At 60.8% G+C, this 57,671-nt stretch carries 50 protein-coding genes and 1 rRNA gene (1 of these 51 running past the window's edge); 31 read left to right on the top strand and 20 right to left on the bottom strand.

Annotation, left to right across the window (positions count from 1 at the left end):
- From ABQX22_RS21840 to gcvH, 5 genes are all read left to right on the top strand, one after another.
- A protein-coding gene (locus tag ABQX22_RS21840; protein WP_349801948.1) for a 2-octaprenyl-3-methyl-6-methoxy-1,4-benzoquinol hydroxylase crosses the window boundary here: on the top strand, positions 1-451 show its 3' portion. It extends 770 nt beyond the left edge of the window; 451 of the gene's 1,221 nt are visible here — the last part of the coding sequence; its start codon lies off the left edge, out of view; it ends in the stop codon at positions 449-451.
- Positions 452-705: 254 nt separating this feature from the next.
- Complete coding sequence (locus ABQX22_RS21835) at positions 706-1,707, top strand: extracellular solute-binding protein (RefSeq protein ID WP_349801947.1); 1,002 nt, start codon at positions 706-708, stop codon at positions 1,705-1,707.
- A 139-nt stretch (positions 1,708-1,846) separates the two neighbouring features.
- Positions 1,847-3,463 carry an ABC transporter permease gene (locus ABQX22_RS21830; RefSeq protein WP_349801946.1) on the top strand — a complete coding sequence of 539 codons (1,617 nt, stop codon included), beginning with the start codon at positions 1,847-1,849 and terminating at the stop codon, positions 3,461-3,463.
- Positions 3,464-3,617: 154 nt separating this feature from the next.
- The gene (gcvT, locus tag ABQX22_RS21825; protein WP_349801945.1) at positions 3,618-4,700 is read left to right on the top strand and encodes a glycine cleavage system aminomethyltransferase GcvT; all 1,083 of its coding nucleotides are present in this window, start codon (positions 3,618-3,620) and stop codon (positions 4,698-4,700) included.
- Between the two features lie 46 nt (positions 4,701-4,746).
- A complete protein-coding gene (gcvH, locus tag ABQX22_RS21820; RefSeq protein ID WP_349801944.1) occupies positions 4,747-5,130 on the top strand; it encodes a glycine cleavage system protein GcvH in 384 nt (127 codons plus the stop codon).
- A 72-nt stretch (positions 5,131-5,202) separates the two neighbouring features.
- On the opposite strand, the gene ABQX22_RS21815 is transcribed toward gcvH, so the two are convergent.
- The 14 genes from ABQX22_RS21815 to tagH all read right to left on the bottom strand — a co-directional run bounded on the left by ABQX22_RS21815 (position 5,203) and on the right by tagH (position 23,312).
- The gene (locus ABQX22_RS21815; RefSeq protein ID WP_349801943.1) at positions 5,203-5,520 is read right to left on the bottom strand and encodes a DUF2388 domain-containing protein; all 318 of its coding nucleotides are present in this window, start codon (positions 5,518-5,520) and stop codon (positions 5,203-5,205) included.
- Positions 5,521-5,659: 139 nt separating this feature from the next.
- On the bottom strand, positions 5,660-6,121 hold the full coding sequence (locus ABQX22_RS21810; protein WP_349801942.1) for a YaiI/YqxD family protein: 462 nt from the start codon (positions 6,119-6,121) through the stop codon (positions 5,660-5,662).
- 122 nt (positions 6,122-6,243) lie between these two features.
- Positions 6,244-7,173, bottom strand: a complete 930-nt coding sequence (gene tagQ / locus ABQX22_RS21805) for a type VI secretion system-associated lipoprotein TagQ (protein ID WP_349801941.1) — start codon at positions 7,171-7,173, stop codon at positions 6,244-6,246.
- An 80-nt stretch (positions 7,174-7,253) separates the two neighbouring features.
- Positions 7,254-8,969, bottom strand: a complete 1,716-nt coding sequence (locus ABQX22_RS21800; RefSeq protein ID WP_349801940.1) for a formylglycine-generating enzyme family protein — start codon at positions 8,967-8,969, stop codon at positions 7,254-7,256.
- The gene (locus tag ABQX22_RS21795; RefSeq protein WP_349801939.1) at positions 8,962-10,188 is read right to left on the bottom strand and encodes a hypothetical protein; all 1,227 of its coding nucleotides are present in this window, start codon (positions 10,186-10,188) and stop codon (positions 8,962-8,964) included. The genes ABQX22_RS21800 and ABQX22_RS21795 overlap by 8 nt, the downstream gene beginning before the upstream one ends.
- Positions 10,185-10,901, bottom strand: a complete 717-nt coding sequence (locus ABQX22_RS21790) for an ABC transporter ATP-binding protein (RefSeq protein WP_349802006.1) — start codon at positions 10,899-10,901, stop codon at positions 10,185-10,187. Before ABQX22_RS21790 ends, ABQX22_RS21795 begins: the two co-directional genes overlap by 4 nt.
- Entirely contained in the window at positions 10,901-13,927 is a 3,027-nt protein-coding gene (locus ABQX22_RS21785) for a serine/threonine-protein kinase (protein WP_349801938.1), read from the bottom strand. Before ABQX22_RS21785 ends, ABQX22_RS21790 begins: the two co-directional genes overlap by 1 nt.
- Entirely contained in the window at positions 13,924-14,655 is a 732-nt protein-coding gene (locus ABQX22_RS21780) for a PP2C family protein-serine/threonine phosphatase (RefSeq protein WP_349801937.1), read from the bottom strand. The genes ABQX22_RS21785 and ABQX22_RS21780 overlap by 4 nt, the downstream gene beginning before the upstream one ends.
- Positions 14,656-15,237 (bottom strand): type VI secretion system-associated protein TagF, encoded by a 582-nt coding sequence (gene tagF, locus ABQX22_RS21775; protein WP_349801936.1) that lies wholly within the window; start codon positions 15,235-15,237, stop codon positions 14,656-14,658.
- Entirely contained in the window at positions 15,234-18,737 is a 3,504-nt protein-coding gene (gene tssM / locus ABQX22_RS21770) for a type VI secretion system membrane subunit TssM (protein WP_349801935.1), read from the bottom strand. The genes tagF and tssM overlap by 4 nt, the downstream gene beginning before the upstream one ends.
- Positions 18,734-20,065, bottom strand: coding sequence for a DotU family type VI secretion system protein (locus ABQX22_RS21765; protein WP_349801934.1), 1,332 nt, complete (start codon positions 20,063-20,065; stop codon positions 18,734-18,736). Before ABQX22_RS21765 ends, tssM begins: the two co-directional genes overlap by 4 nt.
- Positions 20,062-21,396 carry a type VI secretion system baseplate subunit TssK gene (tssK, locus tag ABQX22_RS21760; RefSeq protein WP_349801933.1) on the bottom strand — a complete coding sequence of 445 codons (1,335 nt, stop codon included), beginning with the start codon at positions 21,394-21,396 and terminating at the stop codon, positions 20,062-20,064. Before tssK ends, ABQX22_RS21765 begins: the two co-directional genes overlap by 4 nt.
- 14 nt (positions 21,397-21,410) lie before the next feature.
- Positions 21,411-21,908, bottom strand: a complete 498-nt coding sequence (tssJ, locus tag ABQX22_RS21755) for a type VI secretion system lipoprotein TssJ (protein WP_349801932.1) — start codon at positions 21,906-21,908, stop codon at positions 21,411-21,413.
- 54 nt (positions 21,909-21,962) lie between these two features.
- Complete coding sequence (gene tagH / locus ABQX22_RS21750; protein ID WP_349801931.1) at positions 21,963-23,312, bottom strand: type VI secretion system-associated FHA domain protein TagH; 1,350 nt, start codon at positions 23,310-23,312, stop codon at positions 21,963-21,965.
- 389 nt (positions 23,313-23,701) lie between these two features.
- Here tagH and tssA point away from each other — a divergent pair, with 389 nt between their 5' ends.
- The 14 genes from tssA (at position 23,702) to ABQX22_RS21680 (ending at position 39,293) form a co-directional block, all read left to right on the top strand.
- On the top strand, positions 23,702-24,712 hold the full coding sequence (gene tssA, locus ABQX22_RS21745; RefSeq protein ID WP_349801930.1) for a type VI secretion system protein TssA: 1,011 nt from the start codon (positions 23,702-23,704) through the stop codon (positions 24,710-24,712).
- A gap of 99 nt (positions 24,713-24,811) precedes the next feature.
- Entirely contained in the window at positions 24,812-25,327 is a 516-nt protein-coding gene (gene tssB, locus ABQX22_RS21740; RefSeq protein ID WP_349801929.1) for a type VI secretion system contractile sheath small subunit, read from the top strand.
- A gap of 14 nt (positions 25,328-25,341) precedes the next feature.
- Positions 25,342-26,835: a type VI secretion system contractile sheath large subunit gene (gene tssC / locus ABQX22_RS21735; RefSeq protein ID WP_349801928.1), complete on the top strand. Its 1,494-nt coding sequence runs from the start codon at positions 25,342-25,344 to the stop codon at positions 26,833-26,835.
- 77 nt (positions 26,836-26,912) lie between these two features.
- Positions 26,913-27,401 carry an Hcp family type VI secretion system effector gene (locus tag ABQX22_RS21730; RefSeq protein ID WP_349801927.1) on the top strand — a complete coding sequence of 163 codons (489 nt, stop codon included), beginning with the start codon at positions 26,913-26,915 and terminating at the stop codon, positions 27,399-27,401.
- Between the two features lie 70 nt (positions 27,402-27,471).
- Positions 27,472-27,915, top strand: coding sequence for a T6SS effector amidase Tae4 family protein (locus ABQX22_RS21725; RefSeq protein WP_349801926.1), 444 nt, complete (start codon positions 27,472-27,474; stop codon positions 27,913-27,915).
- A complete protein-coding gene (locus ABQX22_RS21720) occupies positions 27,915-28,352 on the top strand; it encodes a hypothetical protein (protein WP_349801925.1) in 438 nt (145 codons plus the stop codon). Before ABQX22_RS21725 ends, ABQX22_RS21720 begins: the two co-directional genes overlap by 1 nt.
- A 35-nt stretch (positions 28,353-28,387) precedes the next feature.
- Complete coding sequence (tssE, locus tag ABQX22_RS21715) at positions 28,388-28,861, top strand: type VI secretion system baseplate subunit TssE (protein ID WP_349801924.1); 474 nt, start codon at positions 28,388-28,390, stop codon at positions 28,859-28,861.
- Positions 28,858-30,717, top strand: a complete 1,860-nt coding sequence (tssF, locus tag ABQX22_RS21710) for a type VI secretion system baseplate subunit TssF (protein ID WP_349801923.1) — start codon at positions 28,858-28,860, stop codon at positions 30,715-30,717. The genes tssE and tssF overlap by 4 nt, the downstream gene beginning before the upstream one ends.
- Positions 30,714-31,739 carry a type VI secretion system baseplate subunit TssG gene (gene tssG, locus ABQX22_RS21705; RefSeq protein WP_349801922.1) on the top strand — a complete coding sequence of 342 codons (1,026 nt, stop codon included), beginning with the start codon at positions 30,714-30,716 and terminating at the stop codon, positions 31,737-31,739. Before tssF ends, tssG begins: the two co-directional genes overlap by 4 nt.
- Entirely contained in the window at positions 31,732-34,416 is a 2,685-nt protein-coding gene (tssH, locus tag ABQX22_RS21700; RefSeq protein WP_349801921.1) for a type VI secretion system ATPase TssH, read from the top strand. Before tssG ends, tssH begins: the two co-directional genes overlap by 8 nt.
- 22 nt (positions 34,417-34,438) lie before the next feature.
- Complete coding sequence (locus ABQX22_RS21695; RefSeq protein WP_349801920.1) at positions 34,439-36,379, top strand: type VI secretion system Vgr family protein; 1,941 nt, start codon at positions 34,439-34,441, stop codon at positions 36,377-36,379.
- A 328-nt stretch (positions 36,380-36,707) separates the two neighbouring features.
- The gene (locus ABQX22_RS21690; RefSeq protein ID WP_349801919.1) at positions 36,708-37,403 is read left to right on the top strand and encodes a sulfotransferase family 2 domain-containing protein; all 696 of its coding nucleotides are present in this window, start codon (positions 36,708-36,710) and stop codon (positions 37,401-37,403) included.
- Complete coding sequence (cysC, locus tag ABQX22_RS21685; RefSeq protein ID WP_349801918.1) at positions 37,369-38,055, top strand: adenylyl-sulfate kinase; 687 nt, start codon at positions 37,369-37,371, stop codon at positions 38,053-38,055. Before ABQX22_RS21690 ends, cysC begins: the two co-directional genes overlap by 35 nt.
- Before the next feature lie 107 nt (positions 38,056-38,162).
- Positions 38,163-39,293 carry a mechanosensitive ion channel family protein gene (locus tag ABQX22_RS21680; protein WP_349801917.1) on the top strand — a complete coding sequence of 377 codons (1,131 nt, stop codon included), beginning with the start codon at positions 38,163-38,165 and terminating at the stop codon, positions 39,291-39,293.
- 36 nt (positions 39,294-39,329) lie between these two features.
- Here the strand turns inward: ABQX22_RS21680 and ABQX22_RS21675 are convergent, their stop codons facing one another.
- Both ABQX22_RS21675 and ABQX22_RS21670 read right to left on the bottom strand, forming a co-directional pair.
- Complete coding sequence (locus tag ABQX22_RS21675; RefSeq protein ID WP_349801916.1) at positions 39,330-40,673, bottom strand: OprD family porin; 1,344 nt, start codon at positions 40,671-40,673, stop codon at positions 39,330-39,332.
- An 83-nt stretch (positions 40,674-40,756) separates the two neighbouring features.
- Complete coding sequence (locus ABQX22_RS21670) at positions 40,757-41,878, bottom strand: DUF1624 domain-containing protein (RefSeq protein ID WP_349802005.1); 1,122 nt, start codon at positions 41,876-41,878, stop codon at positions 40,757-40,759.
- A gap of 305 nt (positions 41,879-42,183) precedes the next feature.
- On the opposite strand from ABQX22_RS21670, the gene ABQX22_RS21665 reads away from it, so the two are divergent.
- Positions 42,184-43,041 (top strand): GNAT family N-acetyltransferase, encoded by an 858-nt coding sequence (locus tag ABQX22_RS21665; protein WP_349801915.1) that lies wholly within the window; start codon positions 42,184-42,186, stop codon positions 43,039-43,041.
- A gap of 61 nt (positions 43,042-43,102) precedes the next feature.
- Here ABQX22_RS21665 and ABQX22_RS21660 read toward each other — a convergent pair whose 3' ends face one another.
- Positions 43,103-43,861, bottom strand: coding sequence for a class II aldolase/adducin family protein (locus tag ABQX22_RS21660; RefSeq protein ID WP_349801914.1), 759 nt, complete (start codon positions 43,859-43,861; stop codon positions 43,103-43,105).
- Between the two features lie 41 nt (positions 43,862-43,902).
- On the bottom strand, positions 43,903-45,390 hold the full coding sequence (locus tag ABQX22_RS21655; RefSeq protein ID WP_349801913.1) for a YdgA family protein: 1,488 nt from the start codon (positions 45,388-45,390) through the stop codon (positions 43,903-43,905).
- Positions 45,391-45,713: 323 nt separating this feature from the next.
- Here ABQX22_RS21655 and ABQX22_RS21650 point away from each other — a divergent pair, with 323 nt between their 5' ends.
- From ABQX22_RS21650 to ABQX22_RS21635, 4 genes are all read left to right on the top strand, one after another.
- Positions 45,714-46,412 (top strand): HAD-IA family hydrolase, encoded by a 699-nt coding sequence (locus ABQX22_RS21650; RefSeq protein WP_349801912.1) that lies wholly within the window; start codon positions 45,714-45,716, stop codon positions 46,410-46,412.
- A gap of 249 nt (positions 46,413-46,661) precedes the next feature.
- Positions 46,662-47,837 carry a PepSY-associated TM helix domain-containing protein gene (locus ABQX22_RS21645; protein ID WP_349801911.1) on the top strand — a complete coding sequence of 392 codons (1,176 nt, stop codon included), beginning with the start codon at positions 46,662-46,664 and terminating at the stop codon, positions 47,835-47,837.
- Positions 47,834-48,391: a hypothetical protein gene (locus ABQX22_RS21640; RefSeq protein WP_349801910.1), complete on the top strand. Its 558-nt coding sequence runs from the start codon at positions 47,834-47,836 to the stop codon at positions 48,389-48,391. Before ABQX22_RS21645 ends, ABQX22_RS21640 begins: the two co-directional genes overlap by 4 nt.
- Complete coding sequence (locus tag ABQX22_RS21635; RefSeq protein ID WP_349801909.1) at positions 48,388-48,714, top strand: hypothetical protein; 327 nt, start codon at positions 48,388-48,390, stop codon at positions 48,712-48,714. The genes ABQX22_RS21640 and ABQX22_RS21635 overlap by 4 nt, the downstream gene beginning before the upstream one ends.
- A gap of 15 nt (positions 48,715-48,729) precedes the next feature.
- Here the strand turns inward: ABQX22_RS21635 and ABQX22_RS21630 are convergent, their stop codons facing one another.
- Positions 48,730-49,695 (bottom strand): LysR family transcriptional regulator, encoded by a 966-nt coding sequence (locus tag ABQX22_RS21630; RefSeq protein WP_349801908.1) that lies wholly within the window; start codon positions 49,693-49,695, stop codon positions 48,730-48,732.
- 300 nt (positions 49,696-49,995) lie between these two features.
- Between ABQX22_RS21630 and argH the strand changes: the two genes are divergently transcribed.
- The 7 genes from argH to ABQX22_RS21595 all read left to right on the top strand — a co-directional run bounded on the left by argH (position 49,996) and on the right by ABQX22_RS21595 (position 57,322).
- Positions 49,996-51,423 carry an argininosuccinate lyase gene (argH, locus tag ABQX22_RS21625; protein WP_349801907.1) on the top strand — a complete coding sequence of 476 codons (1,428 nt, stop codon included), beginning with the start codon at positions 49,996-49,998 and terminating at the stop codon, positions 51,421-51,423.
- Positions 51,424-51,454: 31 nt separating this feature from the next.
- A complete protein-coding gene (locus ABQX22_RS21620; RefSeq protein ID WP_349801906.1) occupies positions 51,455-52,333 on the top strand; it encodes an amino acid ABC transporter permease in 879 nt (292 codons plus the stop codon).
- A 22-nt stretch (positions 52,334-52,355) separates the two neighbouring features.
- A complete protein-coding gene (locus ABQX22_RS21615; RefSeq protein WP_349801905.1) occupies positions 52,356-53,120 on the top strand; it encodes an amino acid ABC transporter ATP-binding protein in 765 nt (254 codons plus the stop codon).
- A 22-nt stretch (positions 53,121-53,142) separates the two neighbouring features.
- Positions 53,143-53,964 carry an ABC transporter substrate-binding protein gene (locus ABQX22_RS21610; RefSeq protein WP_349801904.1) on the top strand — a complete coding sequence of 274 codons (822 nt, stop codon included), beginning with the start codon at positions 53,143-53,145 and terminating at the stop codon, positions 53,962-53,964.
- A gap of 131 nt (positions 53,965-54,095) precedes the next feature.
- Entirely contained in the window at positions 54,096-55,274 is a 1,179-nt protein-coding gene (locus ABQX22_RS21605) for an MFS transporter (protein WP_349801903.1), read from the top strand.
- A gap of 139 nt (positions 55,275-55,413) precedes the next feature.
- Positions 55,414-56,418, top strand: coding sequence for an aldo/keto reductase (locus ABQX22_RS21600; protein WP_349801902.1), 1,005 nt, complete (start codon positions 55,414-55,416; stop codon positions 56,416-56,418).
- A gap of 157 nt (positions 56,419-56,575) precedes the next feature.
- Positions 56,576-57,322 (top strand): GntR family transcriptional regulator, encoded by a 747-nt coding sequence (locus ABQX22_RS21595; RefSeq protein ID WP_349801901.1) that lies wholly within the window; start codon positions 56,576-56,578, stop codon positions 57,320-57,322.
- A 97-nt stretch (positions 57,323-57,419) separates the two neighbouring features.
- Here ABQX22_RS21595 and rrf read toward each other — a convergent pair.
- Positions 57,420-57,535 (bottom strand): 5S ribosomal RNA (gene rrf, locus ABQX22_RS21590).
- Between the last annotated feature and the right edge of the window lie 136 nt (positions 57,536-57,671).

Here is a 57,671-nt window from a genome sequence, read left to right as displayed (position 1 = left end):
TGAAGGACGACTGGGCCCGGTAGTGGCTGCGGACGCCCGGCTGTGTGTGCCGTTGCGTCAGCGGCACGCCAAGCGTTATGTGGCCGAAGGGCTGGCGTTGATCGGTGACGCCGCGCACACGATTCATCCGCTGGCGGGGCAAGGCGTCAATCTCGGGTTTCTCGACGCGGCCGTGCTTGCCGAAGTCCTGCATCACGCCGCTGAACGTGGCGAGCGGCTGGCCGATGAGCGCGTGCTGAGCCGTTACGAACGTCGGCGCATGCCGCACAACCTGGCGCTGATGGCCGCAATGGAAGGGTTTGAGCGGTTGTTCCAGGCTGATCCGTTGCCGTTGCGCTGGCTGCGTAACACCGGTCTGAAGCTGGTGGATCAGTCGTCCGAAGCAAAGGCAATTTTCGTGCGGCAGGCGATGGGGCTGACCGGCGACTTGCCGAAGCTGGCGCGGTTGTAGCGTCATCTGATCGTTCCAGCGCTCCGCGTCGAAACGATCGATTCATCCTTGTAGGAGCGCGCTTGCCCGCGATGGCATCGTGTCAGAATCAATTCCATTGCCTGACACACCGCAATCGCGGGCAAGCGCGCTCCTACAATGGGCGATGTCTGCGCGCCCGCAACATCTCGTAACGGCTAAACACCGACGCCGGTTGAGATGCCAAATGTGAACCACTACCATTTCGCCTCAATTCGCAACCACGAGACTTCACCATGCAGGCGAGCAAGCGTTTTTTGGCTGCCTTGGCACTGACTGTGCTCGGCGGCACCGCCCAAGCCGCTGACGAAGTGGTGGTCTATTCATCACGCATTGATGAGCTGATCAAACCGGTGTTCGACGCCTACACTGCCAAAACCGGCGTCCCGATCAAATTCATCACCGACAAAGAAGCCCCGCTGATGCAGCGCATCAAGGCCGAGGGCGAGAACGCCACCGCCGACCTGCTGCTGACTGTCGACGCCGGCAACCTGTGGCAAGCCGAGCAAATGGGCATCCTTCAGCCCTTCACCTCGCCCGTCATCGACGAGAACATCCCGTCTCAATACCGCTCCTCCACCCACGCCTGGACGGGCTTAAGCCTGCGAGCGCGGACCATCGCCTATTCCACCGACCGGGTGAAGCCCGCCGAACTGACGACCTATGAAGCGTTGGCAGACAAGCAGTGGGAAGGCCGCCTGTGCCTGCGCACGGCGAAGAAAGTCTACAACCAGTCACTGACCGCCACCCTGATCGAAACCCATGGCGCCGAGGCGTCCGAGAAGATCCTCAAGGGCTGGGTCAATAACCTGTCCACGGACGTGTTCTCGGATGACATCGCCGTGCTGGAAGCGATCAACGCCGGGCAATGCGACGTCGGTATCGTCAACACCTACTACTTCGGTCGGCTGCATAAGCAGAACCCGGAGCTGGCCGTGCGTTTGTTCTGGCCCAATCAGTCGGACCGTGGCGTGCACGTCAACCTGTCCGGCATCGGCCTGACTAAACACGCGCCACATCCCGAGGCCGCCAAGGCGTTGGTGGAGTGGATGACCGGGCCGGAGGCGCAAACAATCTTCGCTGGCACCAACCAGGAATTCCCGGCCAACCCGAAAGTGCCGCCTTCGGAAGAAGTCGGCAGCTGGGGCCCGTTCAAGGCCGACACCATCCCCGTGGAAGTCGCCGGCAAGCGCCAGGCCGAGGCGATCCGGATGATGGATCGGGTGGGTTGGAATTAACTAAACGCCGCCGACGCCTGTAGGAGCGCGCTTGCCCGCGAAAGCGTTATGTCAGCAACGAATGCATCGCCTGACACACCTCAATCGCGGGCAAGCGCGCTCCTACAGTTTGTATCCCACGTAAAACCGAGAACCTCCCTTGGCCCATCCCGCCCAGCGCCGCTGGTACCCGTTGGTGTTCACCATCGCCGCTCTGGTGTTGCTGCCCCTCAGCGTCTTGCTGTTTTCGTGGCAGACCATCGACCACGACATCTGGTCGCACCTGTGGGCCACCCAGATGCCGCGGCTGCTGGGCAACACGCTGACGTTGGTCGTGGGCGTCGGCGCGGGCGTTACGTTGCTGGGCGTCAGCCTTGCCTGGCTGACCAGTCTGTGCGAGTTCCCCGGCCGACGCTGGCTGGACTGGGCGCTGATGCTGCCGTTCGCGATCCCGGCCTATGTGCTGGCCTTCGTGTTCGTGGGTCTGCTGGATTTCGCAGGCCCCGTGCAAACGTTGATGCGCGAATGGTTCGGCACCGGGCTGCGGCTGCCACGGGTGCGCTCCACGGGGGGCGTGATCGTCGTGCTGGTGCTGGTGTTCTACCCGTATGTGTATTTACTGGCGCGCACAGCGTTTCTGGCCCAGGGCAAAGGCCTGATGGAAGCGGCGCGCATGCTCGGGCAGACACCGTGGCAAGCCTTCTGGCGGGTGGCGCTGCCCATGGCGCGCCCGGCGATCGGGGCGGGCGTGGCACTGGCGCTGATGGAAACCCTGGCCGATTTCGGCGCTGTCTCGGTGTTCAACTTCGATACCTTCACCACCGCCATTTACAAGACCTGGTACGGCTTTTTCAGCCTGTCGACCGCCGCTCAACTGGCAAGCCTGCTGCTGCTGGCGGTGATGCTCGTTCTGTACGGCGAGCAACGCGCACGCGGGGCCAGCCGCCCGACCAACGAGCGGCCGCGTGTCACTGTTCTTTATCACCTGCGCGGCCTGAAGGCCCTGGCCGCGACGTGCTGGTGTGGACTGGTCTTCGCCTGCGCCTTTGCCGTGCCGATGCTGCAACTGGTCGTGTGGGTCTGGCAGCGTGGCCGCTTCGATCTGGATGAGCGTTACACCGGACTGATCCTGCACACGCTGTACCTGGGCGCGATGGCAGCGCTGATCACCGTGAGCGTGGCTTTGGTTCTGGTGTTCGCCCGTCGACTGGCGCCCACCCAAGGCATCCGCGCTGGCGTGAGTCTGGCGAACATCGGTTATGCGCTGCCCGGTTCGGTGCTGGCAGTGTCCATCATGCTGGCGTTCAGTTACTTGGATCGCGAACTGGTGGTCCCGCTTTCAGGCTGGCTGGGCGGCGCGGGCAAGCCGCTGTTGCTGGGCAGTCTGGCGGCGTTGGTGATGGCCTATCTGGTGCGCTTTATCGCCGTGGCTTACGGGCCGCTGGAAAGCAGCCTGGGCCGTATTCGCCCCTCCTTGCCCGAGGCCGCGCGCAGTCTTGGGGTCAGTGGGCCGCGTCTGTTCTTCACGATTTATCTGCCGCTGCTGATGCCCGGCGCACTGAGCGCGGCACTGCTTGTTTTCGTCGATGTACTCAAAGAGATGCCTGCCACTTTGCTGATGCGTCCGTTTGGATGGGACACGCTGGCAGTGCGAATTTTCGAAATGACAAGCGAGGGTGAATGGGCCCGAGCCGCCTTGCCCGCGCTGACATTGGTGCTCGTGGGTTTGTTGCCGGTAGTCGGTTTAATCAGACGTTCGGCCAGACCGATCGGCTAGGTGCGGGGTCACAACCATGCGGCTACAATGCGCCGCAATCGGTGCGGGCTGTCAGACGTTTCCGGCATGCTAACAACAGCGGTAGACCCCATTTTACGGGGGGCGTGCCTGTGTTTGCTGTCCGCACCCTCGCCACGCCCGGAAGGAGAAACCCATGGGACAGCGTACACCGCTCTTTGACCTGCACCTGGCCCTCGGCGCGAAACTGGTCGATTTTGGTGGTTGGGATATGCCCTTGCACTACGGCTCACAAGTCGAAGAACACCATCAGGTGCGCAAGGATTGTGGGATCTTCGACGTGTCACACATGCGCGTCATCGATGTCGATGGCAATCAGGCAATGCCGTGGCTGCAACGCCTGCTGGCCAATGACGTCGAGCGGATCAAGCCCTCGGGTCGTGCGTTGTACAGCGCGATGCTCGATACCAACGGCGGGATTATCGACGACATGATCGTCTACCCCACCGACAGTGGCTATCGGCTGGTGGTCAACGCGGCTACCGGCGCCAAGGACCTTGCCTGGATGCAGGCGCATCTGGACGACTTCGACGTGCAGCTCCATCAGCGATCAGAGCTTGCCATGCTGGCGATTCAAGGCCCGCATGCACGACAGAAAATCGCCGAGCTGGTCACCCGGCCGCGAGCCGACCTCATTCATCAACTCAAGCCATTCGAGGGCCGCGCGCAGGGCGACTGGTTCATTGCGCGCACCGGCTACACCGGTGAGGACGGCCTTGAGATCATTCTGCCCGCCGAGCAGGCGCCCGGTTTTTTCAATGACATGGTTGGCGCGGGCATCTCTCCAATTGGCCTGGGCGCACGTGATACCTTGCGTCTGGAGGCGGGCCTGAACCTCTACGGTCAGGACATCGACGAGCAGGTCTCTCCTCTGGTCTCCAATATGGGGTGGACGGTCGCCTGGCAACCGGCTGACCGCAACTTCATCGGCCGCAAGGCGCTGGAGGCCGAGAAAGCCAACGGTGCGACGTCGAAACTGGTGGGACTGGTGCTCGAAGAGCGCGGCGTTTTACGTGCCCATCAGGTGGTCCGAATAGCGGAAGTTGGCGAAGGAGAGATCACCAGTGGTAGTTTCTCTCCTACGCTAAGCAAGTCGATTGCCTTGGCCCGTGTTCCAATGGCGACCGCCGACCGAGCCGAGGTAGAGATTCGCGGCAAGTGGTACCCGGTCCGGGTGGTTCAGCCCATGTTCGTGCGACACGGCAAGGCCCAAATTTAAACTCTCTGGCGGGTTTTTCCGCTGACCTGATGTAGAGGATGACTAAATGAGCAATATTCCCGCCGAACTGCGTTTCGCCGAAAGCCATGAATGGGCGAAGAAAGAGGGTGAGCTGATCGTGGTCGGCATTTCCGATCACGCTCAGGAAGCATTGGGTGACGTGGTATTCGTCGAGCTGCCGGAAATCGGCAAGGTGTTCACCGCCGGGGACGCCGCAGGCGTGGTCGAATCAGTAAAGGCGGCTTCCGACATCTACTCACCGGTCAGCGGCGAAGTGGTCGAAGTCAATGAAGCGCTGGGTACTGCGCCAGAAGAGCTGAACAACACGCCGTACGACTCGTGGATCTTCAAGGTCAAGCCAAGCAACGCCGAGGCTGACCTGGCCAAATTGCTGGACGATGCCGCCTACAAGGCTGCGATTGGCGAGTAATCCGTCCAAACGGAACACAAAAAAATGCCGCTCAATGAGCGGCATTTTTTATTGCCCGGATAAATCGGGGCCTTACTGCTCAGCCACCAGGTTCTTGGCCAGGATCGCGTTCGCCAACTCCATGTCTGAAGCTTTCAGTGTTGGGTTGTCGTTACGAACCTGATTCATCGCGGCTTCCAGAAACGGGCCACGGATCGCGCCATTGCTGGCGACGTAGCTGCCGGCATCATCCTGCGCGGCAACAATCAACTTGTGGTGTCTGAAGGTCAGGTAGGTCGAACCGGTGGTTGCGCCGGACGACAGCACGTCGCGCAAGAAGCCGTCAGCCATGGCTGAACCGACCGGGAGGGAGAGCAAAGCCAACGTGGCCACAGCAAGTTTAAGACGCATGACGGTTACTCCGACTTTGGATGTTCTGAAACGGTTTGATACGTAGAAGCGGCGTCTAGTTCCGTGACCACATGATGGCGATCTGATTTCTCGCGCCTGGCCAGCCTTGCGCCGTACTGCACGCATCAGCCATAGGCAATCAACCAGGAAACTCCCGAGCAAGCCGCGTCAGTATCCGGTCCAGCGAGTTGGCGAAGGCCTGCTTCTCGCGATCCCCGTAAGTGCCCTGCCCTCCACCCACCTGCCCCTGTTCGCGCAGGTCGGTGAACAGATTGCGCACGGCCAGCCGGTCACCCATGTTGTGCGCATCAAACTCCTTGCCGCGTGGGTCCAGCGCAGCGACGCCTTTTTTCACCAGCCGGTCGGCCAGCGGTACATCGCTGCAAATGACCAGCTCGCCGGGCACCGCGTATTCCACCAGGTAATCGTCCGCCGCATCCGGGCCGCTGGGCACCACGATCAGTTTCACAATCGCATAAGTCGGCTTGATCTGACTCTGCCCCGCCACCAGCACCACTTCGAATTGCCGCTTCAAAGCGAACTTGATGACTTGATCTTTCGCCGCTTTGGGGCAAGCATCGGCATCAATCCAGACGCGCATGGGTGTTCTCCGCTGTCACTGATCGGATCGTCCGGCCACTGGGCCGAGAACAATCGGTATGAGCCGCGAAGGATACCGGTTTACGCCGGTACCCTGCCGATTCAGCAGCAACCGCGCCTCAATCACACGTTCGGGCAAGGCACCGGCGCCCAATCACCCAGGTCCGGATTGGCGCACATGCTGTTGATCTGAGCATGACCAGCCGCCGCCACCTGCTGGCTCGCCGTGTGTTTGGCGGTGGCATCCTGCAGGGTCTTTTCGGTGGCGACTGCCTCTTTGGGCACGTTCGGGCGTTTCTTTTTGGCGGGCGCTTTTTTGCGCGCATTCTTCTTGACCTCCGGTGCCGGGCTGGCCGCAGCAATGGTTATCACGTCGGCACGCTGGACGCCCACCGTTTGCAGGTCCTTTTCGTAGGCCTGGGCGTAGCTGTTGAGGTCTTCGCCCGCTCGTCCGTTGACGGCGCTGATCAGGTCATTGGACTCCTTCAACCCCGCCACGATTTCGGCCAGCCGCTTACGGCCTTCTTTATCATCGACCGTCTTGGCCTTGCGCGCCGAGATCAGGTTGGCGAATTGGCTCTGGTAGCAGGCTTGCGACGCTTTGGCGTATGCCGTGCTGCGGTCGATGCCGGCGGCGCTGCTGTTGATGTCGGTGGCATAAGAACCGATACGCTGCTTGTCGTCGGCGATCTGCTTCTGCTTTTCGGTGTAGTAACCGACAGCGCCGCCAGCCAGTGCACCGCCTGCTGCGCCTATGGCGGCGTTACGGATGCGGTTCTCGCCGTCGCCGGTGAGTGCGCCGACCAACGCCCCGCCTACCGCACCGATCGCCGCACCGCCGGCAACGGACTTGGTCACATCGGCATCGGAATCGCGCAGGTGCTGCACCGGCTCATAACACGTCGGGTAAAACTCAATCGGGGTGCTGGCGCCCACTTTCGCGACCGGGGAGGTGGCGCATCCGCTGATCAGCACCGCGCTGAACCCTGCGGCGACCAGCGACAGAACGCGGCGGTTGGGACGGCGGGCCATGGATTTACAAACTGACTGCATGTTGATGCTCTCTTCTCTGGTTTACAGAACCGGCACACAGAACGTGAGTCGGCTTTTCTTTACGCTCGCGCAGACGCCGGTCAGGGCCGACTGGCCGCCGCAAGCACTTGCTTCAATGTGGTGGCAGGGTCTGCGCGCTGTTTGCGGCGATACTCCCCGACATGACGGACGAACAATGTCGCGCGCGCCATGAGGCTGCGGCCCAGCACCGGTTTGCGAGTGAGGGCTTCGTTGACCCGCTGCAACTGCGCCTGAATCACCGCATCGGTGTAACGCGTGCCGGTGGCGAGGTTGTCGATGTAGATTTCAACCGCTGCGTCCAGCGCACGGCGGCCGTTTTCGATGGCGGTGGCGAATAGCTGAGCGCTGGCCTGATCCTTGTCCCGCGCGGCCTGCTGCTGGCTGTTCTTGAGATTGGTCAGGCGGATGTTGTAGTTGTTGATGGTTTCGGCCACCAGCGCTGAAGACTGGATCAGGTTGCCGGCCGCCTCTTCGCGCTGCCGGGCGATGAGCGAAAGGTCGCGCTTGAGCGCTTCGTTGACCTTTCCAAGGGTGTTCTGCAGGCGGGCGTCACCGCTTGAAGCGATGATGTGATCGAGTTGCTGAGTCGGGTCGTCCGCGTCGTCGAGGCCATCGGTCAACGAAGCCAGACGCCCTTCGCGCTGCCACTGCTCGAACAGTGCCTTGTAGCGCGAGCGCGGCGCGGACAACGCCCCAAGCGCGATGCGGAACCCCGTCGCCTCGTTGCGTTGCTCGGTGCCGTCGGCTGCGAACAGTGGATATTCACGTCGCATGCCGGTGAACAGCGCCCCCTCGCCTTCCAGGTAATTGCCGCCCTTGGCGATGAAGCCGCCGTAGGCGCCGTGGCGACGCCCCGCGCGCACCAGCTGAAAGGACTCCTGGACCATCTCGGCGGCGTTACCGATCACATCGAACAGACCGAGGGGGTTAGGGAGTTTGCTGCCAACGGGCATCAGTCGCGGCGCCTGGCCGGTGCCGCCCGCCACCTGATTGAAGACCGCCCAGCCGGCCAACGGACCGTCGCTTTCGCTGTTATCCCCTCGACGGGGAAACAATCGCCCCTCCAGCGCCTGACGACTGACCGCGTGCCCACCCCGCGCGGCGTATTCCCACTCAACTTCAGTGGGCAGCCGAACAAACCCGAGGCCGCCCTCTTCCCCACCTTCTCCCCGTCCACTCATGGGCAACAACGCGGGGTGATGTTTGATCAGCCACGCGCTGTAGACCGCCGCAAAGCGCTCGGCCTCGTAACGGGACACACTCACCTTGGGCAAACGCCCTGCCATGTCTTCAAGCGCGTTGCACGCCGGCGCAGGCTCACCGCTTGCAAGCGACGGCGCCTGAGCCATGACCCGTGCGTACTGGCGGGCGGTGACTTCGTATTTTCCGATGAAATACAGCATGGGCTTGAGCGGCGTTTTCGAATCCACCCTGGGCAGCGACGGACCGATGGTTTTGCGCCAGCCAGCTGGCAGATCGCTCACCGTGAACTGGCCGTTGATGAAGTCGCGTCGGTAACCGGAGATGAATGACTGCTTGTAGCCCGGTTCGTCCTCGCTGAACGGGTAGCCAAGACTGATTTCACGATCATCCAGCGTGCCTTGCGCCAGCACGTAGACGTAGCGCAGCACCATTTCGCCGTCGCAGGGCAATGGCAGTGTCACGTCATCCCCCAGCGGCCGGGGGTTATCGAGGGTGTCTGAGGCGCTTGCCGACGCGGCAATCCACGCGGCCACGGCAAACAGGGTGATGATCAGCCGGCGGGTACTAAACATGCCGGATCCCCCGTGAGGCTTCAATCCGGGTGACACGCCATCCACCCAGTGCCGCTGCCGAAGCACTGACACAAAGACTGACGAGCAACACCACGCCGTGGTGCTGCAGCAACACCACGCCGTGGTGCTGCAGCAACAAGCGACACGCATATTCACCCGGCAGGTTTACTAACAGGGCGTTGATCATGTGCTCGGCAGCGAGGTAGAGGGCTGCGCTGAGAGCCGCCGCCAGCAACGCGCTGTAAAAGGCTTGCAGCACGACGAAGAGCAACAACGCGCCGGCGCTGAAACCCAGAAGTCGCAGCACCGACAGCTCGCGGTATTTGCGCTCGACGGCGCTCAGTGCGCTGGCGACAACTGCGGCGCAGGCGCCGATCATGGCCAGGGCCGCAATGATCCAGAAGACCATGGACAAGTTGCGGCTCAACGACATCACTTGAGCGATGGCATCAGCCTGGGTGGAAACCTGGAGATTGCGCGCGACCAGATAGCGACGCAGCGGCTCGACATCGGCCAAGTCGCGGGCATACAGGCGCAGGGCTGGATATACGCGCGGCACACCTGACGGTGCCTCGCCGCCCAAACCCAACGCGGCAACCGCACGTCCATCGCGATAATCCTCGGCGGCTTCCAACAGTGAAAGCGGGGCAAATACCGCGTCCCGCGCGAAGGCTGCCAGCGGCAGGATGGCGATGACGTTCAGCCGTGTTCGCTGGACCTGCAACCGGCCGGCACGTTGACGGGTGAACGCAGCGTCGAGCCATGTGCCTGCCGTGACGCCCAGTTTCTCGGCGGCGGTGTGGCTCAACACGACGGTGTCTAGCCGGGCTGGTATCGGTAATAGGTCAAGCAGCGGATCGCCGTCGCCGGTTGGAATCATCTCCGCATTCAGTACCGTGGCCTGTGCAGGCACGGACAGATCCACAGTGGCTGCGATCTGGCGCGTGCGGGGCATCGCGAACGCGACATCGGGCCTTGCGCGCAGGGCGTCTACAAAAGCGCGGTCGATACGGCTGCCGCCTAGCAGAATCAGCTCGCGCACCGTCGGGTCGCGTTCCAGGTCTTCGATCAGGCTGCTCACGAGGCCAAACTTCAGCCCGAACAGCACCAACAGCGGCGCGATCACGGCGACCAAGGCCAACACCGTGCACGCCGATAGACGCGCATCGGCGCGGTAATCCTGCCAGGCGAGGGACATCACCAGGGCTGCGCGCGTCATTGCGTCGCCTGCAGTGTCGCAGTCACGCCGCCGTCAGCGTCCCGCTGGCTGGCAATACGCAACATGCTGAGCCCCGAATCCTCGATCAGACGTTCATCGTGGGTGGCAACCACGCAGCAGACACCTTGCTCTCGGGCGCGGCTCAGCAGCAGCCCCATGACCCGCCGGGCATTGGGCGGATCAAGGGCGGCGGTCGGCTCATCAGCCAGCAACAGACGCGGAGTGTGCGCCAACGCCCGCGCGCAACTCACGCGCTGACGCTGGCCGATGGAAAGCTGGTGCGGGCGCTTGTCCATCTGGTCGGCAATGCCCAGATGCTGGGCCAGCCGCTCGACACTGCCGTCATCGCTCAAACCCAACAGCCGTCGGGACAGCGCAATGTTGCTGCGCACATCGAGGTACCCCAGCAGACCGCCCGCCTGCACCACATACCCCATTTCCCGGGCCCGTATCTCGGCGAGCCGGTTTTGCCGGTCCTTGCGCCACAGCTGCGCAATGTCCACCACCAGCTGTGTCGTGGAAAACTCGAACTGCTGGCATTGATCCGGCGACAACACCATCGCCAGCAGATCCAGCACCGTGCTTTTGCCACACCCGCTAGGGCCCACCAGCGCGATCTGCTGGCCCGCGTCCAGCGCCAGATGCGGAATCTCAAGGCTGAAACGCTGACTGCCCTGCCCGTGGGTTTTGTGTACCGCTCGCAGATGCAGCATCACGGCAGCGTCGACAGCGGAACCCGGTACAACGCGTCGCCCGGCTCGGCATCGCCGAAACGGACCCAGTTGGAGAGGTCGTTGTGGAAGGTTTCGTACAACCGAATCTTGGATTCGAGTTCGTCGATGAAGTCCTCCTGCTCGGCCACGCTCAGGGACAGCCACAAATCCTGGCTCATGCTCAGTGACTTGCTGCGATAGGGCAGGCCTTCGAGGTATTCGCCCAGCAGGCCGCCGTCTGCCAGGTTGCCGCCCTTGCGCAGTGCGGCCGGGTCGCGGCTCATGAAGGCGCTGGCGCTGGCGATTTCCTGAAAAAAATCCTTGGGTGAGGTTTGCGTCTTGCGGGCCGCCTGAACGATCAGCTTCAGCGACTGTTGCAGGTCGTTAAGCTGCAATTTGGTGAGCATCACGCACACCTGAAAGGCAGGCAGCGCAGGGTTGGTCAGGTCGCGGTCGGCCGCCCAGGCGCTGACCAGACTGGGCGTGTCGCTGCGGGCCCTGCGCCCCAGAAAATCCATGTGCATCGCATACCCTACCGCTGCCGACCTGGCGGCGAGGGTGGCGCCCGGTGCCAATAGCGGCACTGGCTGAGTCGGCTTTGTGCGCACCTGATGCACCAGATCGGCGAACACGGAGCCTACCTCGGTCAGACGCTTGGCGAACGTGTGTACGTCGCCGTCCGGTATGGGCACGTATAGATCGCCGATCTGCGGGTTGGCGTCGGCGGTCAGCGTGCGGTATTGCTGCTCGGCGAAGGCGTGGTTCTGCTTGCCAGCGCCGGTACGCAGGTGAAGCGCGTACAGCTTGATGTCCTTGCTCAGCGCGGCCTGACGGATTTCGGCCTCGTTCATCTGAGTGCTGCTGTACGGGTCACTTTTGCGTAACGATCCGGCATCGCTGACCAATAGAATCAATCGGCCGCCGTAGCCTGACCAATCCATGCCGTTGACCGCCTGCATCACACCGGCAAACGCGTCTTCGTTGAACGCGTGGCTCGAGACCGAGGTGGCCTTGATCTGCTCGGCGAGGGTGAGAAACTGCTGCGGATCGCGGCCCTGATCGAGGGTTACCAGGGTTTTGGCGACGTACTCCAGACCAGGGGTTTTTGCGACGCTGCTGCGAAACCCCACCAGCCCGAAACTCACACTGTTCAATTCGCCGCGTCGGCCAATCTGATCCTGCAACTCGCGCACGACGTTGCGCACCTGGTCGATGTAAGGCTGCATGGATTTTGATGTGTCCACCACCAAGACCACGGCGGTGCGAAAGGCGTCGTCGCCTACCGCCCCCGGCTGGGTTGCCCCGGCGTCCGGCGTGGGATGACCGGGGTCGATGGAGGCGACATTGAGCAGCTGGACCGGCTGCCCGCTGTCGTCAAAGCTTTCCTTGGAATCCAGGATCGGCAGCAGGTGAAACTGCGCCTGCGGGATGGCGGCGTTCTCTGGTTCCAGCGCCAACACCTGAGGGTGCTCATCCCTGCTTTGCTGCGCGTCGTGCAGCAGCGTCTTGGCGGCCGAGGGGTCGTTCAACAGTTTTTCCAGGTCACTGGACTGGCGCATGAACATCACCGGTGCCCGCCCGGATCGCTCGGTCAGCTTGAGCACCAGGCTTTGCTTCCATTCGGTGACCTCACTGGCTGGCAGCCAGCCCTCACTGCGGCCGTCGCTGGCAGGCCCGACACGCAACCACTCACTGCCATAGACATCTCTGCGCTCGTACACATACAGCACCGAAAGCGCGGGCAAGGCCTTGCGCTCGGCCGCCGCACCGGCACTGGAATAAAGAGCGCCGGGCTTGCTCAGGACCCGCTGGTATAACGTCTGCTTGCCGGGCATCAACAGCGGGCGACGACTGCTCTCACTGTTTGATGCGGATTCCGGCAAAGCCTGCGTGGGCTGAACAACGGGAACGGTCAGCGCAGGCGGACGATTGCCCTGGGTGGGTTTGATGGGTACGGACGCCGGTGTCGAGGACGGCGACGTCCGGCTGCCGCGCCACCCGCCATACCCGGCGACGGCCAGCCCTAATGCGGTGGCGATCGAGACTGCGAGCAAGGTCAGTCGCAGGCGGTTGCTTCGCTGCGTGACCGCACTCGCAGACGGCGGCTGAGCAGAGGACTGGACATCGGATTCCAGCGCACCCGCCTGCGTCGCCATCAACAGCGACACGACGTCGGACGTCCGGCCCGCAGAAGCGGACGATCGTGGCGCCAGCAACGTCAGGTCCCTATCGTCGCCCTGCAAATCATCCAGGGCGGCCAACAACGCTTCGGCATCGGCAAATCGGTCAGCCGGGTCTTTCGCCAGCAACTTGCCAAGTACGTATTGATAGCACCCTTGATGAAGGGGCAGTGCGGGCATCGGTTCAGTCAGGTGCGCCAAGGCGGTCGAGAGCGCATCGGTGCCGCTGTACGGCAACTTGCCCACCAGCATCTGATAAAGAATGACGCCCAGCGCATACAGGTCGGCCCGGCCATCGATCGCGTGGCCACGGGCCTGTTCGGGACTCATGTAACTCGGCGTGCCCACGGCGAAACCGGCCTGGGTGAACTGGGTGCGTTCATCCAGTGATTTGGCGATGCCGAAGTCCGAGAGCACGGCGGTGCCGTTGGCGCGAAAGAGGATGTTGGCAGGCTTGACGTCGCGGTGCACCAGCCCCTGGCTGTGCGCATATCCCAGCGCCGAAGCGATCTGCCGAATGTAAGCCAGGCCTGTGTCGATACTGATGCCGGCATCGATTCGCTCCTTGAGCGTCCCGTGGGGCAGGTATTCCATCGCCATGTAATACAGCTCGTCGGCATGGCCGATGTCGTGGATGGTGACGATGTGCGAATGGGACAGCCGCGCCAACATCTTCCCTTCACGCAAAAACCGTTCACAAAAGGCCGGATCAGCGGCCAGCGTGGCAGCCATGACTTTGAGCGCGACCTTGCGTTCCAGCGAGCACTGGGTCGCCAGGTACACGGTTGCCATGGCCCCATGACCGATGGCCGCTTCGATATCGAACTCGGGAATGATGAGATTCATGGGCAGGCCTTGCAGGCTTTGACGACGATGGCCGTGATGTTGTCGGGCGCACCCCGTGTCAGCCCAAGGTGCACCAGGCTGCGCGCCACGTGTTCGGGGTCGACATGATTCAGGATGTCGCGGATTTCGTGGTCTTCGGCGGTTTTGTTGAGGCCATCGCTGCACAACAGGTAGGTGTCGCCGGGCTGGATATGCAGATGAGCGAGCGCCAGCTCAAGCGTCGGCTCTACGCCCACTGCCCGCGTGATGAGGTGGGCCTGCGGGTGCGCGCGGGCTTCGGCCTCATTGATCAGGCCACTGTCCTGCAGCGCCTGCACATAACTGTGATCGTGGGAAATGGCCAGCAGCACGCCCTCGCGCAGGCGATAAAGACGACTGTCCCCGGCCCACAGGCAAACGCCTTGATCCCCACATGCCGCGAACACCACGACCGTGCTGCCCATCATTGTCAGCCGTCGACGCAGGGTCTCTTCGCGCAGTGTCATGTGAGCCTGCAGCACAATGGCATTAATTGCCTGGGTGGCGCTTTCCAGCGAATCCACCGACGAAAACCGCCGCAGGCTGTCGACAATCAGGCTGGCGGCATAGTCGCCGGCAGCGTGCCCACCCATGCCATCGGCCACGGCCCACAGGCAGGTGTCGGGTTGTTCAAGAAATGCGTCTTCGTTGATCCGTCGCACCAGGCCGACATGACTACAACTGGCAGAGCGGTAAGCGATATCGAGCATCTATACCTCTGCTCCATGCCCCAGCAAGTAGCTGCCAAAATGCCGGGGGTCCGGAAGACCCTGGCAGCGCTTCACTGCCTGGGCATTGCCCTCCTCGTCCTTGCCCCACCACAGACTGGCGCCCTCGAACACGACCGGCTCACAGGTTTTCACTATGAGTTGACGCAGTTTCGTCAGGCCGGCCACGAACGTATCGAATCCGACGTGTTGATTCAGGGTCGATAACATCAACGTTTCCACCGAGCTGAACCAGTCATCGGCAGCGCCCTCCAGCCCGGCAACCGATTGCTCCGGCTCAAGGGTCTGGGCGACGGTTAGTGGGAAATAGCGGCCGACCCGATCAATGCTTGGCATCAGCACACCGACGGTGGCGTCCGGCCCGCAAACCCCCGCCGCCAGTGCAAACCGCCACAGGGGGCTGACCAGATACGCATCCAGCCAGCATTCACCCAGCTGCTGCTGGCTGGTCCGCATGCCCGACGCAAGCCAGCTGTCCCAGGGCTGAGTAAACCCGGCGGCCAGTCCACGGGTGACAAAGTCGCCACGGCTGGCGATCTTTCCGTAAAACCCGGGCAGGCTCACAACCGCTCCGGGAGGCTGAAGCCACTGAGTACGGTACGGTTGAAGGGATTGAAGGCACTGGCGGCGCGCAACTCCAGGGCAATGGGTGCGCCATCCATGTCGAGCTGCAGGTTGAACCGGTCCGGTGAACGGCCCGGTAGCAGCCTGGATTGATCCAGCAGGCGGAACCATGACCACGGACCGTCCAGCGTAGTGGCGGAGCGCCCGCTGGCACGCGATGGCGAGACCGACAGGCGCACCGCACTGACGCTACCCGGGTTGGGCCATGCCAGGGCAAACAGGCGACTTGGGCCATGGTCATAGCGTATGGACTGGCCATCAATGTCCAGCTGGAACTGAGTGATCGACGCATCCATCGCCACCGGTTTGAGCTCGAAACGCACGTGTGGCCGCGTGCCACCTGCGCGGAAAAACGCATCACGAATCGCGGCGGCTCGCTGAAACGCCTGCAATGCGCTGGCGTTGATACCGAGCTTCTGCGCTGCGCCCGGTTGCCAGCGCCACGTCGGCGTCGAGGTGTCGACATGGGGTTGCAGGTACTTGCGAAAGTAGCTGTCCATCGCCCCGCCCGCGCCGAAAAACTGACCGAAATCATCCAGGGTCGCATCCCGTGCGCTACCCGCCGACAGCGGGTACCTGCCCTGCAGGGATTGGCGATAGACCCGCACCACGTCGCTGGCCCAGGCCGCGTTCAACTGGTTGCGCACGCCGCCCGTCAGGGTGTTGTTGGTGGCACTGACGACGGACTTGATCAGCCCCTGAACCAGAGGCGGCTGACGGTCGGCGGACAAACTGACCCGCGTCGCCGCCGCGCTCGCGGCCTGTTTTGCTTCCCCCAGCAGGGCGTCACCACTGGCACCCACCATGCCGCTCACTTGCACATAAAGCGCATCCAGATCCGCCAGCAGCCCGTCCATGGCGGTTGGCCCTGTGCCGGCGCTGCTGAGCACGGCCTTGAGTTCGGCGAAGTGTGCAGTGACCGGATCAATGCCTGACAACGGGGTCCTTTCACTGCTTGCACGCTGCTGACCCAACAGGGAAGCAAGCCGCTGTTTGATTTGATCGACATTGGCGTCGACCTGAGTTGCTGTCTCGGCCAACACCTGGTCTTGCTGTTGCAGGTCAGTCTCGATGGCGACCGCCAGCAGCAGTTTTTTGAGCGGCGAAGCCGGACCGGAAATTATCCTCAGCACGTCGGCGGCCTGGGCAACGCTGGTGATCGGCAGAAAATCGATGTCCGCCAAGAGCGCATCCCACTGGCGCAGGTAATCTTCAACGTACAGACGACGCACGTCGGCGGCGAGGCTGACCGCGTCCAATGGATTGCCCCGCCCCACGCCCTGCACCCACTGCTCGTCAATCAGCGTGGCGGCCAAGGTCGGGCTGGCCGCCAGAAAAGCATCGCGGTAACCCTTGACCGTGAAGAATCCGCTCAAAGGCTCGCCCAACGGCTTGCCGCTCTTGCGAGTGAACACCCGTGCAGCCTCCCGGCCAGCGACGTCGGTAAGCCTGAAATCCGACACACCGTTGGGCAGCGGCTGACGCTTGAGTCGGTCATATACCCGTTGGGCAAACGGTACGTGCTGAAGCTGACGCCGCACTTCCTCCACCCGTTGCTGATCGACCCGCGCAACGGGCGGGCGCTGCTCGAACAACGATTGAAGATGCTGACCCAACGCCTGACGCTGTTCCAAACCCAGGTCGCGGGGCAGGCTGTGCTCCCAATCCAGCTTGATCCATGCCGTGATGAAGTCAGGGTCATAGTGATCGTTGTCGGCAAACATCAAATACGCTTTGAGCCCCTCGTACAGGAAGTCCGGACTGCCGCCTCCCTGCAACTGCTCTTCAATGCGCGTCAACAATCGTGGAGCGAACGTCGCCACCAGTAATTTGCGGTACACGCGCACGGCCTCGGTTTCGAGCATGTCGCCCTGATAGATGCCAAGCCCTCTGGCCCACTTCGGCGCGTCAGCGGCCAGATGCCGAGCGCCATCAAGCAGCGGCAACACGGAGAGCACGTCGTGATCCGCGGGATCGAGGGTTTGCGCGATCTGCTGCAACGGCGCCAGCCGGTGCTCAACCTGAGCGATGAATGCTTGATTGGCGCGATAACTCACCAGCCATGCTGCGCAAACCGTCAGGACTACCACCGCCGTGACGGCGAGAACACCGCGGGCCAGCCATTTGCGCCGAAGTTCCACGTTCGGATCAAGCTCCACCAGGCCGCGCTCGGCGAAGGCCACGGCAGTGAACAGTTTTTCAATGAAGTAGCTGCGACCCCGACCGGTCTGGCGGGCGAGGTGCTGCCGGTCCAGGTTCATGCTTTGCGCCATTGCCCCGATGAGCCGGTCAATCGGGCTGCCCTCTTGCGTGCCACTGGTGAAATACACACCGCGCAACAATGCCGGGTCTTCAAACGCATTGGGCATGAAGACCGCGTCGAGAAAGCGCTGCAGCGTCGGCTTCAACGCCGCGAAATGCTGCGCGAATCCGTAGATCAAATCTCGTCGTGCCGGGTCGCGCTCCTGTTGCAGACGCTCGACCAGCCGCGCGTTCAGCCGGTCTTCCAGTGCGGCGAACTCATCGGCAAATGCCATCAGCGGTCCCTTCGCGTGACTGGGGTCGTCGAGGGCGAACGTCATGCCCCAGACTTGCGCGCGCTCCTCCTTGTTCAAGCTATCGAAAAACGCCATGAAGCCTGGTACCAGATCAAGTTTGGTCAGCGTGACGTAGATCGGAAAGCGAACCCCCAGCCGCGTATACAGCTCTTGGATCCGTGTCCGAATCGCCGTGGCGTGCGCTGCGCACTCGGCCTCACTGCCCAGGAGCAAATCCGACACGCTGATCGCAAGAAATACCCCGTCGATGGGCCGACGGGGACGCTGGCTCTTTAGCAGATCCAGAAAGCCCAGCCACGCCGCCTTGTCGACCGGGGCATGGCTGTCCTGAGTGGTGTAGCGCCCTGCGGTGTCGAGCAATACCGCTTGATCGGTAAACCACCAGTCGCAGTTGCGCGTGCCGCCCACGCCTCGGATCGCGCTGTCGCCCAACTGCACGGCCAAGGGGAAATGCAGCCCGGAATTGATCAGTGCGGTGGTCTTGCCGGACCCCGGTGGACCGATGAAGACATACCAGGGCAGCTCATACAGATTGCGCCGCTCGGTGCCTCCCAGCCGCGCTTTTTTCAGCAGGTTCAAGGCCTCCGTCATGCGGTGGCGCAAGGTCGCCAGCTCTTCGGTGGTGGCCAGGGCTACAGGGTCCAGAGCCGTTTCAGCTGCCAGGCTGGCCAGCACTTTTGCGGCGCGCCGACGGGAGCGAACAAGGTGGAAAACCCGGTACGCGATCCACATCCCGCACAGAAAAAAGATCAACGCCCAGCGCCGTCCTTCTGGCATCAGTACTGCCCACAATGGCCCGACCAGCCAGATAATCAGGCCCAAGCCGATCAGACCGACAGCTGGCACAACCCAGCGAATGAAAAACCCAAAAAAGCCCGTCACTGGACACCCTCCGCCATGACCGTTATTTCCACCCTTCTGTTGCGCGCACGCCCCGCTGCACTGGCGTTCGACGCCAGCGGTTCGGTGTCGCTACGTCCTTCGGCGGTGAAGCGCTCCGGCTGGCCGGTTTGCGTGGAGAGGATCTGCATGACCTGCGCCGCCCGGGCTTGGGACAGCGCCCAGTTCGACGCAAAGCGCAGGCTGGCAATGGGCCGATTATCGCTGTGCCCGGTGATGCGTACCTGGCCGTTCACCTGGCGAAGCGCTTGGGCAATGCGCCCCATCAATGGCAGTAAGTCGACGTTGACGGTGGCGCTGCCGGACGCGAACACCTCATCGCCACGCAGCGTCACGATCGAACGGTCCCGCGACTCTTGCACGGCGACGCGACCGGCCTGGATGTCGTCCGCAAGCAGCACCGCCAGTCTTGGCCGCTCGACGATTGTCGGCGGCGGCAGTGGACGCTCCAGCAAGGGCACCTTCACTTCGCCCAGCGCATGAATGTTGTTGAACACCCCTTCGGCGTCAGAGGCCAGGGGTATCCGCAGCCCCAGAAGCACCAGCATCAGCATCGCCAGCCCGACCACCGCAGCCACCCACGGCGGCAGGCATTGCGACAGGCGATCGCGCAGCACCGTCACTCCGCGCCAGTGCGGGGACAACTCGCGTTCAGTGTCACCCCGCGCACTGCGGATCGCCGCCCACGTGCGCTCACGCAGGGCGTCCAGCTGGCTTCGACCGTCGTTCATCACGCGGTAACGGCCTTCGAATCCGAGGCTCAGGCAGAGGTACAAAAGCTCCAGCAAATGCAAGCGCTCACGCGGGCTTCGCAGGCAGTGATCCAGCAGCTGAAAGATCTTTTCCCCGCCCCAGGCTTCGTTATGCACCGTGATCAGCAGGCTCTGCTTGCTCCAGCCACCGGCGCTGCCCCAGGGCGTGCTCAGCACGGCTTCATCCAGCGCCGAACACAACACGTAACGCGCCAGCTGCACGTCGTTTTGGGCAACGCCGGACGCTTGCGCACGCTCCTCGAACTGCCGCAGGTAGGCCAGCAACTGCGCGCGCAGGCTGGCCGGCGCCGAGTGGGCGAGGGTGCTGCGCAGCCGGGTGAGCAAGGCCAACAGTGGCCCGGCGGCAGCTTCCAACGGATTCAGGCCCCGCGCCTGCCCGAGCGACAGAGGCGGTGCCGGCATGGACAAGGGCGCCAGTGGCTCCACGGGGTCGGCCGTCTGCGGGCTGCGGCCACCGGGGCGCGGCATGAATTGCGTCCGGTCATCGTGGCCGGATGTGGGATTGCGTGGGTCGTCGGTGGTGTGCACGTCACTCATCCCCGAATCGCCCAAAATGCCAGCTCCAGACCGGGGAAATCACCGGCGACGTGGAAGGCAAACCCGCCCGACTGCTGCAATTGTTTCCAGTGCTCGCTCCCGCGATCCAGTTCGAAGTACGTGGCGCCCGCATGAAAGGGGATTTGCCGTGGCGCGACAGGCAAGGGCAACAGCTCGATGCCCGGCAATTGCAGATTGACCAGGTCGCGGATGTGCTCAACCGAGCCAATCTTGCTCTGCTGCGCAAAGCGCGCATTCAGGGCGTCCCTGGGCATGTCGGCATGCACCACCAGGATGAAACTGGCGTGTTCGATCAGGGTTTTGTCCGCCAGCATCGCTACGTGAATCCCGTACGCTTTTTCGACGATGGCAAGCGCCGTGGCCTTGCTGTCGATCAGCATCGACAGCGCTTCACGCAGTGCCTGCATCACTGGCGCAAAGGTACCGGCGAGGTCGTCATGCCGGTAAGGCGAAAACGCATCGGGCCGTCGTTGCGAGGTGGAGAACGTAGCGAATTCGCCCGCCAGACTCACCAGTTCGCTGTAGAAGCGCTCCGGGTGCAGCGGGCTCAGTTGCTCCAGGTGATTGAGCAGTGGCTCGGCGCGATTGACCAACTGCAACAACATGAAGTCGGCGATTTCCGAAGCGCCGCCAGCGCTCGACGCGACCACCCGGCCCGCCAATGCCTCGCCCCGCTGATGCAGCAGGCCGATCAATTCGCTGCGAAATGACGCCAATGCAACGGCCGCCGCGACATCCAGCACCGGCGCCACGTAACGGCCATCCAGGCGTAGCGCTTGTTCGGAAGCTTTTTCGCTGATCCGCGCCACGCCCATGGCGGCGTAATCGCCCAAACCCTCTTGGGCGGTCATCAGCCGCATTGCTCGCCCAGCCACCGCCACCGGTTTGCGGCTTTCGTAGCGGGCGTTGTCGTCGCGGACCTCGCGCACCCGACTGATGTAGCGCGCGCCCTCGGACGGCTCACCGTCGTCGACCGTGTCCCGCAGCCCGACGCGCTTGAGCGGCAACGCCAGATAGACCAGACCGTCGCGCAGGTCGTCGGCGATGCTCAATGGGCATGGCGCGGCATCGTCGTGGGGAATGTTGAACGGCGTGCCGTCAGGCAAGAGCCCGCGAGCAGAAACGATTGCCAGTTTGCCCTGCATCAGAAGCCCCTGATCCAGCACCAGCTCGCTGAAGCCCCACGCGTTTGCCGTCAGAGGCCGGCTACGCGCGTCAATGAGGTTCTCCAGATAACGGTCGTGCTGTTGAAAGTGCTGCGTCGCGACGAACATGCCTTCCGACCAGACCACACGATTGTTCCAGGACATAGGGACTCCTTTTCCTACTGGGCAGCGCCCGGCGTGGCGTCACTGCGTACGCGCCGAGCATCGAGGTTGATCAGAAACGTGTTGGTGCGCTGGGGGGCAACGGTGAGCAACGTGCGCCACTGCGCCTGATCGATGTCGCGATAGCCCACGACCAGCCCGACGTGCCGGGTTTCCATCGCGAGATCGCGGCCCAGCTGCCGCTGTTCGCCGGGCGTGATCAGCACTTCATCCTGGTCAATGAGGTCTGCCCCCAGAGAGCCCTGCGCGCGGTCGACGAGCGAAAAATAATCAGCGCGCAGAAAGTGTGCGGCGTTCTTGAGCTCATAAATGCGCACCCGTACCGGCGCTGGATGGCCCGTGACGCTTGGGTTGAGGTCCGGATCGGCGACCAGATGCAGCGCTACGCGCGTCGCCTGGCTGGCAGTGTCTGGTGGCGGCATCACTGGCGGCTTTTCTGCGCACGCCGTCAGCCACAAGGCGCTGACCGCTGCCAGCAGAATTTTGTAGTACATGCTGCCTGCTTCAGATGGCTCGGTCGTGTGTCTGGAGGTCTGTTTGGTCACGGTTCAGCCCTCGCGCGTACGGGCGCTGTGTTGTTCGTAGGCGCGGCCGAACTCGCGCCCGAACAGCTCAGAAAAATCGTCTTCGGCTTCTTTGGAGATGTCTTCGTAGAGTTCGGTAAATCGCCGCCAGCACTGGGCCGAATGCGAACTGAACAGCTGCATCAGCGGACCGGGGCTTGCCATTCGTGCTTCAAGGCGGGCGGGCTCGAAGCGCTTGAGCAGTGCCTGAATTGAAGCCTCGACGCCGGCCATGACGGCAAGCTGGTGGGCGCGCAAGTCGTCGAAACTGTCATCGATGGCCTGCTCCGGATCCATGAACGCTGGATTGCCCTGGCGCAACAGCAACAGCAGTGCTTCATCGGCATTCGGCGCGAACTTCAGCGGGTTGTTTTCCAGAGGACGAATCAGCGTCTGCTGCATTCGGAATTCCCCCTTGAGGCTGCTGCGGGCACGCAAGATATCGATCAAGCCTTCCACCATCCGCCGATAGCTGCGGCCGATCATTTCCATGTGCCCAGGCAATTGGGCAGCGTCGACCCTCAAGTGCGCCACGCCCGCCCCACGCAGGAACGCCTGGAGCGGATCGCCGGTGCGGGTATCAGGCGCGGGGCCGGGTATCGAGTCCTTTGCAACGGGCGCAGGTTGGGTATCAATCGGGTCTGAAGGCAGCGGTGGTTGAGGGTCGTTGATGACTTGATCGGGATCTGCGTCGGCAATCGTCGAGCGCCCGCCGAGAAAGTCCCAGTCAGCCGGGATCCTGCTGGTTGCCGCTGCCGGTTGCGGACTCACGGGGATCGGCGCGGCAGGCGGACAAAAGTCATGGCGCTCGACCGGCACGTGATCGGATACGGTCTTTGGCGGGACGCTAGCTGGGGTCAGGAAATTGAACAGATCGGACACGGTATTGTGGACCGGTGCAGGGTGTGCTGGATCTGGGGCGAGACATGAAAGGTATTTGCTGGATGCAAGCAAGGCGTCGAAACTCTGCGTGGCACTGACTTCGGAAAGTGCCGGCTCACACAAGCCGACATCAGTATTGATATGCACACTGATTTCATAATCACCGATCCTGATGATCTCACCTTCGTGCAGAGGCTCACTGTTTCCGCGACGCAAGTGAATACCGGCGACCTGGAGTTCAACACCGTTTGTGCTGTTATCTGTAACAAAATATCGGCCGTTCATATATTTTATGACGCAATGTCTCGAAGAGATCAAACGCGCAGGATCCGCTAACACCCAGTCATTATCGAGTCCGCGACCAATTGTCATCTCGCCACTTTTCAAAGTTGTTTCGAAACATTGACCCGGCGTTATTTTGTGATAACTGGTGATGGTCAAGCAGAGCGGCATCGCGCTTCCTTCCCTGAAAAAAATTGGCCAAATCCCTTTAATTCATTGGCTTGCAGCGGCAAACGGGTGCATGCGACAGATGCCGATCCGACCTTAAAATCGGCCCTGACCCTGGTCATTCGTTGAAAAGTCTACACACAGGCCAAACGCGATTTTGGTCATGACTTTGTTATCAGTCACTCTTGTTACGGTCATCACAACTGCCCCAAGAGGCGCGTAGCTTACCTTGACATCAGGGAACTACTGCAACAAAAATATGCGAATTCTTGAACATCAAACGGCATTTATAAGTTCTCATAACACATACCCGTAGGATGCTGATTAAGTTGATGTAGGAAGTTTCTATCATTATTAGTCATCCAGTTCCCGGTCCATTAAGGAAACATGTTTTGTTAGATGTTTTATTGCTTTCGGCAGTATCTTCCAGCTCCCCCTGCGGGGAGGACCTGGAGTACGACGCGGATTTTTTGCAACTGGCGCGGGATGCAGAAGGCAAGCCGGAGCGGACCATGGGCGACGCCGTGCAGCCGGCGGAACCACCGCAATGGCAATTGATCCGGCAGGCGAGCCATGCACTGCTGCAGCGCAGCAAGGACCTGCGGATTGCGCTCTATCATGTGCAGAGCGGGATTGCGCTGGACGGCATCGCAGGGCTGGCGGCGGGGCTGGCACTGATCCACGAACTCCTGCGCCAATATTGGCCAGGCTTGTATCCGCAGCTCGATGCCGACGACAACGATGACCCCACCGCCCGCATCAATGCGCTGTCCGCGCTCGCCGGGGACATTCCACTGCGTCTGCTCGGTGAAAGCTGCCTCACGCGCTCCCCGCTCTTTGGCTCCATCAGCCTTCGTGCGGCCATGAACGCCAATGGTCTGCAGACGGTGCGTGATGAAACCCTCACCGCCGATGAGTTGGCGGCGGCGTTGCGCAGCAGCGATCCTGAATCCCTACGCGGTGTTTACAGCACCCTCAGCCAGGCGGGAAACGCGGCCGAGGCCATTGAGTCCTGCGTGTCTGAGCACATCGGCTCGGCGCACGGGGTTGATCTCTCGGCCCTGAAGACAGTCCTAAGAAATGCGTTGAACATCCTCAAGAATTTCGGCCCCGACATCGCTGACGATTCCGCCAATGAGCCCTTCAACGCAGCGGCGCCGAAACGCCTGCCGACACTTGCCACGCCCTCGATGTCCACTGAAATCGCCACGCGCGATGACGTCCTCCATTGCCTGGAACGCGTTCTGGACTACTACGCCCGCCACGAGCCTTCCAGCCCGCTGCCGGTGCTGTTGAACCGTGCGAAAACACTGGTGCATGCCGACTTTGCAGCCATCGTGCGCAACCTCATCCCTGATGGCGTTTCCCAATTTGAAAACCTGCGCGGACCGGGTGCCGAGTGACGTATATCCAGCGCGTCCGCCAGCAACCAGGGCCAGTTATCAGCACTCGCAAGACCCGATCACACCGATACCGTCGCAACCGCGACCAGGAGCAGCTACGTGGCGAACACCAGTTCTCAGAAATTCATCGCGCGCAACCGCGCGCCCAGGGTTCAGATCGAGTACGACGTTGAGCTGTATGGCGCCGAGAAAAAGATTCAGCTGCCCTTCGTGATGGGGGTCATGGCCGATCTGGCGGGCAAACCTGCCGAGCCCCTGCCCGCCGTCGCCGAGCGCAAATACCTGGAGATCGACATCGATAACTTCGATTCGCGCCTCAAGGCCATGCAGCCTCGCGTGGCCTTTCATGTGCCCAACGAGCTGACTGGCGAAGGCAACCTGACCCTGGACATGACGTTCGAGAGCATGGACGACTTCAGCCCTGCTGCCGTGGCACGCAAGGTCGACTCCCTGAAGCAACTCCTTGAAGCACGCACGCAACTGGCCAACCTGCTGACGTACATGGACGGTAAGACCGGTGCCGAAGACATCATCATGAAAGCGATCAAGGACCCCGCCCTGTTGCAGGCGTTGGCGAGCGCGCCCCAGCCAAACGACGCCGAACCCACTGACTAACAGGACGAATCATCATGAACCCATTGATCCAGGATAATCAGCCACAGTCCGGCACCACCGAGGATGCCACCGCGTTCGCAGCCTTGATGCTGAAAGAATTCAAGCCCAAGACCGAGCGCGCGCGGGAGGCGGTCGAGACGGCAGTCCGGACCTTGGCGCAACAGGCACTGGCGCAAACCGCCCTGGTGTCGAACGATGCGATCACCTCGATTGAATCCATCATTGCCGCCATCGACGCCCGGCTCACCGCGCAGGTCAATCAGGTCATTCATCACCCGGACTTCCAGCAACTCGAGAGCGCCTGGCGGGGCCTGCATTATCTGGTCAACAACACGGAGAGTGATGAACAGCTGAAAATTCGGGTGCTGAACATTTCCAAGCCCGAGCTGCACAAGACGCTGAAGAAATTCAAAGGCACGGCCTGGGATCAGAGCCCGCTGTTCAAGAAAATGTATGAGGAAGAGTACGGCCAGTTCGGCGGTGAGCCTTATGGTTGCCTGGTGGGTGATTACTACTTCGATCAGTCGCCGCCGGACGTCGAGCTGCTGGGCGAATTGTCCAAGGTCTGCGCCGCGATGCACGCGCCCTTCATCGCGGCAGCGTCGCCCACGGTGATGGGCATGGGCTCGTGGCAGGAACTGTCCAACCCGAGGGATCTGACCAAGATTTTCTCCACCCCGGAATACGCTGGCTGGCGCTCGCTGCGCGACTCCGAAGACTCACGCTACATCGGTCTGACCATGCCCCGTTTCCTGGCCAGGCTGCCTTACGGCGCTAAAACCGATCCGGTGGAGGCGTTCGCTTTCGAGGAGGACACCGGCGGCGCCGACAGCAGCAAATACACTTGGGCGAACGCGGCCTACGCCATGGCCGTGAACATCAACCGCTCGTTCAAGCATTACGGCTGGTGCTCGCGGATTCGCGGGATCGAGTCGGGCGGCGAAGTACAGAACCTGCCCGCCCACACCTTCCCCACCGATGACGGCGGCGTGGACATGAAGTGTCCGACCGAGATTGCCATCTCCGACCGCCGCGAAGCCGAACTGGCGAAGAACGGTTTCATGCCGTTGCTGCACAAGAAGAACACCGACTTCGCCGCCTTCATAGGCGCTCAGTCCCTGCAAAAGCCTGCCGAATACGACGAGCCGGATGCCACCGCCAACGCCAATCTGGCGGCGCGGCTGCCGTATCTGTTCGCCACCTGCCGCTTCGCGCACTACCTCAAATGCATCGTGCGCGACAAGGTCGGCTCGTTCAAAGAGAAGGATGAGATGCAGCGCTGGCTGCAGAACTGGATCCTCAATTACGTGGACGGCGACCCGGCACATTCCACCGAAATCACCAAGGCCGAGCACCCGTTGGCCGCGGCTGAAGTCATCGTCGAGGACATCGAAGGCAACCCCGGTTACTACCAGTCGAAGTTTTTCCTGCGACCGCACTATCAGCTGGAAGGACTGACCGTGTCGCTTCGGCTTGTCTCGAAATTGCCGTCGGCAAAAGGCGCGTGATCGCGCCTGGAATAAACCGCACCCACGGATGTGCGGTTCTGGAAAACCTCGTGGCGCAGGCCACATAAGGAGCAAGCATGGCTGTTGATATCTTCATCAAGATCGGCGACATCAAGGGCGAGTCCATGGACACCGCCCACAAGGACGAGATCGACGTATTGAACTGGAGCTGGGGCATGACCCAGTCCGGGAACATGCACGCGGGCGGTGGCGGCGGGGCCGGAAAGGTCGATATCCGTGACCTGTCGTTCACCAAGCATGTCGACAAGGCCACCCCCAACCTGATGATGCATTGCTCAAGCGGCAAGCACATCGACAAAGTCGTCCTGACCGTGCGCAAGGCCGGCGGCGAGAGCCAGGTCGAATACGTGGTCATCACCCTTGAAGAGGTGCTGATCACCTCCGTCGATACGGGCGGATCGGTGAGCCAGGATCGCCTCACCGAAAACGTCTCCCTCAACTTCGCCCAGATCATGGTCGACTATCAGCCGCAGAAAGCTGACGGCACGAAGGAAGGCGGCCCGATCAAATACGGCTGGAACATCCGCACCAATACCAAGCGCTGATTTCTCTAACGCGCCCGGTGGTGAGTCGGGCGCATCCTCATTTGGACTTCTAATGCAGGACGCCAGAAGTATGCGCAAGCCTTCGTTTATCAATCTATGGAATAGCTATCCGCAGTATTCGCATGATGTACCCGCTTGTGATGGCCCATGGATCAATCAATGTGCCATCCGGCTGAGCATCGCTCTTTGCGGTGAGCACACGCTGCCAGTGAACTCATCGACTTATTCGGAGCCCCGCTGTGCTCACGGTCACGGCAGAGGGGCGGAATCGCTAGCCAACTGGCTGTGGAAGAAAACTCAGTTGGGACCGCCAAGGATCTATACCAACCGTGCAGCTGATCGAGCCACGCTGCTGAACAAGACGGGGATTATTTTCTTTAAGGATTTCTACCGGCAGCCTGGCGATGCAGAAGACAGGCCCACCGGCGATCACATCGATCTCTGGAAGCGCGGGGAATATAAAAGTGGCCAATATTTCCAAGCCAAGGTCATTTGGTTCTGGGAGCTTTTGTGATGCGCGCCTCGGTACTGGTGGCGCCTTTAGCGACGATCCTACTCAGCATGACAACCGGCGCCGCGCAGCAAAAGACTGAACTCAGCGCGCCAGTCGATACCATTCTTGCTGGCCGTGCAGTCAGCCTGAGTAATCATCAAGGTATGTGCAAACTGGCGCGTGCCGACACATCCGCCATCGTCTTGGATATGCGGTGGCCGTGCCAGTTCAGCGTCAACCGGCGTCAGGACGTACGCGTAGAAACCTATTTGAAGACCCCCATTCTCATGGTCGAGCGCAGTGAACATCTGCCGCCGCCGAGCCGTGATTGCCGGACCGATGTGCAGGCGGTGCGCTGGTACAAGGAAAAGCTGGAGGCCGCCGAGGCTCAACACATTGCAATGTGCGGCCCAAGTCATTGGGATCAAAAGATGTTTATGGGGGTATTCGACTGGTGAACGCCCTGTCCTCCCGCGAGCGCCTGCAACCCTCGTTGCTCGACCGCCTGACCGACGAAGATCCGGGCAATCCTCACGACGGCCCGGACAAACGCGGCCTTTCGCTGAATCAGCTGAAAGCCTCAGTGCTCCGCGATCTGACGTGGTTGCTCAACGCCACATCCTTGCTCGATGCAGAGGCGACGCGGCATACCGCGGCGGGCAAGTCGGTGATCAATTACGGCCTTCCTGCGCTGGCGGGACACTGCATTTCGAACATCGATGTCCCTGCACTGGAAAGCTTCATTCATCAGGCGATCACGGCCTACGAGCCGCGCATTGTGCCGGGTACTTTGCGGGTCCAAGCGTTGGCGCGTGCCGATCACATGAACGTTAACGCGCTGAGCTTTGAGATTCAGGGAGACTTGTGGGCACAGCCCGTGGCGCTGCCGCTGTTGCTGCGCACCGAGCTTGATCTTGAGTCCGGGCATATGCGAGTGGTCCCCGTCGGACAGCGGAGGCGCGCATGAATCCCCGTCTGTTGGCGCTGTATAACCAGGAATTGCAACACGTGCGCGAAAGTGCGGCGGAGTTTGCCAGGGAATTCCCGAAGATTGCCGGGCGCCTGACCCTGTCCGGCATCGACTGTGCCGACCCTTACGTCGAGCGCTTGCTGGAGGGCTTCGCGTATCTCACAGCCCGGGTGCAGCTCAAGCTGGATGCCGAGTACCCGACATTCACACACAACCTGCTGGAAATCGCCTACCCGCACTACCTCGCGCCGACGCCCTCGATGGCCGTGGTGCAGTTGCACACCGACCTGAACGAAGGCGCCCTCGGCAGCGGCTTTACACTACCGCGCGCAAGCACGCTTCGGGCAAGCCAGGGTCATGACTCGATGACCCGTTGCGAATACCGCAGCACCCAGGCGGTGACGCTGTGGCCATTGACCGTCAGCCGGGCTGAATACTTCGGCAACCCTCACGCCGTGTTGGGGCGACTGGCCGCCAGCGAATCCAACGCCAAGGCCGGATTACGCATCACCCTGCGTACGGGCGCGGGCCTGTCAATCAACAGCCTGAACCTGAACAACCTGCCGCTTTACCTCAACGGCGCGGACGAACAACCCTTCCGCCTGTATGAGCAGTTGCGGGGCAATGTCTGCGCGGTTTTTGCACGCGAGCCGGCGGGCGACTGGGTCGAACGCCTGCCGAATGACGCCCTGAAACCCTGCGGTTTCGACGATGGCGAGGCCGCGCTGCCCGTGGTGCCCCAGGCGTTTCAGGGGTACCGGCTGCTACAGGAATATTTCGCGCTGCCGCAACGCTACCTGTTCATCGACTTCACCGGGCTGACGCGCGCCGTGCAACAAAGCCCTGGCGATGAGCTGGAATTGTTGGTGCTGTTTGATCGCCTTGATTCCAGTTTGGAGAACAGTGTCAGCGCGGCGCAATTCCTACCGTTCTGCACCCCGGCCATTAACCTGTTTCCCATGCGCGTGGACCGGATTCATCTCAATGACGCGGTCAACGAGCACCACGTCATTGCCGACCGCACGCGGCCCACGGATTTTGAAATTCACTCCGTTTCGGGCGTAACCGGGCACAGCACGGGGCCGACGCAGACGTTTTTGCCGTTCTACGCTGTGCGCGACCCCGCATGCTACGGCCGGCAAAACGCGTTTTACCTGCTGCACCGCCAGCCGCGGGTGCTTTCTTCGGAGCAGCGACGCAGCGGTAAACGCTCGACCTACGTCGGCAGCGAAACGTTCATCAGCCTGGTGGACAGCCACCAGGCGCCCTACCTCCAGGGCCTGCGACAACTGGGGGTCAATGCGCTGTGCACCAATCGCGACTTGCCGTTGTTCATGAAGCCGGGCAGCGGCACAACGGATTTCACCTTGGCCGACAGCGCACCTGTTCAGGCCATCCGCTGCGTAGCCGGGCCGAGTCGTCCGCGCGCCAGCCATGCCCACGATCACACAGCCTGGCGCCTGATCAGCCAGTTGTCGCTGAACTACTTGTCGCTAAGTGAGGAGGGTCAAGGCGCCGCCGCGTTGCGTGAAATGTTGCGCCTGTACGGCGACGACAGTGACCCGGCACTGGCGCTGCAAATAGAGGGGCTGCGCGAGGTCAGCTGCAAGCCCTGCACCCGCCGGCTACCGATGCCCGGGCCCATCGTGTTCGGCCGCGGTCTGGAAATCACACTGGAATTCGACGAGAACGCATTTCGCGGCACCGGAGTGTTTCTGCTCGGCGCGGTCTTCGAGCGATTCCTGCAGCGTTATGTCTCCATCAACAGCTTTACCGAGACCGTGATCCGTACGGTTGAGCGCGGCGAAATCGTGCGCTGGAAAGCCAGTCCCGGGCGAAGGCCAACCTTGTGAATACCTTTGAGCAGATGCATGAGCAGCCGTGGGCGTACGATTTTTTCCAGGCCCTGCGCCGGATTGAATGCAGCGCGCCGCTCCGGCCCCGTATCGGTCATTCGCTGCGTTTGGGCGACGATCCATTGCGCCTCGGTCAGCAGCTGGAATGCACGTTTGCGCCGTCGACACTCGCCGCCCTGATCCCGCAGGAAAACGACTCAGCGCCACGCCTGGACCAGTTCTTTTTCGGGCTCGGCGGCCCCAACGGCCCGCTGCCACTGCACCTGACCGAGTTCCTGCGCGACCGACAGCGCAACCACGGCGACGACGCCGGCAAGCGCTTTCTCGACGTGTTTCATCACCGCTTGCTAAGCCTGTTCTACCGCGCATGGGCCGAAGCTCGCCCCACCGTCAGCCATGATCGACCCGACGACGACTACTGGGCAGCGAGGCTTGCGTCGTTCAGCGGTCGCGGGATGCCGAGCCTGCTCAATCAAGGCTTGATTCCCGACGTCGCCAAACTGCACTTCAGCGGCCACCTGTCAGCACAGACCCGTTACCCCGACGGGTTGAAGGCCATCCTGTCGGACTACTTCGGGGCGCCCGTCGCCGTTGAGGAATACATCGGCCAGTGGCTTGAGTTGCCCGAGCGCAGCCGTGTGGGTGTCAGCGCCCATCAATTGGGCGTGGACCTTTGCCTGGGCAGCCAAGTCTGGGATCGCCAGCATGCGTTTCGTGTTCGGCTAGGGCCGCTGACGCTGAATGAATACAGGGGCATGTTGCCCGACGGCGAATCGTTCAAGCATCTGACAGCCTGGGTGGCCGAATACATCGGCTTCGAACTGGACTGGGACCTGAACCTGATCCTGCAGCAACAAGAGGTCCCCGCATTCACCCTCAACGGCCAACTGCGCCTGGGTTTCACCACGTGGCTGGGTGATCCCAGGCGGGATGCTGACGATTTGATCCTCAGCCGCCAACACGCGCATCCGCCTCCATCACCTCCAACAGCACAAGCAAGGAGCACAGCACATGGTTGATATCAGTCGCGCAACGCTGTTCGGCAAACTCAACAGCGTCGGTTACAAAGCGATGGAAGCGGCGACCGTGTTCTGCAAATTGCAGGGCAATCCGTATGTGGAACTGTGCCATTGGCTGCACCAGATGCTGCAACTGCAGGACTCGGACCTGCACCGGATCATCCGCACGTTCGACCTGGAGCCGTCTCGCCTTGCCCGCGACCTGACCGAGGCCCTGGACCGCCTGCCCAGAGGCTCCATCTCGATCACCGATCTGTCTTCGCAGGTTGAAGAAGCAGTCGAGCGTGGCTGGGTCTACGGCAGCCTGATGTTTGGCGAAACGCAGGTACGCAGCGGTTATCTGCTGATCGGCATCCTTAAGACCCCGTCCTTGCGACGCGCGCTGCTGGGCCTGTCTGCGCAGTTCGACAAGGTGGACGTCGACGCCCTGAGCAAACGCTTCAACGATCATATGGGCGATTCCCCCGAAACCGGATTGAGCGGCGGCGATCCGGGCGGCAGCCGCGCAGCACCCGGCGAAGCCAGCGGAGCCATGGCGTCTGGCGCGATGGGCAAACAGGAAGCGCTCAATCGCTACACCGTGGACATGACCGAGCAGGCGCGCAACGGCAGGTTCGACCGGATTCTTGGTCGCGATGATGAGATCCGGCAGATGATTGACGTCCTGATGCGTCGTCGGCAAAACAACCCGATCCTGACCGGTGAAGCGGGTGTCGGCAAAACCGCGGTGGTCGAGGGTTTTGCCCTGCGCATTGTGGCCGGGGACGTGCCGCCTGCGTTGCAGAACGTCGAACTGCGCAGCCTGGACATCGGCCTGTTGCAAGCAGGCGCGAGCATGAAGGGCGAGTTCGAGCAGCGCCTGCGCCAGGTGATCGAAGACGTTCAGGCATCCCCTACCCCCATCATCCTGTTCATTGACGAGGCCCATACCCTCATCGGCGCGGGTGGTGCGGCGGGCACCGGGGATGCGGCCAATCTGCTCAAGCCCGCGCTGGCACGCGGCTCATTGCGCACCGTCGCGGCCACGACATGGGCGGAATATAAAAAGCACATCGAAAAAGACCCCGCCCTGACTCGCCGCTTTCAGGTGGTGCAGGTCAGCGAGCCGTCGGAAGACAAGGCCCTGTTGATGATGCGTGGTGTGGCGTCGGCCATGGAAACGCACCATCAGGTGCTGATCCTCGACGAAGCCCTGCAAGCCTCGGTCAGGTTGTCACACCGCTACATTCCCGCGCGGCAACTACCGGACAAGTCGGTCAGCCTGCTGGACACCGCCTGTGCCCGCGTCGCCGTCAGTCTGCACGCCGTCCCTGCGCAAGTCGATGACAGCCGTAGACGTATTCAGGCGCTTGAGACCGAGTTGCAGATCATCAATCGGGAACAGGCGGTCGGCGTGCCGGTTGGCCGTCGGCAAGCGGAGGTCGAGCCGTTGTTGCTGGACGAGCGCGAACGTCTCGACCACCTGGAAATTCGCTGGGCTAACGAGAAGGCGCTGGTCGATCAGCTGCTGCACCTGCGCGCAGAGCTGCAGAAAGAAAAGCGCCTGAACGACCCTGTTGATGCTTCGGACAAACTCGAGCAAACGGCACAGCGCGAGCAGCTGATTGAGCTGCAGAACCGACTCGTCGCACTGCAAGGCGAAACGCCACTGATCTTCCCTACCGTGGATTATCAGGCAGTCGCGTCAGTGGTCGCCGACTGGACCGGGATTCCGGTGGGCCGCATGGCGCGCAACGAACTGCAGACCGTGCTCAACCTGGATCAGCAACTCAGGCAACGCATCATCGGCCAGGACCACGCGCTGGAGATGATCGCCAAGCGCCTCCAGACCTCGCGCGCAGGCCTGGATCATCCGGGCAAACCCATTGGCGTTTTCCTGCTGGCTGGCACCTCGGGCGTGGGCAAGACTGAAACGGCATTGGCGCTGGCCGAGGCTTTATATGGCGGCGAACAGAACCTCATCACGATCAACATGAGCGAGTTTCAGGAAGCCCACACTGTCTCGACCCTCAAGGGCGCTCCACCCGGCTACATCGGCTACGGCGAAGGCGGCGTGCTGACCGAAGCGGTGCGCCGAAAACCTTACAGTGTGGTGCTGCTGGACGAAGTCGAGAAGGCCCACCCGGATGTGCACGAGATGTTCTTTCAGGTGTTCGACAAGGGCGTGATGGAGGACGGCGAAGGTCGGGTGATCGATTTTAAAAACACGCTTATCGTGTTGACGACCAACGCTGGCACCGAGCTGATTTCCCGACTCTGCCAGAGCCCGCAAGACATGCCCGCGCCCGAACACCTGGCCAGCAGGTTGCGTGAACCGCTGCTGGAGGTATTCCCGCCGGCGCTGCTTGGCCGGCTGGTGACGATCCCGTATTACCCGCTGAGCGATACGATGCTCAAGACCATCACCGGGCTGCAGCTGGAGCGGATCAAAAAGCGCGTCGAGAGCACGCACAACGTGACGTTCGACTACGACGACGAGGTGCTTGAACTGATCGTTTCCCGCTGCACCGACACCCAAAGCGGCGGACGCATAATCGATGCGTTGCTGACCAATACCTTGTTGCCCACGATGAGCCGCGAGTTCCTGACCCGAATGCTGGAATCCAGGCCCATGGCGGACGTACGGATATCGTGCTGCGACGGCACCTTTGCGTATCACTTCAGCGATAAAGCCTAATCAGGACCTGACGGAATAACCCATGCCATTCAAGCAAACCAATCGCCTGGCGCAGGTCAACAGCCCACTCGGGGCGGACGTGCTGCTGCTCAAACAACTCAGCGGCGATGATGAGCTGGGGCGGCTGTTCGATTACCAGCTGCAGCTGACCTCCCGTGATCATGGGATTGATCTTAATCAACTGCTGGGCAAGCCGATGAGCCTGTCTATGCAGCTGGCGGCGGGCCGTCAGCGCCACTTCCACGGGATCGTTGCCCGGTGCAGCCAGAACGTCGATGTGGGCCAGTTCGCCAGTTATGAGGTGACGCTCAAGCCATGGTTGTGGTTGCTGACGCGGACCTCCGACTGCCGGATTTTCCAGCATCAGACGATCCCGCAGATCATCAGTCAGGTGTTCCGCGACCTGGGTTTTTCCGACTTCGAAGAGGCGCTCAGTCGCCCGTATCGGGAATGGGAGTATTGCGTCCAGTACCGTGAAACCAGCTTCGATTTCGTCAGCCGGTTGATGGAGCAGGAAGGCATCTACTACTTTTTCCGCCACGAGCCGGGTCGTCACGTGTTGGTAATGGCCGATGCCTACAGCGCGCATCAACCTGCGCCGGGTTATGAGTCAGTGCCGTTCTATCCGCCCGACGGCCAGCATCGCGAGCGCGATCACATCAACGACTGGCAGCTGGACCACGTCATTCAGCCAGGCGCCCTGGAACTCAACGATTACGATTTCGAGCGCCCCAGCGCGCGGATCGATGTGCGGTCGGCAAGCCCGCGTGCGCACATGGCGGGCGACTATCCGTTGTTCGATTACCCCGGCACGTACACACAAAACCACGATGGCGAGCACTACGCACGCACGCGTCTGGAGGCCATTCAGAGTCTGCACGAGCGTATCGAGTTGCGCGGCAATGCGCGTGGGCTGGCGGCCGGCCACGTGTTCAGCACCACGGGCATGCCGCGCGACGACCAGAACCGTGAGTATCTGATCGTCAAGGCGGGCTACCTCATCCAGCAGGAAAGTCTGGAGAGCGGTAACGGCCCGGCAGATGCGCAGTTCAAAAGCGTGCTGACGTGTATCGGCGCGCAGCAAAGCTTTCGCCCGCTAGCCAACACCCGCCGCCCCATCGTCCAGGGCCCGCAGACCGCACGGGTGGTGGGCCCCCAGGGCGAGGAAATCTGGACCGATCAGTTTGGCCGGGTGAAGGTGCACTTCTTTTGGGATCGGCATGACCAGTCGAACGAAAACAGCTCGTGCTGGATTCGGGTGTCGCAAGCGTGGGCAGGGAAAAACTGGGGTTCGATGCACATTCCGCGTATTGGCCAAGAAGTCATCGTCAGCTTTCTGGAGGGCGATCCTGATCGGCCGATCATCACCGGTCGCGTCTACAACGCCGAACAGACCGTGCCCTACGCGCTGCCCGCCAACGCCACGCAAAGCGGCACCAAAAGCCGCTCCAGCAAAGGCGGCACGCCGGCGAACTTCAACGAAATCCGCATGGAAGACAAGAAGGGTGAAGAGCAGCTGTACATCCATGCCGAGCGCAACCAGGACATTGTGGTCGAGGTGGACGAAACTCACACCGTAGGGCATGACCGGCGTCGCAGCGTTGGCAATGACGAAGTGGTGACGGTCGGGCGGCACCGCACGCGCGCCGTCAGGGCCAATGACACGTTGCAAGTGGGCGGCAGCAAAACCGACAGCATCAGCGCGAATTACCTGATCGAAGCCGGCTCACAAATCCGTCTGGTGTGCGGCAAGAGCGTGCTTGAGTTCAACGCCAGCGGCGAGATCAATATTTCGGGGACGTCGTTCAAGGTGTATGCCAGCGATACCGGAACAATCGATACCCGCAATCGGTTGAACATCAACGGGAAGATTGCGGGGGAAGTGGATGCCAGGGGCAAAGGGGTTAAAGCGACGATTGAGGCGCAGGTTGAGGCGTTTTTTGATGGGAAGGCGCATGAGTGATCAGATCGCTGGACCTCTGTTTGCTCTGGGTTCGCCTCAACGAGGGCGGGCAACTTGAATATAGTGATAATTTAATTATTCTTGAATACCAAAGTAGATAATTACCGCGCACCGCAGAACATGCATGGGTGGTCCGGTCGAGAGCACTGAAAACGCATCAAAATCTGTACGGATTGACCTACAGCCTAAGTAACAACTCGAACACAATAAGACGACAAAATTGTATAACGATGAGCGAGGGTAAATTATGTGCAAAGTTCCGCACGCCTTCGTTATTCCCGCTGTAGCCTCACGCCCCGATTCATACACCGCTACAGGCCACTTCACGATGAACCAATTGCTATGGAAGTTACTACCGAGGCAACAACGCGAGCTCTTAATTGAGCGACTGTCTGTTGTAGACCGTCAGGTCGTGAACAAGACACTGTCCCGCAGGCCCCGTTTCCCGGAAGCCTTCGATCAGTTCGAGTGTATTTTCATCCACGTCCCCAAGTGCGCGGGCAGCAGTGTGGCGATGTCGATTTTCGGTGACACGCCCACGGGGCACTTGCCGTTGTATTGGTATGAAAAGCAGTTCAAAGAGCGTTATGACGCCTACTTCAAGTTCGGGTTTGTACGCGATCCGTTACATCGGGCCTTTTCGGCTTATCGGTACTTGTTGCAGAACCCACAGCCCCGGGACAGAGCGGCGTATGAGTTAGTGAATGGCTATTCCAGCTTCGATGCGTTCATTGATGGCTGGTTGCACGCCGATAATATTTGCAAGCAGATACATTTTGCACCCCAGCACCAGTTTCTACAGAATTCGATGGGCCAGATCGCATTAGACTTTGTCGGCCGCCAGGAGCATTTAAAAACAGACTTTGCCGCGCTATGCGAGCGTCTGGATATCGATGCAACCCTTAAACACGTCAATCCTTCCCCCGCCTCGGCGCAACACACCGCTGCACACTGTTCGCCCGCTTCGCGCAGTCGGATTCGTGACGTGTATGCCCGCGACTATGAGTTGTTCGCTTATGAGTGAGCGCAGACCAGAACCCCGGCCGCGGATTATCGCGCCTGTCTTGAGTGTCGATCAGGCCCGGCGCGCAGCGATGAAGCAGCAGCGAGCATGTTGCATCTGGCTGACCGGGTTGTCCGGCGCGGGCAAGTCCACGCTGGGCAACGCGTTGGATCAGACGCTGCAAGCGCACGGCCTGCACAGCTATGTGCTCGACGGCGACTGCGTGCGCAATGGCTTGTGTCAGGACCTGGGCATGAGCGATCTGGATCGCAAGGAAAACGTTCGGCGCATCGGCGAGGTGGCCAGGTTGATGGTGGACGCTGGGCTCATTGTGATTGTTTCGGCCATCTCGCCGTTCCGTGCGGATCGCGACACCTGCCGAGCGCATTTCGCGGTGGGCGAATTCATTGAAGTGCACGTAAGCACGCCGCTGTCGGAGTGCATGCGCCGCGACGCCAAAGGACTGTATCGCGCGGTGCGTGAAGGCCGGATACGCAATTTCACCGGGATCGACAGCCCTTACGAAGCACCGCTTGCCCCGGAGTTCGTGATCGACACCTGCGCGGCAGACAGCCGCGAGCTGATTGACCAATTGCTGATGATGCAACTGGAGGCCGGATCGGTAGGCGGGGCTTACCCACCGTTCACCGCATCGAGATCGCCCGCCCGCTGAGGTCAAACACGTCTACGCTGGGGGTTTGCAGCTCTGTCGGGAACGATTGCGCCGTTTGCAGGCTCACAACCCATGTCTTTGAACCATCGTCCTCGCGAGCATCCCCTATGGAACACGTAATTCCGGATTCCTGGCTGGAAGCCATACCTTCGCCCTGGCTCAATACCCTGATCGTGGCCGGGGTAGCGATCTGCTTATCGCTGCTGATTCGCTGGATCGCGCTGGCGTTGCTCAGGCGCGTCTCGAAGTCCTTCATTTTTGCCCAGCAACTGATCCTCCGCGCCGGGCCGCCGACGCTGTGGCTGATCCCCTTGCTGGCACTACAGACTGTGTGGACGTCAGCGCCCGACGACTTGATGCTGATCAAGACCGTCAGGCATGTGAACGGCATGTTGGTGGTGGGCTGTTTCACCTGGCTGGCACTGCGCTGCGTGAAGGCCATTGGCGAAGCGGTGGCGATTCGTAACCCGCTGGACATCGAAGATAACCTGCAGGCCAGACGCATCCAGACCCAGGTCCGGGTGTTGGTGCGCTGTTTGAATGTGCTGGTGCTGCTGTTTGGTACAGGCTTGATCCTGATGAGTTTTCCACCGGTTCGGCAGATCGGCACCAGCCTGCTGGCCTCTGCGGGCCTGGCCGGACTGGCAGCCGGTTTTGCCGCCAAACCCGTGCTGGGCAACTTGATCGCCGGTTTGCAGATTGCGATTTCCCAGCCGATTCGCCTGGACGACGTGGTGATCGTCGAGGGTGAATGGGGCCGCATCGAAGAAATCAGCGGGACGTACGTGGTGGTGAAAATCTGGGATGAGCGGCGGATGGTAATCCCGCTGCAATACTTCATCGAGAAGCCGTTCCAGAACTGGACCCGCAGTACGTCGAGCTTGATTGGCTCAGTATTTTTGTGGGTCGACTACGCACTGCCCCTGGAGGAGTTGCGCGAGGAAACGGAGCGCATCTGCAAAGACATCCCGCACTTGTGGGACGGCCGCGTGTGCGTGCTGCAAGTCACCGACACCACCGATAAGGCCATGCAGTTGCGGGTGCTGTTGAGTTCGGCAGACTCGTCGCGAAGCTGGGATGCGCGTTGCCACATGCGCGAACGGCTGATCATTTACATCGCCAAGCAATTCCCGCAGTGCTTGCCGATATTGCGCGCGGAGATGTCATCGCGCACTGTTCAGCCCGAGAACGACGGTCATGAAACGCCGACCGAGATCGCCCGCCAGCCCCCGGTCTGAGAGCGTGCGGCGAACGGGTTCGCCGCCGCAACGCCTTTAAAGCCTGCCCCCCAAGGGGTATTCGATGGCCAGGCGCAGTTGATCGGCATCGAGTTCGGCCTGCGCCGTATTACCCCGGTGCACGGCGTGGCGCAGGGTAACCGCAAGCTTTTTAGCCGGCCCGGACTGAACAATGTATTTGGCCTGCAGATCACGTTCCCAGTGCCTGCCGTTCTTGCCATAACCCAGCCAGCTGTAGCCACCGCGCGGGTCCATGTGCGTGCCGTCTATCCCGTTGCCGCGCACGTACAGCGCCGAAAATGTCAGCCCCGGCACACCGTAGGTGACCATGTTCAGGTCATAGCGGGCCATCCACGACGCTTCCTGTGGTCCGTTGAAATCTGAAAGCGCCACGGCGTTGCTCAAAAAGATCGCGCCCCGGGTTACGTAGTCATAGGGCGTGTCGCCATCGATCTTCTGATAGCCGACGCCCAAACTGTGAGCGTCGTAACGATAGGTCGACAGCACACTCCAGCTGGTGTTGTCGATCTGGCCCGACAACGCCTTGCCGGTGTCCTGCGTGCGATACAGATTCAAATCAACACTCAGGTCCTGTTGCGCGTTGAACACCTGGGTGTAAACCGCGCCCACGTAGTGCTGGCGCCAGGTGTCTTCGTACTCGGCGCTGAACAGGCTGGCGGTCAGCCCTTTGAAGGCCGTGGTGCGAACGCCCGCCAGATCGAAACTGTCGCCCTGCTTGCCGTTGGAATAATTGACCACGAAGCCCCGATCATGGCTGCTGGCGTTGCGGTCAGTGCTCTCGTTGAAATGGCCGCCATACAAGGTCGTCGCCGGGATTTCCCGACTGCTCAGCAGCCAGCCCGTGGCAGTTTCCGGCAGCAAGCGACTGTCGGACGATCCGAAGACTGGCGTCTTGACGCGCTGTTCGCCGTAGCGCAGTTCGGTGGACGAAACCCGCAGCTTCGCCGCCGCGCCTCCACGGCTGAACTCGTCTTTAGGATGGCCGTCGTTATCGATGCCCAGTAAACGTGCCTTGCCCGCTCGGCCGCCGCCGGTGTCCAGCTGACGGCCGATATAGGCGTGGGCATCGATACCAACGCCGACCATCCCTTGGGTGTAGCCGGAGGTGAAATCGCCCATCAGGCCATAGGCCCATTCCTCAGCCAGATCACTGCGCTCGGAACGGGGTTTGTAGGCATTACGCGCGCCGTTGCTCAGCGAACCATGCTTATAGTCGCGTCGGTCATACAGGCTGCGGTTCAGCACGTTCCACTGACTATCTTCGACGAAGCCTTTGGCGTTTTCCTGCTCCGACGCGAAGGCGAGCAGGGACTGCCCGCCCAGCGCCATCAGGAAGGCGTGCATGGAAATGGTCTTCACGGAGTGCTCCTGAAAATGCGTGCGTCCTGCTCAGCGGCGCCCAACGAAAAGGGGCACCGCCGAGGCAAGCTCATGGAGGAGGATCAGAGGTATTTGAGCCAGACGATGTCGCGGCGACGCTGCTTGAGGTTGGCGTACCAGCGCGTCGGGAAGAACAGGATCACGACCAGCACCGCACTCAACAGCCAGACGCCGGGCAGGCCATCAAAGCCGTAATAAGCGCCCTGATTGGCGCCCCACATCGCCAGCGCAATCAGGTACATGACTTTGAGCACGTACAGATGCAGCAAGTAGAAAAACATCGGCGCGCTGCCATAGGTGGCCAGCGTCGCCGTGGACCAGCGGTTCTGCATCTTCTCGAACAGCGCCAGCAGCAACAGGCCCAGGCCAAGGGTCGGCATGAGGAACATCAGTGACGGCGGGTATTTTTTGGCGCTCATGAAACTCATGAACGTGCGCAACGCGTCACCGGTCTGCACCCACGGTTTTTCACCGTAGACGTTCAGGTAACGGATGAACACGAACCCCACCAGCAAGCCGACACCGAACTTGAGCAGCCGGGAAATCCTGACAGCCGGGTCCACGTCTTTGCCAAACCAGGGGCCGATCGCCCAGCCCAGCAGAATCACGCCGATCCACGGCAGCACCGGATAGGTCGTGCGCGCCCGGGTGAATTCGGTGATGTCGATGAACACCCGCTGGTGCAGGATTGACCACGGCACGAAGAAGGGTGAATCAGGCCCGAGCACCACGCCGTCCAGCAGGTTATGCCCGGCAACAATGGCAACGCCCAGCACGATCAGCCAGCCGCGTTTGAAATGCAGCAGCCCCGCCAGCACGATCATGCAGATACCAATGCACCAGATCACTTGCAGCCACAGGGTTTTGGGTGGGAACTCGGCGGTCCAGGCGAAGCACACGAAGGTGAGTTCCAGCAGCACGAGAAACACGCCGCGCTTGAGCAGGAACACCGAGGTTTCGTTCAGCGTGTGTTTCTGGCTGTAGAGATACGCCGACAGACCGGTGAGAAAGATGAACACCGGCGCGCAGATTTCGCTGAGCAGGCGAGTGAAGAACAGATCAGGCGTGACGCTCAAGGCGTCGATGGGGTCGGTGACCTGCCGATGCAGCAGGAAGGTCTCGCGCACATGGTCTACCAGCATCCACACCATCACGAAGCCGCGCAGGGCGTCGATGGCCAGCATGCGGGTGTTGGTGACAACGGACGCAGAGGCCCGCACGCGGGCAGCAGCATCCGCCCGCGCTGTCATTTCAGAAGTGTGGGGCATCTCGGTTACTCAGGATATTGATCGGTTAATACAGCCTCTTTTGGTTATACTATAACATTTAGACCGAGAGTAAAGCTCCTTGCTACGCTGACTGATTACACCTGCGGCGGGCGTGAAACTGGCTGCGTACAAGCGTGCCAGGCCGCCCGCCTTAATACCGGCCTGACGCAATAAAGCAAGGTCCCTCCCACGATGGGGAATCTACTGAACGGAGATCCACCATGTCGGATTCACAACCTCCCGCTTACCTCTTTCGCCCGATGACCGCCGCCGATGTCGTCAACGCCCACGGCTTGTCTGTCGCGCTGAAATGGCCGCATCGGTTCGAAGACTGGGCCATGTTGCAACGGGTCGCTCAAGGATTCATTGCCGAGGACAACGGCAAACTGATCGGCAGTTCATTTGCGTGCCACCAGGGTGATTTCTCCACCATCGGCCTGGTAATCGTCAGCGACGACTATCAGGGTCAGGGCATTGGTCGCAGGCTCATGAATCTGGCACTGGAAACGGTCGCCCCTCGCACCGCGGTGCTCAATGCGACGCTGTCCGGCGCGCCGCTGTACGCCAAAATGGGCTTCAAGGATTTCGGCGAGATCGAGCAACGGCAGGGACGTGCGAGCTTGGCTGGCTCCACGCCGCTTAAAGCAGGCGATGCCTGTCGTGCGCTGGAAAATACCGACAGGGCTCGCCTGGTGGCACTTGCCAGCGCCGGCACTGGCATGGACCGGGCGGCCCTGCTTGATGAACTGCTGGCGGTCGCCGAGTACGGCGTGGGCGTAGAGCGTGACGGGCAGCTTCAGGGCTTTGCACTGCTGCGGCCATTCGGTCGCGGACTGGGCCTGGGGCCCGTGGTCGCTCAGGACCTGGATCAGGCCAAACACATGATCGAACAGCTGCTTGGCAAAGTTTCGGGGGCGTTTGTGCGTATCGACATCCCCACCCAATGCGGTCTCGCGCAATGGCTTGAAGACGCCGGCCTCAAGCGTGTGGACGCGGTGACGCACATGAGCCTCGGCGCCGTGCCGCAGGCTTCTCAAGGCGTGCAGCAATACGCGCTGGCTACTCAGGCCCTCGGTTAATGCGGCGACATCAATCCCCTGTAAGAGCTGCCGAAGGCTGCGATGCCATACGCCATGCCCCTTACGACGCGTAATCCTCACGCTGGTGTTCGATCAGTCGCAACGCCGCGGTCCAGGCCAGTTCGATCAGGCGCATGCCTTCTTCGTCGTCAGTGAACTGGCTGGCGGTCAGGCGGCAGACTTCTTCGGAGGGGTAAATCAGTTTGCTGTTGCCGGCCAGCGCCTGAATCTGAGCCTGGCAGGCGCGCTCCAGAAAGTGGATTTCATGGAACGCTTCGGCCACGTTTCGCCCGCCCGCGAGCAAACCGTGGTTGCGCAGAATCATCGCGCGATGACTGCCCAGATCGTGCACCAGCCGTGCACGCTCCTCCAAGCACAAGGCAACGCCCTCGTAGGTGTGATAAGCCAGCTTGCCGTAGAACTTCAGCGCGTGCTGCGTGATGGGCAGCAGCCCTTGCTCTTGCGCCGAAACGGCCATCCCCGCCGCGGTGTGAGTGTGGATCACGCAGTTCATGTCAGCGCGCGCCATGTGGATGGCCGAATGAATGACGAAACCTGCCTCGTTGACCTCTCCTTTGCTGCCTGAGGCATCAACGATTTTGCCCGCGTGATCGATCTTCACCAGATCACTGGCACGCATGTGGTCGAACAACACGCCATAGCGGTTTATCAGGAAGTGATGCTCGGGGCCCGGCACGCGCAGGCTGATATGGGTGTCGATCAAATCAGTCATGCGAAAGTGCGCAATCATCCGGTAGAGCGCAGCCAGCTCGCAGCGCGTTTCCCATTCCTGTGGCGCAATGTGCTCAGGGCGATTCATGTGAGTACTCCCGGTGACGTGATGAGGTGACGGCCCTTGGGCTAGTGCCCGCCGTTCAACATGCCCACTTTGGTCATGATGAGCTCGGCAAACTGCTGAGCGGACATTTTGTCGCCGTTGAAGTCGACGACGTCGTTGGCGTAATGCAAGTGTGAGGTGATGTTGTCGCCCTCGACCTTGCCCACATCCAGCATGATCGCCATGGCGCCAGCCGTGTCCGCCGCGTCCTTGGACTGTTGCGCAACGGTCATCGGGTCGGTTACGCCGGCATTGGCCGCCTGCAACGTGGCCAGGTCCTGGATCATCGGCTTGGACAGCAGCAACTTTGCATCCAGCTGAGTCAGCAACTGCTTGAGCAGCTCCGGCCCCGCCTGGTCCAGCGACGTCGGGTTGTTCAGATCCAGAACCAGGCTGAAATGGCTCTCACCGTTTTTGGTCTTGAGCGCCAGCTTTTCCAGCTCGATGTGCGGTTTGCCAGACAACAGCTTGGCGACTTCGGCCTGCATCAGCGCTTGATCGCCAGGCGTCAATTGCGGCGTGAACCGTTCGCCCGCCATCGCGGCGGCCTGGGCCTGTGGCTGAATCTTGTCCTTGTAGAACTGCAGCAGCGTCTGGGTCGCGGCGATGTCGAAGTTGGCGAACTTCCATGCCATCTGCGATGAGCCGATCTGCTTGCCGTTGTAGCTGATCATGCCGATGTCGTAGCCGACCTGTGCGCTCAGATTGCCATCCACTTCCTGCAGCAGGCTGGTGTTGACGAAATCTTTGAGTTCTATGGGCGGCCTGCCAACCACCTGCAACACGGCCGTTGCCACTTTGGCGTCGCTGTGGCCCAGATAGAAACCCGATTTGCCTTTGGTCCCGCCGGTCTGGAACGAGAACCCTTCCAGCGCGACGCGCACCGGGCCTTCTTCGGACTTGGCGTTGATGTCCAGGTTTTGCAGGTAACCGGTCGCGTTGAGCTTCTGGCCGTCACCGCTGGCCTGGGCATTGAGGGTCAGACCGGAAAATTTGAAGGTGCCCTTCTCGTCTTCGAACTGGAACGGCAGGAAATCCACCCGCCCTTCGCCTGCGCGGTCATAACCCATGCTGAAATGCCCCAGCACCGGCGCCTTACCCTCGGTCATGGCGAACCAGCGCTCGGAGACCGCGTTCTTTTCCAGTTGCATGTTGCTGGCCGCCATCACCGGTACCAGCTTCATGGCCTTCACGCGCGACCAGGGAAAGGGGCCATGTTCAATGTTATCCACCAGCAGCAACTCGACCGGCTGACCCTGATTGATGTCAGGACTCTGCACCGTGACGCGATAGTGGGCGGTGCTGGTGAACACGTGGCGATCAAGGGAGAGCAACTCCACGCTCGCGTCACCCTGCTGGCCGACCATGGCGGTCTTGAGTTGTTTGTTGCCCTCGACGATCGCCTCGCCCAGCACGCCTTCGAGTCGTACGCCGGTGTACCAGGCGCCTGCGGTGATCAACGCGCCTGCCACGACAACGACGCCTACGGCCAATTTTGCTGATTTATTCATGTGTCGACTCGAAGATATCCGTTCTGGTGGTGATTGATCGCTTCCCTGCCCCCTGAGATTCCAGCGGCTGGGACGAACCTGCCGACGCAGCCTGTTGCGCTGCCGAGAGCCGAGGGCAGATTAGCACTCGTGTAGGGCGGCGACATCCCCGACAGCCGGCTGTTTGCGCTGTCAGGGGTTGCCGCGAGTGCGGATACAGCGTGTTGAACTGCGTATCTTGCGGCTCAATTTGCCCGAAGACGCCTATTTGCGGCTTTGCGCCCTAGCCATCGTCTTCAACCAGTTGTTAGGCTGGGCATCAATTTGCACACGGGATCGAAGAGATGAGCGACGCGCAAAACGCAAAGGGCCCGATCAAGGCAGTGATTTTCGATATGGATGGCCTGCTGCTCGACACCGAGGGCATTTACACCGAAGTCACCGATACCATTGCCAAACGCCATGGCAAGACCTTTGGCTGGGACGTCAAGCAGCACACCATCGGCCGCGGTGCTACGGATTTTGCTCAATACGTGATCAACGCGCTTGAGCTGCCGATGACCGCCGATGAGTTCCTGACCGTCCGCCAGCCGATGCTCGACGATCGTTTCCCCAACGCACAACCCATGCATGGCGCCGAAGCCCTGGTGCGTCATCTGGCCGAACACAATATTCCCATCGCTGTCGGTACCAGCTCTTCGATCCACTATTTCCACGCGAAGACGACGCTGCACCGTGCCTGGTTTGAGCTGTTCCACCACGTGGTCACTGCAGATGACCCGGACGTCACGGCCGCCAAGCCAGCACCGGACATCTTCCTGGTAGCAGCGCGCCGCCTGGGCGTGGATCCGAAGGATTGCCTGGTGTTCGAAGACTCGCCGTTTGGCGTGACCGCCGCGAAAACGGCTGGCATGCACGCCGTTGCTGTGCCGGACTCGCACATGCCGGTTGAGCAGTACACCCACGCTGATCTGATGCTGGGCTCACTGGCCGAGTTTGTGCCGCAGGACTGGGGTTTGCCGGGGTACAGCGACAAGCGTTGAATCCATTTTGACGCGGTTCTGTAGGAGCCAGAGTGTTGGCGAAGCGGTCGATAGGGTGTGCCAGTCATAACGCTTCGCGAACAAGTCGCTCCTACGGAAAATGCGCGCCTACACGCCGCAGAAACATTTGCTTGCATCTTGATCTGCCGGGTTTGCGTCTCATTCGTAGATGATAGAGGGCCAAATCATTTGGTCCCGCCGCGCGCGCTTTTTCAGCGGTGTCCTCATTGCAGACAAGACGCTCAATCAATGTCCAAGAAGTCGCGTTCGCGCATCTGGTTCCTCGTCCACAGCTGGCTGGCGCTGCCCATCTGGTTTTTCGTCCTGATCGTCTGCGTTACCGGTACGCTGGCAGTGGTCAGTCAGGAGATTGTCTGGCTGGCACTGCCGGAAATCCGCGCCACCCAACCTTCGGAAGACGCCCCGCTGCTGACGTTCGGTCAAGCCGTGGAGGCTATCCGCACTGCGCGGCCTGAACTGGTCATCCGTGAAATCAGCCGCCCCGATGAATCGCACTTTGCCCTGACCGCCTTGGTGAGCAACCCGGATGGCAGCTCGGCGACGCTGTTCGTTAACCCGTACACCGGCGTGATTCAAGGCAAGAACCCTGACTTCGATTTCCAGCAGTTCACCCGGGCGCTGCATGGCTGGTGGCTGGTGCCGTTTACCAGCGGCTTCAGTTGGGGCTGGTATCTGGTGTCGCTGCTGAGCCTGCCACTGTTGGCATCCCTGGTCACCGGGCTTGTGGTGTTCAAGCGATTCTGGCGCGCGTTCCTCAAACCGACGCTGCGTTTGAATCAAGGCGCGCGGGTGTTCTGGGGTGATTTTCATCGCTTGTCCGGCATCTGGTCGATCTGGTTTATCGCCGTGATCGCCATCACCGGGCTGTGGTTTTTGATTCAAGCCATCCTGTTCGACAACCACATTGATATCACCACCGAAGGCGTGCCGGACATGGTCGCCCGCCAGGAAGTACCGCGTACCGCAGACGGCCTGCGTCCGAACCTGGTGCCTGTGGATAACGCGATCAATACCGCGCAAAGCCATATTCCAGGACTGGAAATCAGCACCGTCACTTTCCCCGGCACCGCCTACAACCACATCGCATTGTCTGGGCGCGGCTGGTATCCGCTGATGTTTCAAAGCGCCTCGATCAACCCGTATAACGGGCAGATTGCCGAGCAGCGCTTGCTCTCGGATTACTCGAAGCTGGAATTCGTAACGCAGTCGATGCGGCCCCTGCATACCGGCGACTTCGGCGGCCTGTGGATAAAAATGATCTGGATGTTCTTCGGCCTGCTGTTGAGCATGATGGTCCTCAGCGGACTGTTGATCTGGACCAAGCGCACGGCCATCGCCACCGCAGCGGCTTTGCGTCGCCCCGCTCGCTCCCGTGAAGCCAGCGTCTCGGAGGTCAACTCATGAGCAAGGCTGCGACACAACTCGACAAGCAACCGCTACCGGCCTCGCGCGCCCGACGGCTATGGCTGAAGTGGCGTTTTCACCTGAGCATTCTGTTGCTACTGATCCCGCTGGGCTTCATGCCGCAGTACTTCCGGGACATGGCGTTTTTCCGTGGCGACACCGGCCTGGGCGAACGCATGATCGGCCCGGTGCAGGTCGGCCCCTGGAGCCTGACGCTGGCGGAAACCCACGACGACGGCCCGGAGTCAGAGGCCCCGGGGGTTTACGTTAAAGAATTCAACGTTGCGCTGTGTGACACCTGCATCCCGCAGATCAAGGCCGGCTACATGCGGATCGGCAAACCGCGCAGCCTGAGAACGGCCGGGGCGATCTTCGAGGGCAGCCCTTACCGCATGGGCGCTGAAGTGTCGGTTTCGCCCTCCGCCAGTCCGAATGATGAGCTGTGGATCACTCTGGAAGGCTGGGACGGCGCAGTTCACCAGACCACCCTGGCGCTGGCCAAGGCGTCCCCCAAAACCGTCGAATGGCTGAAGAGCCAAGGAGACCGTCCATGACACGTACTTTTTTTGCGAGTGCTGCCCTGCTGCTGTTGAGCGCCACCAGTCTGAATGTGCAGGCCCACACGCTGCTGTGTGAGTGTCACGCCATAGGGGCCGATCAGGTTCAATGCAAAGGCGGGTTCGCCCACGGTGCCGCTGCCAGCGGCGTGACCGTGGATGTGATTGGCTACGACGAAAAGACGCTGGTGGCTGGCAAGTTCGGCGAGGACTCCACGTTTACCTTCGACCGCCCGGCTGGCGATTTCTATGTACTGATGGACATGGGCGCTGGCCACACGCTGGAAGTCGATTACAGCAAGATCCAGGCGCAGCGATAACCTGTCAGCAGCGCCTTAAGCGCTGGGCTTCAGATTAACGCCCAGCGCTGCCGTAAACGCTTTGACCAGCGGACTGCGGGGCGCGCTGTGGCGCAGGATGAGGCTGAAGGGGGTCTGGATCTGAATCAGGTCGGCGCGCAGCGAGCGCAACGTGCCGTCGCGCACGAAACGCTCGGCATAATGCCGGGGCAAAAAGCCAATGAAACGCCCCGTCAGGATCAACATCGCCACGGCTTCAACCTGGGAGGCCGAAGCTGACTGGCTGTCGTACGTCACAAAACTGGCCTTGTCGCGGTGAATGGCGTACCGGTGATTGATGACCTCATGCTGGCGAAGACAGCAATCGTCCAAGGCGGTTTCCGCAACATCGAACAGCGGGTGCCCGGTGGCGCAATAGGCGTGGGACACCTCCTCATACAGCGGGAAATAATCGAACTCCTCGCGTTGCTGATACACCGGGACAATGCCCAATACCATCCGCCCTTCAACCACGGCACGTTCGACTTCATCGAGTTGCGCGGCATGAAGTCGCAGCCTTACTTTAGGCGCTTGATCATGCATCGTTCTAAGCGCAGCAATGAGCGGTGAGTTCGTATCCGACATCGTGTTATCGATCACACCGATACTTAAATCACCGATTAACTCGTGCTGCGCCGAACTAATCCTGTCGCGGAAACTGTCCACCGAAGAGAATAAATCGATGGACGCCTGATAGACAAGTTTACCTTCTTCGGTGAGGCAAAAGCCTTCGCGTCCGCGGGTGCACAGGCGCATACCAATACGGATTTCAAGGTCGGAAATCTGCTTGCTGATGGCGGCCAGGCCCACGTTCAGCTCATTTTGCGCAGCACTGAAGCCTCCTGCTTCGACCACCGCCTGAAATACTCGCAACAACTTGAAGTCCAGCCCGCTCAGCGTTAGCGGCGCTCTGGCTCCCGGTTTTGGCGGCAAGTTTCCAGAAGTGGAAAGTGGGGTTTCCATAATGCTTATTTACCTCGCCCGTCATATTCAACAGGCTGTGACTTACTACAAAAACATGCCTTGGCCGCAATAATGAGCACAGATAATAGCGACTGGCAACCATCCATTCGATACCCCGATCAGTGACAAGTCGCTGATTTAAAGATGATTAAAACCTGACACTTCGATCAGGACTTGATGCTTGAAACTGCCCTCCAAAGTCAGCGAATAACTGGATGACGTCCGCGTACTCCTGCGGGAATGACGCGCTCTCCGGTTCGTTAGCGACTATCGAATTCGCGCTTGCAGAGGAAAAGAACCATGTCTGAGCCAACCGATCGCCTATGGGGCGCACGTTTCAAGACCGGTCCGTCCGAAGCCCTGGTGGCGCTGTCCCGCGCGCCGGAACGCTACTTTCGCCTGACACCGTACGACCTTGCCGGCTCCCGTGCTCACGCTCGTGAGTTGCAGCGCGCAGGGCTGCTGGATGACAGCGAAACCAAGACCATGATCGACGCGCTCGACGCCATCGGCCATGACTTTCGCGAAGGAACCCTCCAGCCGACGCCAGACGATGAGGACGTGCACACCTTCATCGAGCGAGCGCTGACTGAACGCCTGGGTGCGCTGGGTGGCAAGCTGCGCGCCGGCCGCTCGCGCAATGACCAGACCGCCAACGATTTAAGGTTGTTTCTGCGCGATCACGCCCGGTTGATCACCACCGAGGTGCTCGGGCTGCAGCAGGCGCTGGTGGCCCAGGCCGACCAGCATATCGAAAGCATTTGCCCGGGCTTCACGCACCTTCAGCAGGCGCAACCCATCGTCTTCGCTCACCATTTGCTCGCCCATGCGCAATCGATGCTGCGCGATGTGCAGCGGCTGGTTGACTGGGACGTGCGCACGTCGCTGTCGCCACTGGGCGCAGCGGCGATGGCCGGTTCCGCCATTGCCCGTGAGCCGGAGCACTCGGCCAGGGAAATGGGCTACAGCGGCCCGTGCGAAAACTCGATCGATGCGGTCGCCAGTCGCGATCATGTGGCTGAGTTTCTGTTCGTGGCCAGTATGCTCGGGGTGAACATCTCCCGCCTGGCCGAAGAGTTTTGCCTGTGGTCATCGCGGCAGTTTCGTTGGGTGAGCCTGGACGACGGCTACGCCACGGGCAGCTCGATCATGCCGCAGAAGAAGAACCCGGACATTGCAGAACTGGCACGGGGCAAGGCCGGGCGCCTGATCGGGAACCTGACCGGTCTGCTCTCGACCCTCAAATCACTGCCGCTGTCATACAACCGCGACTTGAGCGAGGACAAGAACAGCGTGCTCGACAGCGTCGACACCCTGCTGTTGGTGCTGCCAGCCATGGCCGGGATGGTCGCCACCATGACCGTCAACGTGGATGAGCTGCGTCGTCAGGCGCCGTTGGGCTTCACTTTGGCCACCGAGGTAGCCGACTGGCTATCAGTGCGTGGCGTGCCCTTCAAGGAAGCCCACGAAATCACCGGCGCGTTGGTCCAGCTGTGTGAGAAGCACGACATCGAGCTGTGGGAGGCCACGCCGGCAATGCTCGCCGACGTGGACGTACGTCTGACGCCTGAGGTGCGCGAGTGCCTGACCCTCGAAGCCGCGATTGCTGCACGCAGCGGTTGGGGTGGCACTGCGCCGGAACGGGTTCGCGAACAGATCGGCCGTTTGAAGACTGCACTGACCGCACAACAGCAATGGGCTGAGACCTATGGCGGGTTTCGTATCTGACCACTGAGGCCAGGCTTTCAGGAGAAACACCATGAACCAGACCCAGGCAGAACGTCTGCAGGCTGAACGCAAGAAGATCGAAAACGCGTTCGACATCACTCAATACGAGCACGTACCCCGGCGCTATTACGGACGGATCTTTTTCGCCACGGTCATCGTCATCGCCCTGGCGGGTTTGGCGCGAGCCTTCGCCAACGGGCAGATCGAATGGTCTTACATCGGGCAGTTCCTGACGTCTCAAGCGATCATGTGGGGGTTGGTGAACACGATCGTCATGTCGATTCTGGCGATGATTCTCGGTGTGATTTTCGGCGTGATCATTGCGGTCATGCGCATGTCGGCTAACCCTATCCTGCGTTACGTCGCCATCACATACACCTGGCTGTTCCGGGGGACGCCGCTGATTCTGCAGCTGTTGCTGTGGTTCAACCTGGCGCTGATCTTCCCGGTCATTGGCATTCCGGGTGTGTTCACCCTCGACACCGTCAGCCTGATGACCCCGTTCATGGCAGCACTGCTGGGGCTAAGCATCAACCAAGGCGCCTACACCGCCGAAGTGGTGCGCGCAGGATTGCTGTCGGTGGACACCGGTCAGTACGAGGCCGCCAAGTCCATCGGCATGCCGCGCTTGCAGGCGCTGCGCCGGATCATCCTGCCGCAGGCCATGCGGGTGATCATTCCCCCCGTTGGCAACGAATTCATCAGCATGGTGAAGATGACCAGTCTGGCCAGTGTGATTCAGTACTCCGAGTTGCTGCACAACGCGCAGAACATTTACTACGCCAACGCACGGGTCATGGAGTTGCTGATGGTCGCAGGCATTTGGTATCTGGCCGTGGTGACAGTGCTTTCACTGGGCCAAAGCCGTCTGGAGCTGCGTTTCGCCCGCGGCGCCGGCAAGCGCTCGTAATCCAGGTCGAGGAGATTTACCCATGAGAAGCATCGTCAAAGCCGTCGGCCTGAATAAGTATTACGACAATTTCCACGCCCTCAAGGACGTCAACGTCGAGGTCGAACAGGGCGAGGTGCTGTGCATCATCGGCCCGTCCGGCTCGGGTAAAAGCACGCTGCTGCGCTGCGTCAATCAGCTGGAAAAGATCGACAAGGGCGGCCTGTGGGTGGATGGCGAACTGGTGGGATACCGAGTCGTCGGCAACAAACTGCACGAACTCAACGAAGCCCAGATCGCCCGTCAGCGGCTGTCCACCGGCATGGTGTTTCAGCGCTTCAACCTGTTTCCGCACATGACCGTGCTGCAAAACATCACCGAAGGCCCATGCCAGGTGCTCAAGCGGTCGCCGAAGGAGGCTCAGGAAGACGCCATCGAATTGCTCGCGCGCGTGGGTCTGGCCGACAAGCGCGATGCCTATCCCATCGAGTTGTCCGGTGGCCAGCAGCAACGGGTAGCCATCGCCCGTGCCTTGGCGATGCGGCCCAAGCTGATGCTGTTCGATGAGCCCACCTCCGCGCTGGACCCAGAACTGGTGGGCGAAGTGCTGTCGGTAATGCGCGACCTGGCGCATAGCGGCATGACGATGATCGTGGTGACCCACGAATTGGGCTTCGCTCGCGAAGTCTCCAATCGCATGGTGTTCATGGACGCAGGCCAGATCGTAGAGGCGGGAAGCCCGGAAGACATACTAATAAGTCCACAAAACCCAAGAACTCAAAGCTTCATTTCTGCCGTTCGCACCTAAACGAAAATCAAAGAGAACGACCATGAATAAACTCATTATCCCAACGATGCTTGTCGGCCTGATGGCGTCCGCCTCGGTTTTCGCTGCGATCCCCGCCAGCCTGAAAGACAAGGGTGAAATCACCGCAGCCATCGTGCCGAACTATCCGCCCATGGATTTCAAAGACCCGGCCACCAACACGCTGACAGGTCTGGATGTGGATCTGGGCAACGCGCTGGCTGAGCGGCTGGGTGTGAAGATCAAATGGCAGGAAACCGCATTCGAACAGATGGTCAGCGGCCTCGTGACCAAGCGCTTCGACATCATCCTGTCGGGCATGACAGACACAGCAGAGCGGCAGAAGTCGGTGACGTTCATCGACTATTTCGCCAGCGGCCCGCAACTTTACACGCTGACAAAAAACACCCAGATCAATGAGCTGACCGACCTGTGCGGCAAGAAAGTGGGCACCAGCCGGCGCACCACGTGGCCCGCTGAGATCGCGGCGTGGAGCAAGGCCAACTGCGAAGCGGCCGGCAAACCTGCCATCGAAGTGATCGGCTCGGAAGGCTCGGCCGATGCCCGCGCTCAACTGCGTCAGGGTCGCCTGGATGCCGCCATGCAGGGCAGCGAAACGATTCCGTACCTGATGTCCCAGGAAAAGGACGCGTACAAGCCGATCGGCGAGGCGATTTCCAAGCAGTTCACGGGACTGGGCGTCAGCAAAGCCAACCCGCAATTGGCCGCGGCCATAGTTGAAGCGATGCAAAGCATGGTCGACGATGGCACTTACGGGAAGATCCTGAAGAAGTGGAATCTGGAGCGGGGTGCTGTCACTAAGGTCGAGACGAATCAGGGTAAATGATCGTTCTCTTCTGCAGGAACTGACGAGCCTGGGCGAGGCTGCGATTGCGGTCGGTCTGACATCCCGTCATCGCAGCCTCCGTCAGCGCCTGCATTAAGCTTCGTGTGGAATATAAGGACATAAGGAAATCAGTGGATACTTACTCCCTCGTGATCCGTCGCCTGATGGTCTGCTCACTGACCATCGTCATGAGTCGGGCGATGACCAGCCCCTTGCTGACACTGTTTCTGAGCACCCGGCTCGGGCTGAATCAGCAAGACGTCGGTTTGCTGATGGGCGTCGCGGTGTTCCTTGCGACGCTGCTGGGGTTGTATGGCGGCTACATCATCGATCGCCTGGAGAAGCGCAAGCTGCTGATCCTGGCGATGCTCTCCAGTGCTGTCGGCTTCACGTTGCTCACCCTGGCGCACGACGTGTATCTGACGACACTGACACTGGTGATCACCGAAACCGCCTCAGCGCTGTTCCTGATGGGCTCAAAAGCGATCATCAGCGAGAACCTGCCGGTGGGCCAGCGTGCTGCCGTGTTTTCCCTGCGCTACACCCTGACCAACATCGGCTACGCAACCGGACCGATGCTTGGCGTCTTGATTGCAGGCCAGCTGCCGCTCGCGCCGTTCCTGATTGCCAGCGCCATCGCGTTTGGCAGCGTCTTCTTGATGATCGGTATCCCGCCCACGGTCCGTGATCGCCCCGCTAACACACCGCTAAGCTTTCTCAAGACACTCGCCACGCTGAAGAGCGACCGCACGCTGATCCTTTTCACCGGTGGCAGCCTGTTGAGCACCATCGTGCACGGGCGTTATACGCTGTACCTCTCGCAGTTTCTGCTGGTGACCCATACGTCTGCGCAGGCACTGAAAATCCTGTCCGCCGTGTTGGCTTGTAATGCTGTCACCGTGATCCTGATGCAGTACCAGATTGGTCGCTTCCTCAAACGCGAGCAGCTGCCGCATTGGATTGGCCTGGGCACCGGGATGTTCGTCATCGGGCTGATCGGTTTCAGTTTCGCCGAAAGCACCGTTGGGTGGTGCGTGGCCATGTTCGTGTTCACGCTGGGCGAAATGATCATCTACCCGGCCGAGTATCTGTTCATCGACACCATTGCCCCGGATCATCTGCGTGGCAGTTATCTGGGCGCGCAAAATCTGGCCGCGTTCGGCGGTGCCATGAGTCCGGTAATTTGTGGCTATTTGTTGATCAATACTCCCGCGCAGACGATGTTTTACGTGCTCGCGGGTCTGACGGCGATGGGCGGGACGTTATGTTTTCTGAGCGGCCGACAGGCTCAACCCGGCACGCCGCGTTAAATTTGTCACTTTTCAAATCCGCCTCAAACAGGTGAGTATGTTCGGCCTAGAGCGGTCGGTCTGGCCGGCTTTTCAGCACGCCTTGGTGCGCTGACCCGGACCGTCCTGATTTCCACTTCTTTCCCGAAAAGGACATCGCATGACTCACCGCATTCTCGGCCAATCCGGCCTCAAAGTGTCGACACTCACATTAGGTTCCATGATGTTCGGTGTTCAAACCAGCACTGAAGAGTCGCTGCGCATCATCGACAAGGCCTGTGATGAGGGCGTGAATTTCATCGACACCGCAAACGTGTACAACGCCGGGCGCTCGGAAGAAATCGTGGGAGAAGCCATCGCTTCGCGTCGCAGTGAGTGGGTCCTGGCCACCAAGGTTGGCAGCAGCTCCGGCAATGCGGCGCCCAATTCAAGCGGCCTGAATCGCAAGCACATTTTCAATGAGGTGGAGTCCAGCCTGCGTCGCCTCGACACCGACTACATCGACATCTATTACCTGCATAAGGAAGACCACAACACGCCACTGGAGGTCACGGTGTCTGCCATCGGCGACCTGATTCGTCAGGGCAAGATCCGCTACTGGGGCGTGTCCAACTTTCGCGGTTGGCGCATCGCAGAGGTAGTAAATGTGGCGCTGAGGCTGGGCGTGGACAAACCGATCATCAGTCAGCCGCTGTACAACATCGTCAACCGCCAGGCGGAGCTTGAGCAGATCACCGCCGCCAGGTTTCATGGCCTCGGGGTCGTGCCCTACAGCCCGCTCGCCCGAGGCGTTCTCAGCGGCAAGTATGCGCCGGACGTGACGCCAGACAGCAGTACGCGCGCAGGGCGCCAGGACAAGCGCATCCTGGAAACGGAATGGCGTGTGGAGTCGCTGCGGATTGCGCAGAAAATTCAGCAGTACACGCAGGATAAAGGCGTTGGCATCGTGGAGTTCGCCATTGCCTGGGTGCTCAACAACAAGGCCGTAACGTCTGCCATCGTAGGACCGCGCACTGAAGAACAGTGGGACAGTTATACGAAAGCGTTAAGCGTGAATATCACCGCCGAGGACGAGGCCTTTATCGATTCGCTGGTCACGCCAGGGCATGCGTCGACGCCTGGCTTCAATGACGTGCAGCATTTCGTTACGGGGCGGTACCTGTAAGAAGCAGTGGGCTCTTGGTGTGTGCAGGGCGGCATTTCTCTCTGCATGCTCCTGGACGCCTGACTGCCCTTCTCCACAGCGCTGCTGTACATTTGACAAGGTCCGTGGTGGCTTCTAGTGTTCGCGTGGATCCAACACAGCCATGAAGAAGTAGGCGATGCACAGGACCGACAAAGAGCAGTTCCTCCGGGGCATTCTGGGCGACGAGCAGCCACCCGCACACCTGGCCCGTTCCGTTATCGAAGAGAAGGTGCGAAACGCCATCCTGGATGGTCGGCTGCCCGCAGGCATCGCATTGCGTCAGCAGGAACTCGCCACGCTGTTTGGCGTGAGTCGCATGCCGGTGCGTGAGGCCTTGCGTCAGCTCGAAGCGCAGTCACTGGTTCAAGTCGAAACGCACAAAGGGGCTGTTGTCGCGCCTCTGATTAGCGAAGACGCCACCGACGCTTATGCGCTTCGCATCTTGTTGGAATCCGAGGCGCTGCGCCAATCCATTCCATTGCTGACTGAACAGGACATCGCCACTGCGCGGGTCTGCATTGAGAAGCTGGAGGTTGAGACGGACTACGCCGTCATGGGCACACTTAATCGCATGTTCCACATGGCCCTCTACTCGCGGGCGCCCAACAAGCGGTTGCTCAAATTGGTGGCGGAGGGTCTCAACGAAGAGGAACGGTTTCTGCGTTTCAATCTGTCGGCCATGGGCCTCGGCAAGCTATCTCAGCACGATCACTGGGAGTTGCTGCAGTTCGCCCAAGCCAAGTCTGTAGGACAAACCATCAGCGCGCTTGAGCAACACTTGAACCGTGGGGTTAAAGCCATCAGCTCCTATCTGAACAGCCGCCCTGCTGCGATTGCCAGCGCCACTACGACTCGGCGCAAACGCACACCTACTCAGCCTTAGCGGGCCAGTGGCATATCTGTGTTTCAACTAAGCATTTCAGCGTTCTAGAAAGACAAAACCCCTGTCTGCTTGCGCAGACAGGGGTTTCGGAATTCAATCTTGACGATGACCTACTCTCACATGGGGAAACCCCACACTACCATCGGCGATGCACCGTTTCACTGCTGAGTTCGGGATGGGATCAGGTGGTTCCAGCGCTCTATGGTCGTCAAGAAATTCTGTTGCTGATCCGTCATCAGGTAACGTGCCAGCGAATTTCTATAGCTTTCACTAAAACAAAACCCCTCACCGCGCAAGCGATGAGGGGTTTCGGAATTTAATCTTGACGATGACCTACTCTCACATGGGG

It is taken from the genome of Xanthomonas sp. WHRI 1810A, assembly GCF_040202885.1.
Classification (GTDB): domain Bacteria; phylum Pseudomonadota; class Gammaproteobacteria; order Pseudomonadales; family Pseudomonadaceae; genus Aquipseudomonas.
Note: the sequence above shows the minus strand (reverse complement) of the source record. Positions and strands in the feature narration are given on the sequence as shown.

Coding starts and splice junctions, on each gene's coding strand:
- ABQX22_RS21790 (WP_349802006.1), bottom strand. CDS start 10,901: ATGCTGCATCTGCGAGCGGTACACAAAACCCACGGGCAGGGCAGTCAG.
- ABQX22_RS21680 (WP_349801917.1), top strand. CDS start 38,163: ATGGAACACGTAATTCCGGATTCCTGGCTGGAAGCCATACCTTCGCCC.
- tagH (WP_349801931.1), bottom strand. CDS start 23,312: ATGCCGCTCTGCTTGACCATCACCAGTTATCACAAAATAACGCCGGGT.
- ABQX22_RS21650 (WP_349801912.1), top strand. CDS start 45,714: ATGAGCGACGCGCAAAACGCAAAGGGCCCGATCAAGGCAGTGATTTTC.
- tagQ (WP_349801941.1), bottom strand. CDS start 7,173: ATGCAGTCAGTTTGTAAATCCATGGCCCGCCGTCCCAACCGCCGCGTT.
- ABQX22_RS21795 (WP_349801939.1), bottom strand. CDS start 10,188: ATGACGCGCGCAGCCCTGGTGATGTCCCTCGCCTGGCAGGATTACCGC.
- ABQX22_RS21695 (WP_349801920.1), top strand. CDS start 34,439: ATGCCATTCAAGCAAACCAATCGCCTGGCGCAGGTCAACAGCCCACTC.
- tssC (WP_349801928.1), top strand. CDS start 25,342: ATGAACCCATTGATCCAGGATAATCAGCCACAGTCCGGCACCACCGAG.
- ABQX22_RS21720 (WP_349801925.1), top strand. CDS start 27,915: ATGCGCGCCTCGGTACTGGTGGCGCCTTTAGCGACGATCCTACTCAGC.
- ABQX22_RS21780 (WP_349801937.1), bottom strand. CDS start 14,655: ATGCTCGATATCGCTTACCGCTCTGCCAGTTGTAGTCATGTCGGCCTG.
- ABQX22_RS21815 (WP_349801943.1), bottom strand. CDS start 5,520: ATGCGTCTTAAACTTGCTGTGGCCACGTTGGCTTTGCTCTCCCTCCCG.
- argH (WP_349801907.1), top strand. CDS start 49,996: ATGTCTGAGCCAACCGATCGCCTATGGGGCGCACGTTTCAAGACCGGT.
- ABQX22_RS21670 (WP_349802005.1), bottom strand. CDS start 41,878: ATGCTGGCCATCGACGCCCTGCGCGGCTTCGTGATGGTGTGGATGCTG.
- ABQX22_RS21635 (WP_349801909.1), top strand. CDS start 48,388: ATGACACGTACTTTTTTTGCGAGTGCTGCCCTGCTGCTGTTGAGCGCC.
- ABQX22_RS21655 (WP_349801913.1), bottom strand. CDS start 45,390: ATGAATAAATCAGCAAAATTGGCCGTAGGCGTCGTTGTCGTGGCAGGC.
- ABQX22_RS21615 (WP_349801905.1), top strand. CDS start 52,356: ATGAGAAGCATCGTCAAAGCCGTCGGCCTGAATAAGTATTACGACAAT.
- ABQX22_RS21810 (WP_349801942.1), bottom strand. CDS start 6,121: ATGCGCGTCTGGATTGATGCCGATGCTTGCCCCAAAGCGGCGAAAGAT.
- ABQX22_RS21665 (WP_349801915.1), top strand. CDS start 42,184: ATGTCGGATTCACAACCTCCCGCTTACCTCTTTCGCCCGATGACCGCC.
- ABQX22_RS21785 (WP_349801938.1), bottom strand. CDS start 13,927: ATGAATCTCATCATTCCCGAGTTCGATATCGAAGCGGCCATCGGTCAT.
- gcvH (WP_349801944.1), top strand. CDS start 4,747: ATGAGCAATATTCCCGCCGAACTGCGTTTCGCCGAAAGCCATGAATGG.
- gcvT (WP_349801945.1), top strand. CDS start 3,618: ATGGGACAGCGTACACCGCTCTTTGACCTGCACCTGGCCCTCGGCGCG.
- tssH (WP_349801921.1), top strand. CDS start 31,732: ATGGTTGATATCAGTCGCGCAACGCTGTTCGGCAAACTCAACAGCGTC.
- ABQX22_RS21630 (WP_349801908.1), bottom strand. CDS start 49,695: ATGGAAACCCCACTTTCCACTTCTGGAAACTTGCCGCCAAAACCGGGA.
- tssF (WP_349801923.1), top strand. CDS start 28,858: ATGAATCCCCGTCTGTTGGCGCTGTATAACCAGGAATTGCAACACGTG.
- ABQX22_RS21610 (WP_349801904.1), top strand. CDS start 53,143: ATGAATAAACTCATTATCCCAACGATGCTTGTCGGCCTGATGGCGTCC.
- tssJ (WP_349801932.1), bottom strand. CDS start 21,908: ATGTACTACAAAATTCTGCTGGCAGCGGTCAGCGCCTTGTGGCTGACG.
- ABQX22_RS21800 (WP_349801940.1), bottom strand. CDS start 8,969: ATGTTTAGTACCCGCCGGCTGATCATCACCCTGTTTGCCGTGGCCGCG.
- ABQX22_RS21620 (WP_349801906.1), top strand. CDS start 51,455: ATGAACCAGACCCAGGCAGAACGTCTGCAGGCTGAACGCAAGAAGATC.
- ABQX22_RS21835 (WP_349801947.1), top strand. CDS start 706: ATGCAGGCGAGCAAGCGTTTTTTGGCTGCCTTGGCACTGACTGTGCTC.
- ABQX22_RS21725 (WP_349801926.1), top strand. CDS start 27,472: ATGCGCAAGCCTTCGTTTATCAATCTATGGAATAGCTATCCGCAGTAT.
- ABQX22_RS21660 (WP_349801914.1), bottom strand. CDS start 43,861: ATGAATCGCCCTGAGCACATTGCGCCACAGGAATGGGAAACGCGCTGC.
- ABQX22_RS21595 (WP_349801901.1), top strand. CDS start 56,576: ATGCACAGGACCGACAAAGAGCAGTTCCTCCGGGGCATTCTGGGCGAC.
- ABQX22_RS21730 (WP_349801927.1), top strand. CDS start 26,913: ATGGCTGTTGATATCTTCATCAAGATCGGCGACATCAAGGGCGAGTCC.
- ABQX22_RS21690 (WP_349801919.1), top strand. CDS start 36,708: ATGAACCAATTGCTATGGAAGTTACTACCGAGGCAACAACGCGAGCTC.
- ABQX22_RS21600 (WP_349801902.1), top strand. CDS start 55,414: ATGACTCACCGCATTCTCGGCCAATCCGGCCTCAAAGTGTCGACACTC.
- ABQX22_RS21645 (WP_349801911.1), top strand. CDS start 46,662: ATGTCCAAGAAGTCGCGTTCGCGCATCTGGTTCCTCGTCCACAGCTGG.
- ABQX22_RS21640 (WP_349801910.1), top strand. CDS start 47,834: ATGAGCAAGGCTGCGACACAACTCGACAAGCAACCGCTACCGGCCTCG.
- cysC (WP_349801918.1), top strand. CDS start 37,369: ATGCCCGCGACTATGAGTTGTTCGCTTATGAGTGAGCGCAGACCAGAA.
- ABQX22_RS21765 (WP_349801934.1), bottom strand. CDS start 20,065: ATGAGTGACGTGCACACCACCGACGACCCACGCAATCCCACATCCGGC.
- tssK (WP_349801933.1), bottom strand. CDS start 21,396: ATGTCCTGGAACAATCGTGTGGTCTGGTCGGAAGGCATGTTCGTCGCG.